The sequence below is a fragment of the Actinoallomurus vinaceus genome (assembly GCF_039542055.1).
GTDB lineage: Bacteria > Actinomycetota > Actinomycetes > Streptosporangiales > Streptosporangiaceae > Actinoallomurus > Actinoallomurus vinaceus.
This window is the reverse complement of the sequence record NZ_BAABHK010000002.1, coordinates 1,129,563-1,174,693: the sequence shown is the minus strand read 5'-3', so window position 1 is coordinate 1,174,693 and position 45,131 is coordinate 1,129,563. Positions and strand designations below refer to the sequence as shown.

The window sequence follows — 45,131 nt, the reverse complement described above, 5'->3', positions numbered from 1 at the left end:
CGGAATCCCGTTAGGCGTTTCGGTGGTTATGGCGAAGGGGAAACACCCGGTCCCATTCCGAACCCGGAAGTTAAGCCCTTCAGCGCCGATGGTACTGCACTGGAGACGGTGTGGGAGAGTAGGACACTGCCGGACATTCACATATATCAGGAAAGCCCGCCAGGCTACACGCCGGCGGGCTTTTCTGTGTTTACGGGAAAGTAGCGCACGCGCTTCGCCGGTTCGCCGACCCGCATAGATCTGGTACATAGAGAGCAAAGACTCGTGAACTCCCTAGTGGCAGCGACTGGAGTGGGTAGCTTGACATCGGTCGCAGTTAACCATGCTGAGCCACCGGGGAAAGGCGCGGTGGTGGCTCTATAAAAGAGGGGGTACCGTTGTCCAACGGAAATGAAACACCGCTCAAGGCCCCTCCTGGCTACGACATGACCATCGCCAAAACCTGCTCTTTCGTCGTCAACGTAGCCTCCGATATGTGTGAACAATGGATTGCCGTCGGCAAGCCAAGCGCCGACAAGTTCTCCTGGAAGCCTGCAGATCGTTGCCCTATCACCAGCCCGGCGTTTCCTCTTAATAACTGGAAGTTCCTGGGCCCCTACTGGAGCAGTTTCAGCCCTTCCTCTGGCACAACGGTCAGCGAACCATTTGCGGTATTTGCCTATGGACCTGACACCAGCACGGCGTTTCTGGCCTTTCGTGGGTCTCAGACGGACGACGATTTCACCATGGATGAAAAGACCAAGTTGGTGCCCTATAGTCCGCCGACGTCGCCTATCAAGGGCGTCCAGGTGGAGGAGGGGTTCTACGGCGTCTTCAACGGTCTTGACCAGGGTGCCCTGATGGGTATGTTCTCGCAGCTCGCCAGCAGCGGCGGAAGGCTCATCGTGACCGGGCACAGCCTCGGTTCGACCCTGGCGACCTTGACCGTGCCGCTGGCACGGGCCGCAGGGATATCCAGCACGAACATCTTGCATTACAACCAGGCCAGCCCCAAGGTTGGGGACTCGAAGTTCCACGCCTATTACAGCGACTTGGGCGTGCAGACGTTCCGGCTGGTGAACACCTACGACGAGGTGCCGAAGCTGCCGCTGCAGCTGGCGTATGTTCCGGTCGGCGTCGAGGCCCCGTTCGGTGCCGACTACCCGAAGGAGCGGCAGCGCCATAATCCCTGCTGTTCGTACTCCTACGCCCTGTTCAACCCCACCGCCCCCTACAACCGGGGGATTGATATATGCATGGCCCGGCCGAAGGATTAGTTGGCCATTCCCGCGTCGACGTCGGCTGGGCCGGACCGGGCCGAGACCCCGTCTCGGCCCGGTCCGGCGCTGCGCCGTGATGCGCGGTCGCGGTCAGCTCTGCGTGCAGGGCGGTGGGTCGGCCGGCGGCTCGGCGTCCTTCGGGACCGCGGGAAGCTCGGCGTGCTTCACCGTGTACCCCTTGCCGGAGTCGTACGTCGTGAACGGCGCGGGGGCCAGGCCCATGCGCAGGCAGCGGCCGTCGACGGCGCCCCAGGAGAAGCCCATCCGGTCGTACCGGTGGCCGCGCGGGTCGGCGTAGACGCTGAAGGCCATGCGCGTACCGTCCGTCTCGCCGATGACGCCCTTGCTGGTCCCGGACACGACGGCGACAGGACCGGCGGTCATCACGTAGTCGACCTTCACGGTGCCCCAGTAGTGCCGTATGACTCCGTTCGAGTCTGGAATGGGGTGATCGAACCGTACGGTGCCGTGAGCGGCTCCCATGATCATCTTCTTGCCGTCGAACCGGAACGCATTGCCGTGCGCGTCGAAGATGAACCGTCGTAGGGGGTTCTCCGGATCGAGCGGGAACCTCACCCAGGCGTCTCCGGTGACGTGACCTTCCTTGGGAGGCGCGGGGGCGGCGTGCGCCGTGGCGCCCGTCAGCAGGACGATGCCGCCGGCCGCGGCCGCCGCGACCCGGGCGTACAGGTGTGTCATCTACGGCTCCTCGAGAGCGTACGGGCCTGGTTGCCCGTGTCTCGAAACTCGCAGAAGGCGCGGTCCCCGGCCTCACCCGGATGATCGAACCCGCTGGCCCGTCGGTGGAGGCCCGATTCCCCCGCCCGGGGGAGCCTGGACGGCAGATGGGCGTGGCCGCACAATCGGGCCCGTGAACAGTAGGACGAAACGGCGCCTGTCCGATGCGGAGCTGGACGCGCTGGCCCGGCGGGCCCTCGGCGCGGGCGTGACGGCGTCGACCGAGCTGACGGACGGGTTCGCCAACGCGGTGTGGCGGCTCGCCCTCGACGACGGTCGCGAGGTCGTGCTCAAGCTGTCCCCTCCTCCGGAGCTGGAGCAGCTCAGCTACGAGCGCAACCTTCTGCGTATGGAGGCCGAGGTCTACGGGCTGGCCGCGGCGGCGGGTGTGCCGGTGCCGACGCTGCTGGGCGCGGTGTTCGACGACCCGGTGCTCGGCGGGGACCATCTGTTGTTCGGCGCGCTCGACGGCGTCTCGTGGAACACCGTCAAGCCGGCGGGCGAGGATTCGCTGCGCCGTGAGCTCGGCCGGCATCTCGCACGGCTGCACGCGGTCACCGGCGACGTCTTCGGCTATCCGCACGCGGGGATCACCGGCGCCACGTGGCGCGAGGCGTATCTCGCGATGGCCCGGGCCCTGCTGGCCGACGTCGATCGATACCCGACGCCCTTGCCGCTGCCGGCCGAGGAGATCGGCGCGGTGCTCACCACCGCCTCGCCCGTCCTGGACGAGGTGGTGACGCCGCGCCTGGTGCACTTCGACGTGTGGGCGGGCAACGTCTTCCTCGACCTCACCGCGACGCCGCGGATTCAGGCCATCATCGACCACGAGCGTGCGTTCTGGGGCGACCCGCTGGCGGAGTTCGTCACGCCGACCATCTTCGGCGACCTGCGTGAGGACGATCCGCTGCTGGTCGGCTATCGCGAGGTGACCCCGCTGGACCTGACCCCTGCGGCCCGCGTACGGCTCGACCTCTACCGGGCGTACCTGTACTTGATCCTCCTGATCGAGAACGGGCCCCGGCAGTATCCGGAGGAGGAGTACGCCCACGTGCGCGACCTCGCCACCGTCTCGCTCACGCGGGTGCTCGACCGCCTCCCGCGGCGTCTGGAGCGGTCCGGGACCGGCGAGGAGTAGAGCTGCAAGAGCCTTGCTATTGCGATGACCTTGCAACAAGCTGGAGGCCCCTGCCGTCCAGACGTGGAGCCACCCCATGCCCCATCTGTTGCCGGACACCGGACCGCAGCGCGTCATCGCCGCCACGAACTTCGTCAACACCATCGGCAGCGGCCTCTACCTGACCGCCGGAGTCCTGTACTTCACCCAGGCGGCCCACCTGCCGGCGGCCGAGGTGGGGCTCGGACTCGGCATCGCCGGATTCGTCTCGCTCGCCGTGGGGATCGCCGTCGGCCACCTCGCGGACGTGCGCGGAGCGCGGGGCGTCTACGCGGCCACCCTCATCGTCCGAGGGCTCGCAACGGCCTGCTTCCTGCTGGCGCACAGCTTCTGGCCGTTCGTCCTCGCGGTGTGCGCGGCCACCGGGGCGCACGCGGCCGAGGACGCCGCGCGCAGCCCGCTCATCAGGCGTCACGGAGGGGACCGGCCTCAGGAGTTCCGCGCCTATCTGCGTGCCGTGACCAACATCGGCGTTTCCGTCGGCGCCCTCCTGGCGGGCTGGGTCGTGCAGGTGGGCACCCACACGGCCTATGAGCTACTGGTCATCGGCAACGCGGTGACCGTCGCAGCCGCCGCGGCGTTCCTGATCTTCCTGCCGCCGGTCACGCCCGGCGGCGCCGTCGACGGCCCTCACCGGCTCGCCCTGCGGGACCGGCCGTACCTGCTGATCACCGCGCTGAACGGCATCATGGCGATCCAGTTCAAGGTGCTCACCGTCGCCCTTCCGCTCTGGATGGTCGAGGCCACGACCGCCCCACGCTGGCTCATCTCGAGCACCATGCTCACCAACACCGTCATCATCATCGCGTTCCAGGTACGAGCCGGCCGCGGCGTCGACTCCCCGGCGGCCGGCGGGATCGCCTATCGCAGGTCAGGTGTCGCCTTCGCCGTCGCCTGCTCGCTGTTCCCGCTGTCCGCGGGCGTACCGGCATGGGCCGCCACGACGCTCCTCCTGATCGCGGTCGTGGTCCACACGGTGGGCGAGCTGTGGCACTCCGCCGCGGGATTCGGGGTCTCCTTCGCCCTGGCCCCGGAGCACGCGACCGGTCAGTACCTGGGCGTGTTCGGCTTGGGTACGGGCCTGGCCGAAGCCCTCGGGCCGACCCTGCTCATCTCCCTCTGCATCACCTGGGGCCGCCCGGGGTGGTACGTCGTGGGAGCGCTGTTCGCCTTGACGGGCCTGGTGGCACCGCTCGCCGTCCGCTGGGCGGGTCGCCATGAGCACGCGCGGCATCGGGAAGCCGCGGCGGCGGCACTAGCCGCCTGAGCTCGTCCCGCTGCGGTGGCCGATGACCCGGAACCAGATCTCGGTGCAGGTGGTGATGGCGCGGGTCAGGTCGGGAACGGGCTGAGACGCCGCCTGGTAGAAGGCGCGTTCGGTCATCCAGCACAGCGTGTGCGCCAGGGCCGCGGCCTCGGTCGGGCCGTCGCCTTCGGGGATGCCGGCGCGGACGAGAACGCCGGTCATCACCTTCGTGAAGGTCGCCACGGTGGCGGTCCACAGGTCGCCGATCTCCGGGATCACGGCGGCGTAGTCGACCGCCGTGCGCATCACCGGGCCGTGTCGGCGCCACATGTCCGCGGTCCTGTCGACGGCGTGCTCGATGGCCTGGTGCGGCGGAGTGGTCTCGTCGTCGGGGAAGACGGTGGCGTCCCGGGTCAGCGCGTCGAGCGTACGGGCGACCAGCGCCGTCAGCACCTCTTGCTTGGAACCGAAGTAGAAGTACAACGACCCCCGCGAGATCCCGGCGCCTTTGGCGATGGCCTCGACGGTCATCGGTTCGACGCCGTCCCGCTCCAGCAGTTCCTCGGTCGTGCGCAGGATCGCCTGCTCGCGCAGGTCGCCCTTGCGCGGGGTGTCGCGCCGCCTCCGCGTCGTCTGCTCCGTCGCCATACGGCCGAGGATACTGTGATCGGCGGATAATCGACGCGGCGCAGAAAAAAATCGGCGCTGTGTAGAATCTGAGGTGTGTCGGAAGGAGCGATGTCATGACCAGGACTTTTCTCATCACCGGTGTCAGCAGCGGCCTAGGGTGGGCGTTCGCGCAAGGCGCGCTGGACGCCGGTCATACGGTCGTCGGCACGGTCCGCAGGCAGGACGACGCCGACGCCTTCGCCCGGTCGGCACCGGGGCGCGCGCACGCGCGGCTGCTCGACGTCACCAACGACAAGGCGGTGTTCGCGCTGGTCGAGGAGGTGGAAGCCGGCATCGGGCCGATCGACGTCCTGATCGCCAACGCCGGCTACGGCCTCGAGGGGGTGTTCGAGGAGACGCCGCTGGCGGATCTGCGCGCCCAGTTCGAGGTCAACGTCTTCGGCGCGGTCGCGACCATCCAGGCCGTCCTGCCGTACATGCGGGCCCGCCGCGCCGGGCACATCTTCGCCGTCACCTCCATGGGCGGGTTGATGACCGTGCCGGGCCTGTCCGCCTACTGCGGCAGCAAGTACGCGCTCGATGCGATCGTTGAGACGGTGGGCAAGGAGGTCGCCGGGCTCGGCATCCGGGTCACCGCGATCGAGCCCGGGTCGTTCCGCACCGACTGGGCAGGACGGTCGATGGTGCGAGCCGAGCGGTCCATCGCCGACTACGACGAGTTGTTCACCCCGCTGCGCGAGGCGCGGCAGGCTGCCAGCGGCCGTCAGCTGGGTGACCCGGCCAAGGCCGCGGCCGCGATCCTGCGGGTTCTGGACGCGCCCGATCCGCCTGCCCACCTGGTCCTCGGCTCCGACGCGCTGCGCCTGGTCGCCGCCGGCCGGGCGGCGGTCGACGCCGACATCCGTGCCTGGGAGGGCCTCTCGCGCTCCACCGACTTTCCTGACGGCCACCAGATCCGCTGACGCCGCCGTCGGCCGACCCCATGCACCTCGGCATCGGCTGATCCGGCGCGGCTTCACCCCTCCGGGACAGGCGACCGACCGGGACTCGACCCGGTTCGGCTCCCACGGCCGTGGTGCTCAGAGCCGGGCCCTGCCAGGCCCTCCCCGCGAGCGAAGCCACGACGGCTCATTCCGCTCGGGCTCGGTCCGTGCGAGGCTGGTGGGTAGAAGTGGAGAGGCCAGCACCCGTTGGGGGTGGGTGATGGTTGGTACGAGCACCTCTTTCGAGCAGGCACACGCTCCGTGCGGCAAGACCGTCGACGGGACGCGCCATCGTGAGGACGACGATCAGGGTCTGGTCATCGACGACCTGCTCTACGCATGCGGGTGCCGCAGGACTCGCCATGAGTACCACGACGGCAGCGTGCGCAGCATGGTCGTCCGGCATGACGGGAGGGTACTGGCGGACGAGCTGGACGCCGGGGAATGAGCTCAATGGACCACTCCCACGACGTGGTGATCGTGGGCGGCGGAGGCGCCGGCCTGCGGGCCGCCATCGCCGTCGCGGAGACCGATCCTCGGCTCAGCGTGGGCGTCATCTCCAAGGTCTATCCGATGCGCAGCCACACTGTGTCGGCCGAGGGTGGTGCCGCTGCGGTGATCCGCCCGGACGACAGCCTCGACGACCACGCGTACGACACGGTCTCCGGCGGGGACTGGCTCTGTGACCAGGATGCCGTCGAGGCATTCGTCGCGGAGGCGCCACAGGAGTTGTTCCGCCTGGAGCACTGGGGCTGCCCGTGGAGCCGCGAACCCGATGGGCGCATCGCGGTACGGCCCTTCGGCGGGATGAAGAAGATGCGCACCTGGTTCGCCGCCGACAAGACAGGTTTCCATCTGCTGCACACCCTGTTCCAGACGACGCTGAAGTACGAACAGGTCGTTCGCTACGACGAATGGTTTGTGACCAGGCTGATCGTCGGCGATGGGCGGGTACACGGGGTCGTCGCGATCGAGCTGAGGTCGGGCCGGATCGCGGCCATCGGCGCCAAGGCGGTGATCTTGTGTGCCGGCGGGTGCGGACGGGTCTACCCCTTCACCACCAACGCCAACATCAAGACCGGTGACGCCATGGCCCTGGCCCTCCGCGCAGGCGCTCCGCTCAAGGACATGGAGTTCGTGCAGTATCACCCGACGGGCCTGCCGTTCACCGGCATCCTCATCACGGAGGCGGCGCGGGCCGAGGGCGGCCGGCTGATCAACAAGGACGGCTACCGCTATTTGCAGGACTACGACCTGGGCGTCCCCGAGCCCTGGCCGGTGTTGCGCAGCATGGAACTCGGCCCGCGCGACCGGTTGTCGCAGGCCTTCGTGCACGAGGTCGAGAAAGGCAGGACCACCGACACGCCGTACGGCCCGGTCGTCCACCTCGACCTGCGTCACCTTGGCCGGACGACGATCAATGCCAGGCTCCCCTTCGTACGGGAGCTCTGCCGGGAGTACGAACGCATCGACCCGGTCGAGGATCTGATCCCGGTCCGGCCGGTGGTCCACTACATGATGGGCGGGGTCCATACCGACATCGACGGCGCCACCTCGTTGGAGGGGCTGTACGCGGCCGGTGAGGTCGCGTGCGTCAGCATCAACGGCGCCAACCGGCTCGGCTCGAACTCCCTCCCCGAGCTTCTCGTGTTCGGCCGGCGCGCCGGGCAGGCCGCCGCGGCGTACGCCTCCGGCGCGGGCGGTCCCGGCCCGGCCGTGCGAGCGCAGGCGGACGACGAAAGGCACCGGCTGGAACACGACCTGTTGTTCAAGACCGACGGGCACGAACACGTGTCCGCTCTCCGCCAGGAGATGCAGGATCTGATGGAGGACAGCGCCGGGATCTACCGCACGGGCGACTCGTTGGCCAAAGCCGCCGGGACACTGCGCGAGCTGCGCGAGCGGTTCCGCGACACGGCACTCGGCGATCACAGCAGGACGTTCAACACCCAGCTGACCGCCGCTCTGGAGCTCTCTTTCATGCTGGACGTGGCCGAAGCCATCGTCGCCTGTGCGCTGCTGCGCGAGGAGTCACGGGGAGCCCATCAACGCACGGATTTCCCCGCCAGAGACGATCAGCGCTTCCTGGCCCATTCGTTGATCTACCGCGACCCCGGCGGCTCATACCGGGTGGAGTACCTACCCGTAACGATCACCCGCTGGCCGCCCGGGGAACGCGTTTATGGGAGGTGACATCTCGTGCCGGACCACATCACGCTTCGGGTGACGCGTTACCGGCCCGAAGAGGACACCGAGCCCGGGATACAGGAGTACGAGGTCCCGCTCCGTGAGGAGTGGGCGGTCCTCGACGGCCTGAACCATGTCAAGGACCACCTGGACGCGACCCTTTCGTACCGCTGGTCGTGCCGGATGGGGATCTGCGGCAGTTGCGGAATGACGGTCAACGGTGAGCCCAAGCTCAGCTGCGCCGCCTTCCTGGCCGACTACGCCCCAGGGCCGGTCCGCGTCGAACCGCTCGCCAACTTCCCGGTCATCCGCGATCTCGTCGTCGAGATCGGCGACTTCATGAGCAAACTGGCGAAGGTCAAGCCTTGGATCATCGAGGAGCCGCAGGCAGGGAGAGGCGACGAGGCCGGGGGAGACCGGGAGGTCGGTCGGGGCGGGTTGGTCGGGGGAGACACCGACGAGCACCTGCAGACGCCGGCGGAGATGGATGAGTACCACCAGTTCAGCATGTGCATCAACTGCATGCTCTGCTACGCGGCCTGCCCGGTCTACGGCCTCGATCCGCAGTTCATCGGGCCGGCGGCCATCGCCCTCGCCCAGCGCTACAACCTCGACTCGCGTGACCATGGTGCCGCCGAACGGCTGGACGTCCTGTCCCAGCACGACGGGATCTGGGGCTGCACCTTCGTCGGCGAGTGCACCCGGGCGTGCCCGAAGGACGTCGATCCCGCCGGCGCCATTCAGCGGTACAAGCTGACGGCGGCAACGGAGTCGCTCAAGGCGTTCCTGCTGCCACGGGGGGCGAAATGACCGACCGACCGGAGTACACGGAGTTCCATCCCCGCTGGTATCGGCCGCGGATGTCGACCTACTGGTGGTTGCGGCGGCGCTCGTACCTCGCCTTCATCCTCCGGGAACTGAGCAGCGTCTTCGTCGCGTGGTTCGTGCTCTACCTGCTGCTGCTCGTCAGCGCGGTGGGCCAGGGCGCCACGGCGTACCGGCGCTTTCTGGACTGGTCGGCGACACCGTGGCTGCTGGCGGTCAACCTGATGGCCTTCGTGTTCATCGCCTTCCATGCCGTCACCTGGTTCAACCTGGCTCCCCAGGCGATAGTGGTCCGGCTGAGGGGCAGACGGGTCCAGCGCCGCCGGATCGTGGCGTCGATCCATCTCGGCTGGATCGTGCTGTCAGTGCTGGTGATCTGGCTCGTCATGGGGAGATGAGATGGCGAGAAGACGATCTCCCGAGCCGTATCTGTGGCTGCTCTTCAGCGCCGGAGGTGTGCTGTCCGCACTGCTGATGCCGATCCTGGTGCTGTTGTTCGGCGTCGTGATCCCGCTGGGATGGATCTCACCGCCTGGCCATGAAGACCTGCTCGGGCTGCTCCGTAACCCGATCACCCGGATCGTGCTCTTCGCCCTCTGCGCTCTCTCCCTGTGCCACTGGGCGCACCGTTTCCGCTACACCCTCTACGACGGACTGCGGATCAAGCATCTGAACGAGCTGATCATCGTGGCCTGCTACGGAGTCGCGATCATCGGATCGATCATGGCGGGCTATCTGCTGTTCGTCTCCCTTTGAACGTCCGGATATTCAGTGGGCAACGCTCTCAAGGGCCGCGAGACTGGGTTTCCGGCGATCCAGGGGAGAGCGCGTGCGTTCGGGTAGGCAGTCGACGTTGACACTGTGGCGTCCGGTGGGGCCGGCCGAGTTGGCGTTGGTGCGTGCGTCGGGGTGGCGGGCATGGCCACCCCGGCTGCCCGATCAACCGATCTTCTATCCGGTGTTGAACGAGGCGTACGCGGTCAAGATCGCCCGGGGCTGGAACGTGCCCGCCTTGGGCGCCGGTTTCGTGACGCGTTTCACGGTCGATGCGGAGTTCGCGCGCCGCTATCCGGTGCGGCAGGCGGGCGGGCGGACCATCACGGAGCTGTGGGTGCCGGCTGAGGAGCTGGAGGAGTTCAACGCCCATCTGGTCGGCCCGATCGAGGTGGTCCGGGAGTTCCACGCCCCCGGCTACGGGCCGTTCGCCGTCCGGGTCGCCGAGGCCGCCGCGGGCAGGGAGTCCGCGTACGACGTGATGACGATGCTGTCGGTCGCCGGTGCCGACACCTGGATCGGACTGGACCGGGCGTTCCGCACCGACGCCCTGACGTACGGCGGCGATGGAGTCACGACGCTGAAGGACGAGCGGCTGCTGGCCCTGGTGGCGGCCTGTTCCCGAGACGGCCGCCGAAGAGAGGCCGCGCTGGCGAGTGCGGTCTTTCGTACGGAGGGGTTCCTGCTGCCCGCCCTGGTGTTGCGGACCGCGGACTGGGTGCCTCAGGTTCGTGAGCAGGCATGGCGGTCCTTGGCGGCCGCGTTGCGGGCTGCGGACGGACCCGCGCTGGTAGCGGCCGCCGGTGTCGCGGTGGCGATGGGATCGTGGGCGCGCGGTGACCGTGCGCTGGAGACGCTGATGGCGGCGCTGCGTTCGGCTCCAGTAGAGACGCTGGCGGCGGCTCGCGCTCACCGGGACCTCGGGCTGCGGCGTGCGGCGTACGGTGCGTGGCTGGAGTCGGGCCGTGGTCGGCACCAGGAGGTCATGGACGCCGCGCTGAGCGAACCCGACCCCGTCTGCCGGGTCCGGTGCGCGGAGCGGCTCGTGACCGAGGCCGTACGAGACGAGCGCCCCGACGTGCTGGAGCGGCTGCTGGAGGAGGGGAGTGCGAAGGTCCGGGTCGAGGCTCTTACCGCCCTGGTGAAGATCGGCCGCCCTCAGGCCGGTGCGGCTCACCTTGCGGACCGGTCGGCCATGATGCGTGCCACCGCGCAGTGGGCCGTCCGCCGTACGGGTCGTGAGCCTGCCGCGCTCTACCGTCAGGCCCTGACCGCGGACTCGGAGCCGGGGCGGACCCGCGCGCTCGTCACCGGGCTGGGCGAATGCGGCACCCTCCATGACGTGGAGGTCCTGCTGCCCTTCCTGGGGCACCCGAGTCCCAGGGTGCGTGCCGAGGCGGTGCGAGCCGTCCGGCGTCTGGGCGGATCGCGCACCCGGATCGCGGGCATGCTCGCCGACCCCGCCCCGGTGGTCGTGCGTGCCGCCTACGCGGCGCTGCATACCGAACCCGACGCCGTGCCGGCCGCGCAGCTGTGGGAATGGCTGTCCGCCGACGCGCCGCGTCACGTACGGCTGGGGGCCTATGAGCTGCTGCGCGCCTTGGACACCTGGACCCGCGTTCACGTCGACCTGCACCTGCTCGCCGCTCGTGACGTCGGTCTCGGCGACCGCGCACACGCCGACCTGCTCGCCTGGCTGCGGGGCGACGCCGCGACCGCGTACCGGATGCCGCCGGAGGAGGTCCGGCTGCGGCTCGAGCCCCTGATCGCCGCGGCCGAGCCCGTGGTCGGGGGCGAGCAGGCCCGTCGACTGCGCTGGCATCTGGGCATCGGCTGACGGGCGTCGGCGTCCGTCGTACATGCCGAATGGCATTGTTGCCAGATGTCAACGTGATCTCGGCCGGCCAGATCTCCCAATTTTCCTGCAAAACTCTCCATATTCGGATGAATCAACACCGAAGGGTGGAATACCGGTGAATGTCCGACGGGCGCCCGGCAAAAGGCCATCGACGAGGGCACCTCCCGGGCCTTTCTTCGGCGACGTCAGGGGGACATGGGATGGCGGGGGACAGGGAAGAGCATGTCGATGCGGTGATAGTCGGCTCCGGGTTCGGCGGGTCGGTCGCCGCCTACCGGCTTGCCGCGGCGGGCCTGCGGGTCGTCGTCCTGGAACGTGGGCGGGCCTACCCGCCGGGGTCGTTCCCCCGCGCTCCGCACGAACTGGCCCGGGCTCTGTGGGATCCGAGCGAGGGACTGCTCGGACTTTTCGACGTCTGGTCTTTTGGCGGATTCGCCGGTGTGGTCGCAAGTGGCCTGGGGGGAGGCTCACTCATCTATGCCAGTGTATTGCTGCGTAAAGATGAGAAATGGTTCGTTGATGAGGACCCCAACGGCGAGTACCGCCCGTGGCCGGTCACCCGTGCCGACCTCGATCCGCATTATGAGGAGGTCGAGCGGATGCTCGGCGCGCAGCGGTTCCCGTTGGGCGCGCCGGGATATGAGGCCTCGGGCAAGACCCAGGCGATGCGGGAGGCGGCGGCACGCCTGGGCCTGGAGTGGAGACTGCCGCCACTGGCCGTGACGTTCTCGGTGAACGGCCGGACCGATCCCGGTGTGGCGATCCCGGATCCGCCCTACGGCAACATCCACCACCGCCAGCGCACAACATGCCGTCTGGTCGGCGAATGCGACATCGGCTGCCAGAGCGGCAGCAAGAACACCCTCGACCACACGTACCTGTCGGCGGCCGTCTCTCACGGCGCCGAGATTCGTACCTGGAGCGAGGTCGTGTCCTTCGAACCGACCCGGCGCGGCTGGGCGGTCCGGTACGTGACACACCTGAAGGAGCACGAGGGCCGGCGGACCAGGACCGATTCCCTTCCCCGGACGACCATCACCTGCGACCGGCTCCTGCTGGGCGCCGGAACCTTCGGGACGACCTACCTGTTGCTCCGCAATCAGGCCGCTCTGCCCGGGGTGAGCCGACTGCTGGGGCATCGCTTCTGCGGCAATGGTGATCTGCTGGGTCTCGTCGTGGGCGCCCGGGACGAGAACGGACAGGCACGACACCTGGGCAGTTCTGCCGCGCCCGTCATCACCAGTGCGATCCGCGTCCCCGATGCCCTTGATGGCGGTGCCGGCCGCGGATATTACGTCGAGGACGCCGGCTATCCCGGTTTCGCGGACTGGCTGATCGAAGGCTCCGACGTACCGGGGATCACCGCTCGGGTCCTTGACTTCGCCCGTGTGTGGGTGCTGGCGCGGTTGACGCGCAACCCGAAGGCGGAGATCTCCGCTCGCGTGTCGCGGGCGCTGGGGTCCGGGAGCCGCTCGGCGGGCGCGACCGCACTGCTCGGCATGGGACGGGACACCCCCGACGGGGTCGCCCGGCTCCGTGACGGGCGCTGGTTGGACATCGACTGGACGACCCGGACGTCGCGAGAGTACTTCGACCGGGTCTCGGCCACGATGCGAGAGCTCACGCAGCACTTCGGGGGCCGTTTTGAACCGAACCCGCTGTCGTGGCTCAATCGCGTGGTGACCGTGCACCCGCTCGGCGGCGCGCCGATGGGCCACTCGATTAACGACGGGGTCGTCGACTCCCACGGTGAGGTCTTCGGCCACCCCGGGCTGTTCGTCGTCGACGGCTCCGCGATGCCCGGGCCCGTAGGGGCCAATCCCTCGTTGACGATCGCGGCGTTCGCCGATCGGGCCGCGACGGCCATCCTCGAGGGCCGGACCGCCGGGTCAGGGCGGGCCCGGCCCTCGGGGGCCCGAAAACCACGGGCCGGGTCATCGCGGGCCAGGTCATCCGGGGGCAGGTCATGACGACGGGCAGACGTTCCCTCATCCTCGCGGGCGGCGGGATGAAGGTCGCATTCCAGGCCGGTGTCCTTCAGGTCTGGCTGGATGAGGCCGGGCTCACGTTCGACCACGTCGACGGTGCCAGCGGCGGCACGTTCAACCTGGCCATGTACTGCCAGGGCATGACGGGCACGGAGATCGCGGACGCGTGGCGGCGGACGAATCCCGTGTCCGGCGCCGGCGTCGACCTCGCCTCGCTGACGCACCGCGACGCGTTGCTCACCCTGGACCGATATCGCTCGGTGACCTTCCCGGAGTGGGGACTGGACTGGTCGAAGATCACGGCGACGTCCAGGGAGGCCACGTTCAACGTATGCGACTTCGGAAAGTACGCGCTCGAGGTCGTCGAGCCTGCGCGCATGTCGGAGGACCTGCTCGTCGCCTGCGTCTCCCTGCCGATGTGGTTCCCGCCGGTCCGGATCGACGGGCAGACCTACGTCGACGCCGTCTACCTCTCCGACGGCAACCTGGAAGAGGCGATCCGCCGCGGCGCCGACGAGATCTGGGTGATCTGGACGGTGAGCGAACGAGGCGAATGGAACCCCGGATTCACCAACATCTACTTCCAGATCATTGAGATCGCGGCGAATGGCCACTTTCACCGCATCGTGCAACGAATTCAGCAGAACAACACGGCGATCGCGGCGGGCCGTCCGGGTGAGTTCGGCAGGCGGATCGAGCTGAAGATCCTCCGCGCCGAGGTTCCCGTCAACTACCTCCTCGACATCGGGAAGGACCGGCTGCACGAAGCGGTGAACCGCGGAGTCCAGGCGGCACGTGAATGGTGTTCCGCAGCAGGAATCCCGCTACGGCCGAAGGCCCCGCGGCCGGAGCGCGAGCAACCCAGCTCACTGTCCTTCAGCGAAGTGATGAAAGGGGCGATCGGCCTCGGCGAGACCGACTTCGAGGACGGCTATCGAAAGGGCCGAGACGAGCACACGCCGCTGCTGACGCAGTTGACGATCTCCATAGACGATATCGACGAATTCGTCACTCTTCCCGAACATGAGGCGACGGTGAAAGGGTACGTCGAATGCGCCGCCCTCAGCGGCAGGCTGCCGGTCGAAAGCGGCACCTTCAATCTGCTCGTCGACGAAGGAAAGCCCGAGAACAAGCAGATGCGCTACCGGCTGTACCTGCGGAACGCCGCCGGCGAGCATTACACCCTGGTAGGCACGAAGATGGTGACGGACGACCCTGGAGCAGACCTCTGGAGCGACACCACGACGCTGTACACCAGGGTGCTGGACGGCCGCGTTCGACCCGCCGATGACGACCGTGCGACCGCCGTGGCCTCCGGGATCATCTCGGTCCACCTCCTGGACTTCCTGCACCAGCTCACGACGTTCCGGGCCGACGGGCCGCCGGCGGCCCGGCCCGCCACCCTGGCCCGCTTCGGCGAGCTGTTCCTCGGCAAGCTCTGGGACGTCTACGCACGGCACGTACTCCCTTGGGGGCCGCTGTGAGCAGTCGTCGTCTCGCCGTCACATTCGTGCACGGCATCGAGATCAGCGATCCCTCCTTCGCCGAGAAGGCGATCGGCTTGCTCAAACGGGCGTTCGAACACCACGCGGGCGTGGCCGCCGACGAAGCTCTCGTCATCCGGCCGACGTTCTGGGCACCGGCGCTCCAGGAGACCGAGGACGCGTTGTACGAGCGATGTTATGGACCTCGATCCCGCGGCCTCGACGCGCGGCTCACCCAGTGGGTGACGCGGATCAACGCGGGAAGCATCTCCGGACTCTGGCCGTTCCTCGCCGCCATCCCGTGGCGCCGTCTGCCGTGGATCCCGCAGCCGAACTACCCGGTGCTGCGATGGCTCGTGGTCCAGTTCTTCGGCGACGCCATCGCCTACCAGATGACCGGAACGGACCGGCGGGTCTACGAAGGCATCCACGCGTACGTGGCGGACACGATGGGGGAGCTGGCCCGAGAGGCGGGAGAAGACGCGCCGCTGTGCGTCATCGCGCACAGCCTCGGCACCGTCATCGCCAGCAACTACTTCTACGACCTTCAGACGCAGTACGGCGACGCGCCCCGCCGGCTCATCCCGCCCACCGTGAATGCCCGCATCGGGCCGACTCCGTTGGAACGCGGAGAAACCATCGCGTTCCTCTACACGCTCGGCAGCCCCCTGGCGCTGTGGGCGATGCGCTACCCGGACTTCGGAACGCCGCTCACCATGCCGTCACCGAAGCTGCGCGACCACCATCCGACGCTCACCGGCGAATGGATCAACTTCCAAGATCCCGACGACCTGGTGGCCTACCCCCTGCGCGCGCTGTCGCGGGAGTACGAGAAACAGGTGACCGAGGACCGCGTGGTGTCCGTCGGCCCCTGGTGGCTGGGATGGACTCCGATGGCGCACTGGTGGTACTGGAACGACGAGACGGTCATCGACCCGATCGCCCGGTCACTGGCCGCGGCATGGCGCCAGGCGAACACCGCGAGCGAGGTCGGCTGACCCGCCATCGCCTGCGCAGGTCTTTCGCCAGATCGTCGGATTTGGGGCACGAATCCAGGACACCGAGTGGGTGATAATTTCCTTGCCGCGTGCCGACCGGGTGATCAATCGCCGATGGCGGGTAGATCCATCGAACGGACCGTTCGCGTCCAGAATAAATCAACTTGCAAAGGTGCGAGGAATGATTCAACGGGGCACCCTTGAAGTATCACCCGACAAGAACATCGCGCTACGTCTCGGTGCATATGCGACGATCACCGTCATCATCGGAATGGTGTGGATCCCGGCGAGCGCGTACGCTGCGCGGATGCCCGGGAGGGGCCCGGCGACACTCGTGACCGACCATACGGACAGTGGGAACGGCCACCACAACCGCGCTTCCCTTTCGGTGAGAAGCCCCGTTCACAACCATGGCTACCAGCACACGAACAACGGGAACTCCGGCGGCCTGAATCCTGTGCAGAACGCAATGTGCGCACACGCGACCGTCTGCAATGTGACGCAGAAGTTCACCGTGGTCAGGCCCGAGAAGCCGGCCCGCCCGGCCTCGCGGCGAACCGAGCCCCTGGTGCGGCAGCCCGAGGCCCCCGCACAGCAGGCCGCCACCCCTGTGCAGACCCTCGACATTCCGGCACGAGGGGCCGACGCCCCCACGCCCACGAATCCGTTCCTTTACATAGGCCCATACGGCATCATGCTGATGCCGGGTTCGAGCGGCTGGTCGGGCTCCGGGGCGGCGGGAGGGCCCGAGCCGCTCGAGTGCCTGAGAACCATGTTCCCGTGACCGCGGCAGGTGCTCACCTGCGAGACACTCGGCAAAGCGGAGGTAACCATCTGCGCTAAGAGCGCCGACACTGCGGTTCACAGCCGGTAATCGGGTATGTAGTCAAGCGCACCGGATGTCCCGGCGCGGAGCTTTCCGCCGTGCCGAGCGAATGACCCCATAGAGGCGTCAATACGGCTTGCACGGGAAAGGAAGCTCCGATGAGAAGAATCACGGCGAGCCGCGGCCTCGCGCTTCTCGGTCTCGGCATCTCCTTGCCGTTCGCCGCATCGATGAACATCGATGCAGAGGCGGCCCTGATTCCCCAGCGGGTGCTGACCGCTGCTCCGGCCGGCGACAACAACCACGTCGCGAACGGCCGCCACAATGCCAGCTCCGTCACCATCCGCAGCCCTTCGTTCTTTCGCGGCATACAGCTAGTCGGCGATGCGAACGTCCGTGCCCTGACCAATACCAACAACGCTTTTTGTAAGAAGAGACGTCACTGCAAGATCCGCCAGCGGGCGGTCATTATCGCGCACTGAACCGGCCTCGCCGCCGGCCGTCCCGTGGCGTGAGTGAACCGGATCTGAGGGGCGTGGCCACGCCGGTGATGTCTCGGGGAACAGGGACCTCATGGCCTCCGGTGGCCCCGCGCAGTGCCGTTCGCGGTCAGCGGGCTGGCGGGGCGGATGTCCTGGGGGACGGGGGCTGCGGGCCGAAGGCGGTCAGGAACCGGTTGCGGAAGGCGTCCATCCGCCAGACCGGGGCGTGCGGGCCGGGCCGGAGACCGTCCTGCCAGCCCCACCCGGAGATACGGTCCAGTACGGTCCGGTCGCGGGCGACGATCGTGATCGGCACGTCCCGGTCCGCGCCCGGCCCGGTGACGAGCGGAGTGGGCTGGTGGTCGCCGAGGAAGACGAGCACCAGGTTCTTGTCGCCATAGGTCTCCACGTAGGAGATGAGGGTGTTCAGGGAGTACTCGATCGAGCCTCGGTACGCCGCGCGGATCCGGGACAGGTCGCGCCAGACGGCGTCCGGCCGGTCGCCGGCCGCGGCGATGGGACCGAACACCGATCCGTCGCCGACGCTCTTCCAGTCGACGAGCCGGGGCGTGGGGGCCCAGGGCGCGTGGCTTGAGACGAGCGGGAACTCCGCCATCACCGGAGCACGGTGCGGGGCCGCGAGCTCGGAACGCTGGAGGACGGCGAGCGAGTACTGGTCCGGGGGAGTGCCCCAGTTGAACGGCGGCCCGTGGTACCCCATGTTCCAGTGGTCGAAGATCCGTTCGTACCCGTAGAACGACGAGCCCTCCGGCCAGGGCTGGGTGTTCCCCGGTTCGACGGCGACGGTCCGCCAGCCCGCGCGCCGGAAGGCCATGCTCAGGTTGAAACGGTTCCCTTTGACGAGGGTGTCGTGGCGCTGCTGGTTGTCGACCCACAGTCCGGACAGCAGCGTCGAGTGGGCCAGCCAGCTGCCGCCGCCCGCGGTCGGTGAGGTGAGGAAGGCGCTGCGCGCGCCGAATCCGGCCGCGGCCAGCCGGCGGGTCCCGGCGTCGAGCACCGCGTCGACCTGCGGCGCGAACGTCGGATTCTCGACCGCGTCGCGGCCGTAACTCTCGACGAACGCCAGGATGACGTCCTTGCCGCGCAGCCCGGTCAGCAGGTCCTTACTCGGGGTGCCGCGGAACGCGTCGGCGGCTTCCTCGCGGGCGAACGTCTTCCTGTCCTGCAGGCCGGCGAGCACCTGGCCCGAATGGTCGTACGCGTGCGCGGCGACCGGCACGCCCGGCACGATCCGTACGCCGAGGACGGCGAAGGCCACCCAGGCGACCGTGAGCGCCGCGACGGCGCGGGTCGCGACGACCTTGTGGCGGACGAGCACGCGGCTCAGGCGGAGCACCGACCTCGCCGCGAGCACGAGCAGGCCGGCGGCGAGCACCGCGACCGCCGCGACGGCGCCGATCGCGCCGGCCCGCCCGGCCGACGTCCTGACGAACTCCAGGCCGGCCGAGAACAGGGGCCAGTCGTACGCCGGGTTGAACGGCCGGGCGAGGACCACCGAGAAGCCCAGGTCGAGCAGCTTCACGATGGCGAGCAGGCCGACGGCGACTCCGAGGAGCGCCGCCACCACCCGCCGCGCCCGCGTCGGCAGGACGAGGACGAGGCCGGTGCCGACGAGTCCCTCGACCGGGATGCGGACGAACGCGCCCGGCGTCAGGCGGCCGAAGTCATCCGGGATCAGGAGGGCCGACACCACGAACAGGCACGCCAGCCCGGTGACCACCCGGCCGGCGACGGGGTGCGCCGCCCGTCGGCGCGCGCCCTTGCCTTCTCCGCCGCCGCTCTGGTCGCCGTCATCCCGGTCGCCGTCGTCCTTGTCACGGTCGTTCCGATCGCCGTCGTCCGCGCCGTCGTTCTCGGCGGCGCCCTGCGTCGGAGGCTCGTCCCGATCATCGGCGTCCGTACGGGCGGCGTCGTCACCGGTGTCCGCGCGGCCCGTGCCGTCATCGGCGATGGGGGCGACCGGCGGGTCCTCCGAACCGGCGTCTGGCGCCGGATGGTCATCCGGCGCGGGGCGTCCGTCCGCGGCCACCCCGTCCTGAGCCGTCGACCGGCGGAAACGCCTGAAGAACGACACTCCACAGCTCCTTAGTAGGGAGTCCGGTGACATCGGGCATTGGCGCCGGTCCGTACCGGGCGCCGGACGGCGGCACCGACCATATCCACGGACGCCTCGCGGCGGCGGTTCACGCGTCGATCCCCGCGTCGCCGATCCGGCGCGGCACCGGGCGTACGGCCCGCACCCGCGCGGGCCGCGGCCATGCCCTCACGAGGGTCGGCCACAGCAGCACGCCGGCGCCGGGCAGGCTAGCGACGAAGGAGAGCACCCCGTACACCACCGCGATGGTGAGGCCCTGGGCGGCGCCCAGCCCCGCCGTGCCGAATGCCAGCGCCGCCATTCCTTCGCGCGGTCCCCATCCGGCGACGTTCACCGGCAGCCCCATCGCCAGCAGCGTCACGACCATCGGCGGGAGCAACCGGGCGAACGAGGCGGTCGATCCCGCCGTACGCGCGGCCACCAGGAAGAGGACCAGGTGCCCGGCGAACGCCAGCACCGACAGCAGAACGGCGCCCGGCCAGGCGTCGCGGGCGAGCAGGCCGCGCCGCAGATCACGGAGGGAGTCGGCGGACGCGCGCCGCCATCGCGAACCGCTCCGCGTCCGGCGATCCCCGGCGATGACCGCGACGACCGAGACGACCAACACCGCCGCCACGACCGCCGTCCCGGCGATGGTGAGGGCCTCGCGGAACCGTGGCGGAACGACTGTGGGCCGGGCGGCCAGCACCACGCCGGCGACGGCGACGGTCACCACCTGACCCGCGGCGCGTTCCAGCACCACCGCACGGACCCCGCGGCCGACGTCGCCCTCCTGCCGGCCGTGCCGCACCGCGCGGTGCACGTCGCCGAGGACGCCCGCGGGCAGCACCCCGTTCAGGAACAGCGCGCGATAGTAGTCCGCGACGCCGTTCCGCAGGGGCAACCGGAGACCGAGCCGCCAGGCCACGAGGCACCAGCGCCAGGCGGTGAGCACCGTCGTGATCAGGCCGATCGCGAGTGCCGCGCACACCGCGCGGAGGTCGATCACACTGAGCCCGTCCAGGATCGCCCGCGTTCCGAGCCGCCACAGGAGCAGGCCGATGACACCGGCGGCGGCGAGCGTACGGAGCCAGGCCCAGGCGGCGCGCTTCACGACCGGCCCGCCGGAGGAAGCGCGAGAAGGTCGTCGTGGCCGATGACGACCTGGAGCGCACCGGCCGCGCACGCGGCGAGACGCCGGCGCAGGTACGCCTCGGCCGGGTCGGCCAGGTCCGGCCGCTGCTCGACGGCGGCCGCGACCCAGCCTCGGAGCCACTGGGCGGTCAGTTCCGCCTGCGCCGGCCTGAGCCGCCAAGGGCTCTGCCGGCGGTGGACCACCATGCCCGACCGCTCGAACGCGGCCGTGGCAGCGTCGGCCGCGTCCGGGCCGAGCAGGCGCCGGGCGGCGGGTCCGGACGAATGGTGTGCCGTGCCGGCATGGGCCGACCGGGGCGGTTCGGGCACCGCGCCGGCAGACGGCTGCCGGGGCGAATCGGCTGCCGCATCGGAAAGGGCCTGCTGGGATGGATCGGGTCCCGCCCCAGGCAGGGCCTGCTGGAACGGATCGGCTGCCGCGCCGGGCAGGGCCTGCTGGAACGGCGCCGCCCCGGGAAGCGCCTGCTGGGACGGTTCGAGCGCTGAAACGGTCTGCGGGGAACGGACGACGGGGTCGGTGCCGCCGCCGACCGTACGGCGCTGGTGGTCGTCGAAGGCGGCGGCGAGTTCCGCGTCGAGGGGGTCGGCGGGGAGGAATTCGACCCTCCCGGCGACGGTCAGCGTCAGCAACGTGGGGCATCCCGCGCGTGCGCACGCCGAGGCCAGCCCGGCCACCTCCTCGGCGGTGAGCAGGTCCAGCAGCGCGGACGCCGTCACCAGCGACGTACGGGCGAGATCCGTCGCGCGGAGGCCGGTGGCGTCGCCCTGCTCGAGGGTGACCGTGACGGGCGCGCCGTCGGCGGCCGTCTCCGGCGGGCGCGTGGCGGCCTCGGCGAGGAGCGCCGGATCGCGGTCGTGCAGGATCCAGCGCTGGGGACCGGGCAGCCGTCCGGCCAGCCAGCGCCCCATGGAACCCGTGCCGCACCCGAGATCTCTGATGGTCAGCGATGCGTCGGCCAGAGACGGGACGAGCAGGTCGACGAGTTCGGTGTTGCGGGCGGCCGCGTCCGCGTCCTCGCGTAGGTCCAGCCATTCGACGGCGTATCGGGTGACCGCGGCCTCGCTCACGCGCCGCTCCGAAAGACCGCCGCGGCCGGAGGGCGGCCTCGGCCGCCGCTTCGCGCGGGCCGGGGGCGGGCTCGGCCACCGGTCACCGTACCTCCTCGATTCGAGCGCCATGCCCTCTTACACGATCATTCGCGGCGATCGGTTCAACGTCGTTCCGATTCTCCTCCAGCGCCGGCCCGGTGGCCGGATGCGGGGTGCCGGACCATCGCCGACTCTGCCCCGCGCTGACGGGCGGCTCGCGTCGGAGTAGATTCCGCCGAACCGTTTCGGCCTCCGATGCGTGTCTCCTCAAGGAGGTGTGGAATGGTCGTGAAAGAGATGGTTGGTGTAGTCGACCGGATTGAGACGGAACGTCCCGGTCCCGTCCGCGTCGCGCGGCGAGCGACCGGCCGGTGGCGTTTTCCGCCGGGCCCGCTGGTCGGGGCGATGGCGCAGCCGGTGCTGTTCGCCGTGCTGACCGCGACGACGGGGCTCGGCCTGGTGGGCTGGCTGGCCGGTTTGGCGTATGCGGCGACGCTGGGGGCCGTCCTCGGCCGCGCCCTGCGTCGGCGCGGCAGGCGGTCGCTCGCCCCGGCCGACCACGTCACCCTGGTGCGGGCGCTGCTCGTCGGGTGCGTCACCGCGCTCGTCGCGGACACCGTACGCACGCCGGCGCCGATCGCCCCGCTGGTCGCGATCAGCGCGGTGGCGCTGGCCCTGGACGCCGTCGACGGGCGGGTGGCCCGGCGCACCGGGACGGCGTCTCCGCTGGGCGCCCGCTTCGACATGGAGATCGACGCCTTCCTGATCCTCGTGCTCAGCGTCTTCGTCGCCACTTCGCTCGGCGTGTGGGTGTTGGCGATCGGCGCCATGCGGTACGCCTTCGTGGCGGCCGGGCTGCCGCTGCGGTGGCTGCTCGCGCCGCTGTCGCCGCTCCGTTCCCGTAGTGTCGTCGCCGCTCTGCAGGGAATCGTGCTGACGGTCGTCGCCGCCGGGCTGCTCCCTCGCCCGGTCGAGATGGCCGCGACGGGGCTGGCCCTGGCGGCGCTGGTGTGGTCGTTCGCCGCCGACATCCTCCGGCTCCACCGCAAGCGCCGCGCGGCCTGAGCCGCGCCCGCGTCCAGGAGTCGCAGGAAGGCCGAATCATTTCAGCGATGTTTCATCGGCCTAATGGTGGGGCGGACAACAAATCCCCTGGCCAGGGCATATGTCCCACCGGCCCAACGCCTGAACGTCCCTGTCGTTACCGAAACGTTATCTGTCAATGCTCTTGACTGTCCTTGGAAAGAGGTCCACCTTCTCCCTGAGAGCGCTCTCAGTAGGCAGCTCCGCCGGTGCCCGGCGGCACCCGGCGGAGGTTGCGACCGCCCCCGCCACATCGCGACGTCGTCCGCGCACCCGGTCGTGCGCCGCGTCTCCCTCTGCCAGAAAGGGAGCTCTCATGCAATCCATCCCCCGCTCGGCGGTACGCCGCCGTACGCCCGCGCATGTCCTTCTCATCGCCATGGCCGCGATCGCGCTCCTCGCCGGCCAGCTCACCTTGATCTCGTCACCGGCCAGGGCCGCCGCCTGTGGCGGGTCCAACGTCGCGCTGAACCGGCCCGCGACCGCGTCCTCCACCGAGAACTCCGGCCTGCCCGCCTCGGCCGCCGTGGACGGCAACGCCGGTACCCGCTGGTCGAGCGCCTTCAGCGACCCGCAGTGGCTACAGGTCGACCTCGGGTCGTCGCAGCAGATCTGCCAGGTGGTGCTCACCTGGGAGGCGGCGTACGCCACGTCCTTCCAGATCCAGGTGTCGGACAGCGGCACCGGCGGCTGGACGACCATCTACAGCACCACGACCGGCACCGGCGGCACGCAGACCCTCAACGTCACCGGCACCGGGCGGTACATCCGGATGTACGGAACGGCCCGCGGCACCCAGTACGGCTACTCGCTCTGGGAGTTCGCGGTCTACAGCGGGACGACCACGACGCCGCCGCCGGACTCGTTCTGGGGTGACACGAGCACCATCCCCGCCGCCAAGAACGTCCTGATGTTCAAGGTCCTCAACCGGACGAACGGCAAGTACCCCGACAGCCAGGTCTACTGGAGCTGGGGCGGCCAGACGCACTCCATCGCCGAGCAGCCGTACGTCGACATGCCCGCGAACTCCGCCGGCCGGATGTACTTCTACCTCGGCTCGCCGACCAGCCAGTACCGGGACTTCATCGAGTTCACGATCGGGCCTGCGGTGTTCAACGGCAACACGACGCGGGTCGACGGGTTCGGCCTGAAGCTGGCGCTGCGGCTGCATGCCAAGGACGGGTACGACGCGCAGGTCGGAGAGGACCAGGCCACCTTCGCGGAGGACCGCGCGGCGACCTTCCAGCGGTTCCAGAACGAGGTGCCGACCGAGTTCAAGCACCTGGCCACGGTCCAGGCCTCCTACTACATTCCCGCGCCGGGGAGTGACAGCGACTTCCGCGCCGGCGGACAGTACGCGAACTACTTCACGAGCTACGCCCAGTCGGTCGGCGTCAACGAGAGCACCTCGAACATCACCGGCTGCGCCGGCTCCCTGGCGGGCAATCCCGACATGTGCGCAGCGCTGAACCGGCACGTCGCGCAGCTGCCCCAGTCGCAGTGGTCCGACTCGAGCCAGTACTACAAGGCGGCTCCGGCCAACTACTACGCCAAGTTCTGGCACGACCACGCGATCAACCACCTGGCCTACGGCTTCCCCTATGACGACGTCGCCGGCCAGTCCTCGTTCATCTCCCACGGCGACCCGCAGTACCTCCTGGTCGCCGTCGGCTGGTGACCGGAACACCCCTCGATCGAAACGGTGTTCCTCGCCCATCCGGGGTCGTACGGCCCGGTCCGTACGACCCTGGCGACGAGACAGGCCCTACGCCGAGTCGCGGACGACCAGTTCGGTGGGCAGGGTGACGACCGGCTCGATCTCCTCGCCGGCCACCAGCCTCAGCACCTGATGGGCCATCCGGCGGCCGATCCCGTCGATCGGCTGCCGGACGGTCGTGAGCGGTGGTTCGGTGTCCCGGGCGAGGCCGATGTCGTCGAAACCGACGACCGCGACGTCGTCCGGGACGCGTCGCCCCGCGCGGCGCAACGTCTGGAGCGCGCCGCTCGCCATCAGGTCCGACGCGGCGAACACCGCGTCGAGGTCCGGTTCGTCCGCAAGGAGCCGCCGCATCGCCTCGGCACCCGAACTGGTCGTGAAGTCGCCGACCTCGACGATGGGCCGCCGACGCTCCTCTCGCAGGGCCGCTCGGTAGCCTCCCAGCCGGTCGATGCCGGCGACCATGTCCGGTGGGCCGGCGATCGTGGCGATCCGGCTGCGCCCCGTACGGAGGAGGTGGCGGACCGCGGCGACCGCGCCGCCGTGGTTGTCGACCCCGACGTACGGGACGGAGACGGGTCCCATCGGTCGCTCGTTGCAGACCACGGGGATCCCGAGCCGGGTCAGCGCCGCGGGCAGCCGATCGGCGTCGTGCAGGGAGGCGAGCAGCACGCCGTCGACATGGTGTGCGGCCGCCGACCGTTCGATGCGAGCGCGGCTCGCGGCCGACCCGGCCAGCATGAGCACGAGTTGCTTGTCGGCGGCCTCCAGCTCCTGACCGACCCCGTGGACGAGACCGGCGAAGAAGCGGTCGGCGGAGAACACCCGGGTCGTCGGCTCGGGCACCACCAACGCGATCAGGTCGGTGCGCCGGGTCACCAGGGTCCGCGCCGCGGGATTCGGGACGTAGCCCAGCTCCTCGATGGCCCGTCGCACCGACTCCTCACTCGCGGTCCGCACCGGCAGGCCGTTGACCACCCGGGACACCGTCGCCCGCGACACACCGGCCCGTGCCGCGACGCTCTCCAGCGTCGGCCGTTCGCCCTCTGGCCGCCCCATCCGGGATCCCTTCTCTCCGCCGCCGGGCGCACACCGGCGCGCGAGCCCCCGGTCATCGTCGTGACCGCCACCGACGACCGTCAACCCGCGTCACGGAGCCGGGCGTGCCGCGGCCACTCCGCGTATCCCGGGGTGCACGGAGTGGCCGCGAGCGGATGCTCAGTCGTTGTTTTTCTCAGCTCTGACGGAAAGATGCAGCAATTTGTTTGGATATTGCGCTGAGGTGTCAAGGGAGTTACCGTCCCTGTAACACGCCTCACCCCGTCACCCGACCCCGCCCCCCTCACGGCCCTCCATCCGGATCACCTCGCGTGCCGGGCGACCCCACCGGCCGGCGCGGCGCGGTCCGATGCCGGGTCCCGCTCCGGCGTGCCGTCTCGCCACCTCCGCCCCGTCACGTCGGCGAGACGAGCGGACCCCTCCAGGTCCGTGACCTCATGGGGCCTCACGAGAGTGAGCAGCCATGTCCCACAAGCCCGCCAGAAGACGCAGGGCCCGTCTCCGCGCACTCCTCAGCGCCGCGCTCGTCGCCGTCGGCATCGTCACGGTGTCGGCGAGTCCGGCCGATGCGGCCGCCAAGGGCGGTGTCGGTGCGACACTGCCGTACGTCGAGGTCCAGGCCGAGAACTCGACGACCAACGGCACGATCATCGGCCCGAGCGCCGCCTACAACACGCTTCCCGCCGAGGCCTCCTACCGCAAGGCCGTGACCCTGCAGGGCAGCGGCAAGTACGTCGAGTTCACCACCCCGGTCGCCACCAACTCGATCGTCTTCCGCTACAGCATCCCGGACAGCTCGAACGGCTCGGTCTACACCGCGCCGCTGTCCTTCTACATCAACGGGACGAAGCAGACCGACTTCACGCTGACCAACGCGTACAGCTGGTACTACGGCGGCTACCCGTTCACCAACACGCCGGGGAGCAACCCGCACCACTTCTACGATGAGGTGCACCGGCTGTTCTCGACGACGTACCAGGCGGGCACGAAGTTCCGGCTGCAGGTCGACGCGGGGAACAGCGCCTCCTCGTACACCGTCGACTTCGCCGACTTCGAGAACGTCGCGGGCGCCCTGTCCCAGCCGTCCGGCTCGGTCTCGGTGACCAGCAAGGGCGCCGACCCGACCGGTAACGCGGACTCCACCGACGCGTTCAACGCGGCGATCTCCTCGGCAGGGTCCGGCGGAACGGTCTGGATCCCCGAGGGAACCTTCAAGATCCCGGGCCACCTGATCCTCAACAACGTCACGATCAAGGGCGCGGGCATGTGGCGCTCGACGGTCGTCGGCGCGGCACCCGGCTTCTACGGCAACTACGCGCCGAACGGCAGCAGCGGCGTCCATCTCGCGGACTTCGCCATCTTCGGCGACGTCCAGGAGCGCAACGACGGCGCCCAGGTCAACGGCATCGGCGGCGCGCTGAGCAACTCCACCGTCGACCGCGTCTGGATCGAGCACGAGAAGGTCGGCGCCTGGATGGACGGGCCGCTGTCCAACCTCACCTTCAGCGGGATGCGGATCCGCAACGTGACGGCGGACGGCATCAACTTCCACAACGGCGTCACCGGGTCGAAGGTGACCAACAGCGACCTGCGCAATCTCGGTGACGACGGCCTGGCGACCTGGTCCGACACCAACGCCGACGCGAACGACTCCTTCGACCACGACACGGTGCAGTATCCGATCCTCGCCAACGGCATCGCCATCTACGGCGGCCACGACAACACCGTCGCCGACAACCGGGTCATCGACGCCGGCCTCACCCAGGGCGGCGGCATCCACGTCGCCCAGCGCTTCGCCTCGACGACACTCGGCCGCACCGACGTTCTCCGCAACACGATCATCCGGTCGGGCAGCCTCGACCCGAACTGGAACTTCGGCGTGGGCGCGCTGTGGTTCGACGCGCGGGACGCGGCGATGAGCGGGCAGGTCAACGTCGATGACATCCTCATCCAGCAGAGCCCGTTCGAGGCGATCCAGTTCGTCTCGGGATCCAGCATCACCAACGTGTCCATCAACAACGCGACGATCCAGAACACCGGAACCTGGGTCGTCCAGGAGCAGGTCGGCGGCTCAGCCAAGATCACGAACAGCACCGCCACCGGGACGCAGGCGCCCTCGCCGATCTACAACTGCGGCGTCGGGTTCACGCTGACCGACGGCGGTGGCAACTCCGGCGTCTTCGACTCGACGGCGTGCCAGAACATCACCAACCCGACCTTCCCGCCGTACCTGCCGGACAACGGATCCCAGATCTCGATCAGCCCGACCTCGGTCGGCTTCGGTTCGGTGGCCACCGGCTCGTCCAGCGCGGCGCAGAAGGTGACCGTCACCAACAGCGGCACCGCCGCGGCGCCGGTCGGCTCGATCAGCACGAGCGGCGACTTCAGCCAGACCAACGACTGCGGGAGTTCGATCGCCGCCGGCGCGTCCTGCACGGTCAGCGTCACGTTCACGCCGACGGCGGCGGGGTCGCGCACGGGCAACCTCACCATCACGGCGTCCGGCGTCGCCAACACCGTCCCGCTGTCCGGTACGGGCGTGGCACCCGGGCCGATCCTCACTCCCGACCCGGCCGCCCTCTCCTTCGCCGGAACGATCGTCGGCAGTTCCGCGCCGACGCAGGCCGTGACGGTCACCAACACGGGCACCACCTCGGCCACGATCTCCGGCGTCGCCGCGAGCGGTGACTTCAGCCAGACCAACAACTGCTCGACGCTCGCGGTCGGCGCCTCCTGCACCGTGACCGTCAAGTTCACCCCGAGCGCGTCCGGCACCCGTACCGGCAACGTCGCGATCACGAGCAACGCCAACAACAGCCCGACGACGGTCGCCCTCACCGGCAGCGGCATCGGCACCGACACCAACATCGCCCGCGGCAGGCCGGCCTCGGCGAGCAGCGAGGTGAACAGCAGCTTCACGGCGGCGAACGCCACCGACGGCGACGCCAACACCTACTGGGAGAGCACGAACGGCTCCTTCCCCCAGTGGCTGCAGGTCGACCTGGGCGCCCAGTACACCATCGGCAAGGTGACCCTGAAGCTCCCGCCGTCCAGTGACTGGGGCACGCGTACGCAGACCCTCTCGGTGCTCACCAGCACCGACGGCTCCGGTTTCAGCACCGCCGTGGGTTCCGCGACGTACACCTTCACCTCGCCGACCAACGTGGTGAACATCCCGACACCGGCCACCAACGCCCGCTACGTCCGCGTCAACTTCACCGCCAACTCGGGCTGGCCCGCGGGCCAGGCCTCCGAACTCGAGGTCTACCCCAGCGGCAGCGGCTCGCCCGGATCCGCGAAGCTGAGCGCCGACCCCACCTCGCTCACCTTCGGCGACCAGGCCCTCAACACCACCAGCGCGGCGAAGGCCGTGACGATCAGCAACACCGGCACGGGGGCGGCGTCGCTGTCCTCCGTCGTGACCTCCGGTGACTACTCCATGACCAACGGCTGCGGCAGTTCGCTGTCGGCCGGCGCATCCTGCACCGTCAACGTGAGCTTCCGGCCTACGGCGACCGGGACGCGGACCGGCACGCTCACCGTCCACAGCGACGCGACCAACAGCCCGACCACCGTCGCGGTTACTGGAACCGGCACGGGCTCCTCATCCACCGACCTCGCGGCCGGCAAGCCGACCAGCGAGTCCAGCCACACGGACGTCTACCCGTCGAGCAACGTCACCGACAACGACCAGAACACCTACTGGGAGAGCGCCAACAACGCCTTCCCGCAGTGGGTCCAGGTCGACCTCGGCTCCGCGCAGAGCGCGAGCCGGATCGTCCTGCAACTGCCGGCGTCCTGGGGCGCGCGCACCCAGACGCTGTCGATCCTCGGCAGCACCGACGGCACGAACTTCACCACGGTCAAGTCGTCGGCGAACTACACCTTCGACCCGTCGAGCAACAACACGGTCACCATCCCCATCACCGCGACGACCCAGCGCTACTTCCGGCTGAACGTCACGGCGAACAGCGGCTGGCCCGCCGGTCAGGTCTCCAGTTTCCAGGTCTGGAACAGCTGACCCGGTAAAGAGGTGCGGGGTGGCCCCTTGGGGGCCACCCCGAAACCCGTCAGTCCTGGAGGAGGTCGAACTCCTCCCACGGCCCGATGGCCGTGCGGTTGGCGATGAGCGCGGAGGCGCCCGCGTTCTCCGCGGTCACGTACTGGTTGTTCGCGTGCGCCCGCAGGCTGACGCTGCCGTCGCCGTTGTGGACGAGGTCGAACGTCTCCCACGTCCCGATCGCGGTCCGGTTGGCGATCAGCGGTGACGCGCCGGCGTTGTCCGCGGTGACGTACTGGTTGTTCGCGTGCGCCCGCAACGCGATCGCGCCGCCGCCCAGGTCGATCTCGTCGAACGTCTCCCACGGTCCGATGGCCGTGCGGTTGGCGATGAGCGCGGAGGCGCCCGCGTTCTCCGCGGTCACGTACTGGTTGTTCGCGTGCGCCCGCAGGCTGATCACGGCGTTGCCGGCGCTGAGGCCGAGGGTGGAGGCGGTACCGGACAGCGACTTGGCGCCCTGGTTGGCCGTGCCGGTGAGCCGGGTGGAGGAGTAGGCGCTCAGCGGTTTGGCGGTGCGCTCCAGGACGTACACGGTGTTCGCCGACGTCGGGAAGGTGACCTCACCGCTCGACGACGTCGTGATGATCGCGTTGTCCGACACGCGCCGGACCCGTACCTGCTGGGTCCCCCAGGGGTTGACCATCGTCGCCGCGTTGCCGTACAGGCTCTTCAGGCCGACGTACTTGACCTCGCCGGCCTCGCGCTCGGAGCTGACCAGGAATCCGTTCTTGGCCAGCAGCGTGAACTTCCCGGCGAACGAGGAGTCCGACGGCACCGCCGGAAAGACCCGGATCTTGTCGTTGTAGCTCTGCAGCAGCGACTCGTTGACCACCGACAGGTGCACGCCGAGGTACTCGAAGACGCCGTTCGTGTTGGCGGTCAGCCCGTTCGGGTAGTTCTGGTACTTCTGCAGCATCGTCCTCATGCCGTTGTAGGCCTGGTCGCCCAGGCCCAGCCGGGCCGCCTGGATCGCGTCGTTGGCCCACACGTTGTCGTAGGGGAACGGCCGCCGGTTCCAGGTGTTGACCGCGGTCTGGTAGTCCGGGGCGCCGATCCCGGTCGTGTTGTACGGCCAGATGACCTCCGACGCGACGTTCTCGTCGTTGCGCGTCTGCGCGATCGGCGGCGTGTGCGGCAGGTACGCGCTGCCGTCGGTCGGGTACGGCGCCAGGTTGTCGAGGATGTTCTGCCACTGCGTCCGCAGGTCGGCGTCCAGGCCGAGGGTCTGGCTCGCCTGGATCGTCACCGGGAAGAGGCTCTTCACCGCGGCGAGGTCGGTGATGGCGCCGGGGACGTCCCAGTACGTCTCGTGGGAGTTGGAACTGGCCATCGTGTACTTGCCGGAACCGTCACGGGACAGCTTCGCGGCGTAGAACTTCACGACGTCCCGCATGAACGGGTACGCGGTGTTCCGCAGGTAGTTCGCGTCGTTCGTGTACCGGTACTGCAGGTACATGTTGTACGCGGCCTCGGTGCCGGTGGACAGGATGTCCTTCGTGTAGTCGCTGTTGATCGTGCCGCGCGCGTTGCCGTCCCAGCCCATCGTCTCCGGCACCCACAGGCCGTCCACGCCGTAGCGGGTGTTCGTGTACGACTTCAGCGCGCCCTGGTTGCGGCTGTAGAGGCGGTTGAACGTGCTCAGCAGGTCGGCGTGGTTCGAGGCGAGGAACGAGTTGTAGACGTCCCGCTGGTTCCAGTACCAGTAGCCGTAGCTCCACTTGGTCTGGTCGCCGGTGGACCGGTAGACGCCGTTGATGAAGTGGAACGGGTAGTCGCCGTACCCGCCCGACGCGATCATGTATGTCGCGAGGTAGTAGACGTTCTCCAGGTAGTCCGCGTCGCCGGACAGGCCGGAGTACTGCACGAACGACCGCTGCCAGAAGTCGTGCCACCAGTTGCGGTAGTTGTTGAGCGTCGTGGCGTACCCGGTGCTCTTCACCCCGGCGAGCTGGGACCGTGCCTGGGCGACCGAGTCGTGGTTCGCCGCGCCCCGGCGACTCGCGGCGGTGAACCAGACCGTGTAACTGGAGGACGGCGTGATGGTGAGCCGTACCTTCGAGCCGTTCACCACCTGGCTCGTGTAGCTCGCCCCTTCGACGGTCGCCGCCAGCGTGGAGCCGAAGTTGTTCGGATCGGCCTGTCCTCGGCTGATCCCGACGCCGTTCGAGTCGGCGAAGGTGGAGTAGGTCTTCCAGGTGTCCAGGTTCGGGACGTCGCCGACGTTGGTGACCGTGCTCGGATCCCACAGGCTCAGGTCGAGTGCCACGCTGGACACGTTCGTCCGGTGGTCGTCGACGTGGATGCCCATGACCTCGGAGTTCGGCGACCCCATGACGGTCACCGTGCGATCGGAGTCGTACGTGGTGGTGAGCGTGCCGTCGTACAGCGACAGCCGCTGCTGATAGGTGGAGTATCCGGTGTCCATGCCGGGGGTGGAGTACAGGTTCACGAGCCCAGCCGCGTACGCCGACTGCTCGGACAGGTCGGCGCCGGAGACCTGCATGGTGAGGCCGTTCTGGTTCCAGACCATCGCGCCCGTACGGCCGTTGCCGACGGTCAGCCCGTACGCGGGGTTCGTGTTGGGCCGGTTGTAGACGAGGTCGTGCTTGCTCAGGTAGGAGGCGTAGTCGACGCTCAGCGCGCCGGTCGAGCCGTCGAACGCCGCGTCCGTCGGGGACGCGAGGGCCGGGACGATCACGGCGAGGTCCAGCACGCCCGCCACCAGGGCGAGGACCGCCAGGAGACGCCGGATCGGCCGGTTGCCATGCTCTTTCATCTTCACCACGTCAGTCCTGGATGAGGTCGAACTCTTCCCACGGCCCGATCGCCGTGCGGTTCGCGATCAGCGCGGACGCGCCCGCGTTCTCGGCCGTCACGTACTCGTTGTTCGCGTTCGCCCGCAGGCTGACGCTGCCGTCCGCGTTGTGGACCAGGGCGAACGTCTCCCACGAGCCGATGGCCGTGCGGTTGGCGATCAGCGGCGACGCTCCGCCGTTGTCCGCGGTGACGTACTGGTTGTTCGCGTGGGCGCGCAGGGCGATGGCACCGCCGCCCTGGTCGATCAGGTCGAACTGCTCCCAGGAGCCGATGGCCGTGCGGTTGGCGATCAGCGGCGACGCTCCGCCGTTGTCCGCCGTGACGTACTGGTTGTCGGCGTGGGCGCGCAGGCTGATCACTTGACCGGTCGGCGGGTGCTCGGCGACGCCGAGGACGTACGTCAGCTGGGCGCTGGTGAACTCCGGCTGCAGCGTGCTGGAGGTCGCGGACTGCACCTGGAAGCGGCCCGGCGCCGACACCGTGCCACCGCAGCCTGCGTTCGGCGTGCCGACATGGGTGGAGCTGTCGGCGTTGCCGGTGACGGTCCAGTCGCGGACGCCGTTGACGGCGTAGCCGTAGCCCATGTGGGCGCCGCGCAGCGTGTTACCGGTGACCGAGGCGCCGTAGTTGGTGCCGGTTCCGCAGCCCCACACCTGGGGGCCCATCGCGATGCCGACCTTGATGAAGGCGCTCTGCGCGTCGACCGTGTTGCCGGTGACGGTGGTGCCGGTGTAGTTGCCGTTCATGGGCGCGTAGTCGACGAGGTTGATCCCGCCGAGCAGCGTGCGCGTCCTGGCCGTGATCGTGTTGTTCTTCACCGAGGAGCCGGGCGCGCCGAAGATGACGATGCCGCCGTCGGTGGCGTCCTGGACGGTATTGCCCTGGACGGTGCTGTTACCGCAGGCCAGCGAGATGCCGTCGGCCCAGGTGCCGCTCGGGGTGTCGGTTCCCGCCGGGCCGATCGTGTTGTTCAGGATCTTCGCGCCCTGGCAGGCCGGCGTGCTGTTCGTGACGGCGCCCTCGATGAAGTGCAGCGTCGACCAGCTCCGCGTGTCGTGCGCGTAGACGTTCTGGACGGTCTGGCCGGTGCCCGAGGCGCCCATCTCCATCAGGGCGCCGCCGTCCAGCCGACCGAGTGAGGGCCGTCCGCCGTCGATCTGGATGTTCTGCACCGTCACACCGGACTGGTCGGTGCCGTTGATCGCCGTGGTGAGCGAGCCGGACAGCTTGAGGGTGGCCCGGCTGTCGTCGGTGGGCAGGCCCTGCGTCTCGATCCGCTGGTTCGGGGCTGTGAACCTGATCGAGTTGCTCAGGGTGAAGACGGCCCCGGGGCAGAGGACGGCGGCCGAGCCGGACCCGGTGAGGGCGGCGTTGATGGCGGCGTCGGTGCCCGACGGGATGCAGGCCGCGGCGGCGCGGGCTCCGGTGGCCGTCATCGGCACCAGTAGCGCCGCGACGGCCGCGAGCATGGACAGGAACGGAACGGATCTTCCGCGAGCCGACATGCACATGATCCTTCCTGGCGGGGAACGGGGGATCGTGACGGGCCGCGAGGCGAGGCCACCCGATCGTCCCGGCGGAGATCCCTGGCCGCCGGCCGATGGGTGGCCTCGCCTTGTCCCCTCCTAACGGGAAGGTCTGCGGACCGGCTTGGTCGTCGTCCACACGAACGTCGTGGTGTCGGAGACGCCGGTGGAGTCGGTGGCGGTCACCGTCACCGTGCTGGTTCCGGCGTGGCGGGCCGCGCCCGTGATGGTCCCGGAGCGGCTGATCGACAGACCGGCGGGCAGGCCCGTGGCGGTGAAGGTCAGGCCGCCGCGCCCGGCGGCGGTCGTCGTCATCCGCAGGGAGACCGGCGCGCCGACCGGGCTGCTCATGCCCTTCGGGTCGGAGACGACCACCGCGCCGGACACGCTGGTCTTCAGCGTGCTCGTCACGTTGAGCGAGCCGGTCAGCGGCAGGTTGCGCGAGGAGTCGCCGACCAGGATCTGGTACGTGCCGGGCGTCGTCGTCCAGCCGCCCGCCGCGTCGTCCCAGTGCGCCAGGTCGTGCGCGGTCACGGTGAACTGCACGGTCTGGCTCTGGCCCGGTTGCAGCTCGATCCGCTGGAACCCCTTGAGCTGGTGCGGCGGCTCGCCCGTGGAGGCCGGGGCGCCGGCGTAGAGCTGGACGACCTCGGCCCCGGCCCGGCTCCCGGTGTTGGTGACGGTGGCCGTCACGGTCGAACCGCCCGAGCCGAGCGCGCCGACCTGCAGGTTGGAGAAGGAGAAGGTCGTGTACGACAGGCCGTACCCGAAGGGGAACAGCGGCGTGATGTTCTTCGCGTCGTACCAGCGGTAGCCGACGTCCACGCCTTCGGAGTACTGCACCTGGCTGCCGTTGCCGGGCCACTGCGCGGTGGTGTGCGCGGGCACGTCGTTCAGGCTCGCCGGGAAGGTCACCGGCAGCTTGCCGGACGGGCTGACGTCGCCGAACAGGATCGCCGCGAGCGCGTTGCCGACCTCTTGGCCGGAGTACCAGCCCTCCAGGACTCCGGAGACCTGGTTCAGCCACGGCATGGTCACCGCGGAGCCGGTGTGCAGGACCACGATCGTCTTCGGGTTGGCCGCGGCCACCGAGGAGATGAGCTGGTTCTGCTGGCCGGGCAGGTCGATCGAGCTGTTGTCGGTGCCTTCGTTCTGCGGATACGTGGCGAACACGATCGGCACGTCCACCGACTTGGCCAGGGTGACCGCGCGGTTGATGCCGTCGGTGCCGTCGGCCGCCTCGAACTGCACCGTGGCACCCGACCCGGCGCGGTTCTGGATGCCGGTGAGCGGCGAGACGGTGCCGGAGGAGGTGACGGTGGCGCTGCCGCCTCCGACGCTCGCCACGCCCGCGCCGCCGTCGGCGCCGATCACGGCGATCTTCTTGGTGGTGGAGGTGGACAGCGGCAGCACGCCGCTGTTCTTGAGGAGGACGGTGCCCTCCTCGGCGACCTGGCGGGCGGTGGCCTTGTGCGCGTCCGTGGTGACGACCGCGCCGGTCGAGCCGGTCTTGGTCTTGTCGAACAGCCCGAAGGCGAACATCTGGGTCAGCACCCGGCCGACCATGGTGTCCAGCGTCGCCTGGCTGACCTGGCCGGACGCGACCGCCTGCCGGAGCTGGTCACCGAAGAACGCCGCGCCCGGCATCTCCATGGTCATGCCGGCGTTGGCGGCGGGCGCCGCCGAGTGCAGCGCGCCCCAGTCGGACGTGACGAACCCGTTGAAGCCCGCCTGCTGGTACATCGCCGTGTTCAGGATGTACGGGTTCTCGCAGGCGAACTTCCCGTTGATCACGCTGTAGGCGCACATCACCGAGGCGGCGGCGCCCTGGCCGACGGACGCCTGGAAGCCGGGCAGGTAGATCTCCTGCAGCGTGCGGGTGTCGACGATCGCGTTGTCCGACATGCCGTTGCGGTAGGTCTCCTGGTTGTAGACCGCGGCGTGCTTGGCCTGGGCCATGACGCCCTGGCTCTGCACGCCCTTGATCTGCGCGACGGCCATCTGGCTCGTCAGGTACGGGTCCTCGCTGAAGCTCTCGAAGCCCCGGCCCCAGCGCGGGTCGCGGTCGATGTTCAGCGTCGGGCCGAGCGCGACGTCCGCGCCCTTGCCGGCGAACTCGTTGCCGGCCACCACGCCGTACTGCTGCTCGAGCGCGGTGTCGAACGTCGCGGCCCCGGCCACGGGGGCGGGCAGCTGGGTGACGCCGCCGAGCCCGTCACCCGGTCCGCCCGGTCCGTCCTCCAGGCCCATCGCCGGGACGCACAGCGCCGGGATCGCGCTGGTGTTCCCGATGTACGGCGAGGCGTTGCCGTTGCCGTGCAGCATCGAGATCTTCTGGTCCTGGGTCATCTGCGCCATGAGCTGAGCGACGCGCTGGGACACCGGCGCGGTGGACCCGACCCACGGACAGGAGCCGTTGCCGTCGCCGCCGCCGACGGTGAACACGGCGAACTCCCAGAGCGAGTAGCCGTACGCGGTCGCGCGGGCGGTGCCGTACATCCGCACGTAGCGGCCGGTGCCGGAGATGTTCAGCGTCTGCGTGCCGCCGGTGCCCGTTGTGGTCGAATAGATCGTCGTCCAGTTCGTCCCGTCCCCGGAGACCTGGATCTGGAACGCGGTGGCGTAGGCGGCCTCCCAGGTCAGCCGGGCGCCGCAGACCTGCTGCGACGAGCCCAGGTCGACCTGCAGCCACTGCGGGTCGCTGAACGCCGAGGACCAGCGAGTCCCGGTGTCGCCGTCGGTGGAGGCCGACGCGGGCGTCCCGGCGTTCTCGGCCGACGAGGCGGTCGTCGGCCGGTTCAGGGCGGAGTCGGCGGTGCCGCACGACGCCGATCCCCCTGAGCCGTAGACCTGGAACTCCCAGAGCGAGTAGCCGTACGGGGTCGCGCGGGCGGAGCCGTACATCCGCACGTAGCGGCCGGTGCCGGAGATGTTCAGCGTCTGCGTGCCGCCGGTGCCGGTCGTGGTGGAGTAGACCGTGGTCCAGGTGTTCCCGTCGGCGGAGGTCTGGATCTGGAACGCGCTCGCGTACGCGGTCTCCCACTGCAGGACCACCTGGCTGACGGTGGCGCTGGATCCGAGGTCGACCTGGAGCCACTGCGGGTCGCTGAACGCCGAGGACCAGCGGGTGCCGGTGTCGCCGTCGGTCGCGGCCGACGCGGGCGTGCCGGCGTTCTCGGTGGACGAGGCCGTGGTCGGCTTGCCCTGGGAGAGCAGGACCGCCGCGGCGCGGCCGGGCGGTGCCACGGCCGTCGACGCGGCGATGAGCCCGGCGAGGGCGACGAGCACGACGATCAGTGAGCGTGGCGAGTCGAGGACGCGTCTGGGGCGGGCGCGGAACATCGGGGCTCCTCGGCCGGTGGGAGGCGGACACCGGCGATTCGCGGTGGTGGCGGATCCGGCGGCATGAGGGCATGCGCGGACACGGGGACGCCGCCGCAAGGGGGAACGGCGTTCAGAGCCGGCACGCCATGCCGGTTCGGCCACACCTGGCGGGGGGTGGAAGGCGGGCAGGGGCGTAAGCGCCCACAGCACTGAGAGCGCTCTCAGGCAGAGTGACGCCCATCACAGGAGCTGTCAAGGACGTCCGATCTTTGGGACCTCTTGACAATGGACTGCAAAGTCTGGATAACTTCACGAAAAATGCGAACAGTCTTCGATCGGAGCCCGCGATGAGAGGACAGCTACTCAGAACCGTCGCCGCCATCGGGGCACTCATCGGAGGGCTGCTGGCCGGCGTGCCCGCGAACGCCGCGGCCCGGCCGTGGCAGAACACGGCGCTGGCCCCTGTCGACCGGGCGAACGCACTCCTCGCGCAGATGACCCTCGCGGAGAAGATCACCATGATGCATCAGGGCGCCTCCTGCGACTACGGCGCCTGCGTCGACGGCAACACCCGCCTCGGGATCCCGCAGCTGCGGCTGCAGGACGGCCCCGCCGGTGTTGCCGACGGTGCCACCGGTGTCACCCAGCTGCCCGCGCCCGTCGCCGGCGCGGCGACCTGGGACACCGACCTGATGGGGGAGTACGGCAAGGTCATCGGCGCCGAGGCGTGGGGCAAGGGCGCGAACACCGTGCTCGGCCCGACGATCAACATCGACCGCGATCCGCGCTGGGGCCGGTCCTTCGAGTCACTGAGCGAGGACCCGTACCTCGCCGCGCAGCTCGGCGCCTCCGAGATCAATGGGATCCAGGCGCAGGGCCCGATGGCGCAGGTCAAGCACTACGCGGTCTACAACCAGGAGACCTACCGCAACACCTCGCAGGACAACGCCGTCATCGCCGACCGCACCCAGCGGGAGATCTACCTGCCCGCCTTCGAGGCCGCCGTCAAGGACGGCAAGGCCTACTCGGCGATGTGCTCCTACTCGCAGATCAACGGCACCTTCGCCTGCGAGAACGGGCAGCTCCTAAACGCCATCCTCAAGCAGCAGTGGGGCTTCTCTGGGTTCGTCACCTCCGACTGGGGCGGCACGCACTCCACGGTCGCCTCGGCCAACAACGGCCTCGACCAGGAGATGACCGGCAGCACCTACTACGGCGACGCCCTCACGGCCGCGGTGAACAACGGCCAGGTCTCCCAGGCGACCATCGACGACCACGTCCGCCGGATCCTGACCTCGATGTTCGCCAGCGGTCTCTTCGACTCGCCGCCGACCGGGACCATGGGTGCGACCGTCACCTCCGACGCCCACCAGGCGACCGCCACGAAGACCGCCGAGGAGGGCAGCGTGCTGCTGAAGAACAGCGGCTCGACACTGCCGCTCGGATCCTCGACCTCGTCGATCGCGGTGATCGGCGACGACGCGGGCGCGAACGCGATGACCGCGGGCGGCGGCAGCGCCCACGTGAACCCCTCGACGCTGGCCTCCGTCGTCACGCCGTACCAGGGCATCAAGTCCCGTGCGGGCAGCGGAGCCAAGGTCACGTACGCCCAGGGCGTCGCATCGCCGAACGGTCAGGTCGTCGACTCGACGTACCTGACCCCGTCGTCGGGCTCCGGGAACGGGCTGACCGCGCAGTACTACAACAACACCGGCATGAGCGGAACCCCGGTGCTCACGCGGACCGATCCGAACGTCAACTTCCTGTGGGGCGGCCAGCCGCCCGCGTCGGGCCTTCCGAGCAACGGCTGGTCGGTCAAGTGGACCGGTAAGCTGACCCCGCCGACGACCGGCACGTACACCTTCGCCCTGACCAGCGACGACGGCAGCCGGCTGTACGTCAACGGCCAGCAGGTGATCAACAACTGGGCGGACCAGCCGCCGACCACCAAGACCGGCACCGTCTCCCTCACGGCAGGACAGCCGGTGGACATCGAGGTCGACTACTTCCAGGACGGCGGCGGCAGCCAGGTCAGCCTCGGCTGGCAGATCCCGAACCAGAACCTGCACGACGAGGCCGTCGCGGCGGCGCGCGCGGCCCAGGTCGCCGTGGTCTTCGTCTCGAACGGCGAGGGCGAGGGCGCCGACCTGAACACCATGGACCTGTCCGGCGACCAGAACACGCTGGTGACCGACGTCGCCGCCGCCAACCCGAACACCGTCGTGGTCGTGAACAGTGGCTCGGCGGTCACCATGCCCTGGGCGAACGCGGTCAAGGGCGTCATCGAGAACTGGTATCCGGGCCAGACGGACGGCACGGCGATCGCCGCGCTGCTGTACGGCGACGTGAACTTCTCCGGCAAGCTCCCGGTCACCTTCCCCCAGAGCCTCGCCGACGTGCCCGCGAGCACCGCCGCACAGTGGCCGGGCCAGAACGGGACCGTGCAGTACTCCGAGGGCCTGAACGTCGGCTACCGCTGGTACGACGCGAAGAGCAAGACGCCGATGTTCCCCTTCGGGCACGGCCTGTCCTACACCACCTTCGGCTACAAGAACCTGACCGTCGGGACGCCCGACTCCTCCGGCAACGTCGCGGTCGGCTTCGACGTCACCAACACCGGTTCGCGGGCCGGAGCTGAGGTCGCCCAGGTCTACGTCGGCCAGCCCTCCTCGACCGGCGAGCCGCCCAAGAACCTGCGCGGCTTCAGCCGGGTCGCGCTCGACGCCGGCCAGACCAAGCATGTGACGGTCAACCTGGACGCCCGCAGCTTCCAGTACTGGAACGGCAGCGGGTGGACGACCGCCGCCGGGACCCATCAGATCCTCGTCGGCGCGTCCTCCCGTGACATCCGCCTCACCGGTCAGGTCACCGTGGCCTCGACGAGCCACGTGATCACGCTGCGGGCGCACGCGAACAACCAGTACGTGACCGCGGAGAACGCCGGAGCCGCGGCGCTGATCGCGAACCGGACCGCGATCGGGCCGTGGGAGCAGTTCGATGAGATCGACCAGGGCAACGGCGTGATCGCGCTCCGCTCGCACGCCAACGACAAGTACGTCACCGCCGGGACCTCACCGTTGATCGCCGATGCGACGAGCGTCGGCACGGCGCAGACCTTCGACCTGATCCACAATTCGGACGGCAGCGTCAGCCTGCGGGCGCACGCGAACAACGACTACGTCTGCGCGGAGAACGCCGGCGCCGCCTCGCTGATCGCCAACCGTACGGCGATCGGGCCCTGGGAGGAGTTCGACCTCATCAACGACTGAGCGGACGCGGTACGGAAGGACCGCCCGGGCTCGGCGTTCCGGGGACGATCACGTCGGTTTCGGGTGGGTAGCATGCGAGCATGCCGCCCACCCGCGAGCACGCCGAGCTCAAGCTGCAGCCGTTGCCGCACGCGCGGCGGTCGCTGGCCGAGCAGGTGATCTCCGAGGTGCGTCGCGCGGTGCACACCGGCGCGATGGTCCCCGGCCGGCTCTACTCCGTCTACCAGGTGGCCGAGCAGCTCAACGTCTCCCGGAGCCCGGTGCGCGAGGCGCTGCTCCGGCTCGCGGACGCGGGCCTGGTGCAGGTCGAACGCAACCGGGGCTTCCGTGTCGTGCTGCCGCACCCCAGGGAGATCGTCGAGATCTTCGGCGTACGGCTGGCGCTGGAGCTGCCCGCCGTCCACCGGGTCGCCAGTGGCGATCCGGCCGGGCTCGCCGAGTCGCTGCGCGTGACCATGGACCAGATGGCGGTGGCGGTGGAGGCCGGTGACGAGACGCTGTTCTTCCACTTGGACCAGGCCCTGCACGACCACATCCTGGTCGCGGCGGGCAACAGCCGGGCCCGGGCGATCGTCGGAGGCCTGCGCGACACCATGCGCATCCTCGGTACGTCGACCGACGATCGGTCCCGCACCCTCCGGCAGGTGCACGAGGAGCACGAGCCGATCGTGGCCGCCGTCGCCGCCGCGGACGCCGAAGGCGCCGTACGGGCGATGCGGGCGCACCTGACCAACACCGGCCTGATCCTGGCCCGGCAGGCGGCCCGGGCCCAGGGCGAGCCGGTCGACGTGGACGCGCTGTGGGCGTCCATCATCGACCAGCCCTGACCAGGGCTGTTCGCCGCCTCGCGCAGGTCGTGGGAGCCGACCGGATACCCACCCATCGCGCCAGAAGTCGCATGTAACATGCTACTTATGGATCGGGCTGCCACCCTCGCGACCGAGCTGCGGCGACGCGGCCTCACCGACGTGCTCACCGACTCCACGTCGCGGTCGGCGTTCTCGTCGGACGCCTCCCTCTACCGGGTGCCGCCGCTGCTGGTCGCCCGGCCCCGATCGGCCGAGGACGTGGCCGCCGCGGTCGAGCTGTGCGCGCGCCACGAGATCCCGCTGACCGCCCGCGGTGCCGGCACGTCGGTCGCCGGCAACGCCGTCGGGCCGGGACTCGTGCTGGACTTCAGCCGCCACATGCGGAAGGTGCTGCACGTCGACCCCGAGGCCCGGACCGCGGTCGTCCAGCCCGGCGTCGTCCAGGCCGAGCTGCAGCGGGCGGCCGCCCCGTACGGGCTGAGGTTCGGCCCCGATCCCTCCACCCACACGCGCTGCACGATCGGCGGCATGATCGGCAACAACGCGTGCGGGTCCCGGACGCTCGGCTACGGCCGCACCTCCGACAACATCGCCGCGCTCAAGGCCGTGACCGGCAACGGCACCGCGCTCGACCTGGCGGCACGGCTGGGCGAGCCGGCACCGGGTGCTCCCGCCGAGCTCACCGCGCTGCACGACCTGGCGAACGCGAACCTCGCCGCGATCAGGACGGAGTTCGGCCGGTTCGGGCGGCAGGTGTCCGGATACGCGCTGGAGCACCTGCTGCCGGAGCGGCGGTTCGACGTCGCCCGCCTGCTGGTCGGCAGCGAGGGCACCCTCGCCGTGCTGACCGAGGCGACGGTGACGCTGGTGACCGACCCGGCGCACCGGGTCCTGGTCGTGCTCGGCTACGACGACATCGCCGCGGCCGGGGACGCCGCGCCCACCGTGCTGGAGCACCGGCCGACGGCCTGTGAGGGCATCGACGCGCGCATCGTCGACGTGGTGCGGACGCGTCGGGGGCCGGGCGCGGTGCCGCCGCTGCCGCGCGGGGCCGCGTGGCTGTTCGTCGAGATCGCGGGGGACGACGAGGCCGAGGTGCTCGACCGGGCCGGTCGGCTGGCCGCCGGCCGCGACGACGCCCTCGTCGTCACGGACCCGGCGCGGGCGGCCTCGCTGTGGCGGATCCGCGAGGACGGCGCCGGGCTGTCCGGCCGCAGCCCCGCCGGGCTGCCCGCGCACGGCGGCTGGGAGGACGCCGCCGTGCCTCCGGAGATGCTGGGCCGCTACCTGCGCGACTTCGAGGCGCTGATGGGCGAGTTCGGCGTGACCGGCCTGCCGTACGGGCACTTCGGCGACGGCTGCCTGCACATCCGGATCGACTGGCCGCTGGACCGGCCGGAGGGGCCGCAGCGGTTCCGCGGCTTCCTGGAGGCCGCGGCCGGGCTGGTCGCCGGGTACGGCGGTTCGCTGTCCGGCGAGCACGGCGACGGCCGCGCCCGCAGCGAGCTGCTGCCGCTGATGTACTCCGAGGCGGCCATGGACCTGTTCGGCCGGGTGAAGGGCATCTTCGACCCGGGCGACGTGCTGAACCCCGGAGTGCTGGTGCGGCCCCGCCCGGTCGACGCCGACCTGCGCGTTCCCGCCGCCCACCCCGTACGGAAGAACCTCGCCCTGGCCTACCGCCACGACGGCGGCGACTTCGGCCAGTCGGTGCACCGCTGTACGGGCGTGGGCAAGTGCCGCGCGGACAACACCGCCTCCGGCGGGGTGATGTGCCCGTCATACCTGGCCACCCGGGAGGAGAAGGACTCCACGCGCGGGCGGGCCCGGGTGCTGCAGGAGATGGTCAACGGCTCGCTCGTCGACGGCGGGTGGCGCTCGCCCGAGGTCCACGAGGCCCTCGACCTGTGCCTGTCCTGCAAGGGCTGCGCCTCGGACTGCCCGACCGGCATCGACATGGCCGCGTACAAGTCCGAGGTGCTCCACCAGAGCTACCGGGGACGGCTGCGCCCGGCCTCCCACTACTCGCTGGGCCGGCTGCCGCTCTGGGCGCGGCTGGCCGGCCGGATGCCGCGCGTCGTCAACGGCGCGCTGCGGGTTCCGGGGCTGCGGCGGGCGGCGCTCGCGGTGGCCGGGGTGGACCGTCGACGTAACCTGCCCGAGTTCGCGCCGCGGACGTTCCGCGACTGGTTCGAGCGGACTCGCGGCGACCGCCCGGCGGAGGGCCGTCCGGTCATGCTGTTCGTCGACACCTTCACCGACCACTTCGCGCCCGAGGTCGGCCGCGCGACGGTGGCCGTGCTGGAGGCCGCGGGCTACGTGCCGCGGATCAGCGAACGCGGGCAGTGCTGCGCCCTCACCTACATCTCCACGGGCCAGCTCGACGCGGCCAAGAAGATCCTCGGCCGTACGGTCGCCGAGCTGGCCGAGGCCGACATGCCGATCGTCGGGATGGAGCCGTCCTGCACGGGAGTCCTGCGCTCGGACGCGCTGGAGCTGCTGGACGAGTCGGTGGCGGCCCCGGTGGCGGAGCGGACCCGCACGCTGGCCGAGCTGCTGGCCGAGACCCCGGACTGGCGGCCGCCCTCGTTCGACGGGACGACGGTGGTGGCCCAGCCGCACTGCCACCACCATGCCGTCATGGGCTGGGACCAGGACGCCCGGCTGCTGCGGGAGGCGGGCGCGGACGTGAAGCGGCTCGGCGGCTGCTGCGGGCTGGCCGGCAACTTCGGCGTCGAGAAGGGGCACTACGAGGTGTCCGTGGCGGTGGCCGAACACCAGCTGCTGCCCGCGCTCCGCGACGCGGACGAGGAGACGGTCGTCCTCGCCGACGGCTTCTCCTGCCGCACGCAGATCTCTGACCTGTCGCCCCGGCAGGGGGTCCACCTGGCCCAGCTCCTCGCCGAACGACTGGGCGAGTAGTTGCTCAACCCCGTCCACCTGCGCACGCTGACCGCGGTCGTGGAGGCCGGCTCGTTCGCCGACGCGGCGCGGCGGCTCGGCTACACCGGCTCCGCGGTCTCCCAGCAGATCGCGGCGCTGGAGCGGGCGGTCAGGATGCCGCTGTTCGAACGCGGGGCCCACACGATCACGCCGACGCCGGCGGCCGTCTACCTCGTACGGCGGGCCGTCGACGTGCTGTCCGCGCTGGACGCGCTGGAGGAGGACGTCCGCGGCATGAGCGCGGGGCGGATCGGCCGGCTGCGGCTGGGCAGTTTCCCCACGGCGAGCCAGCGGCTGCTGCCGATCGGCCTGGCCGCGTACGCCCGGTCGTACCCGTCGGTGGAGATCCTCCTCGACGAGGGCGAGCCCGACGAGCTCCTTCCGCTCGTCCGCGCGGGCGAGCTCGACCTGGCCCTGGTCTACCGGTACGACCTGGTGCCGAGGCCCTGGCCGGAGGACCTGGAGGAGGTCCGGCTGCTGGAGGAGGAGCTGCTGCTCCTGCTGCCCGAACGGCATCCGCTGGCCGCCGCCGAGGCGGTCGCGCTCGCCGACCTGCGGCGCGAGACGTGGGTGGCCGCCCGGGAGGGCACCGCCGGGGCGTCCTGCCTGAACCGGCTGTGCGCCCAGGCGGGATACCAGCCCCAGCTCGACTACCGCAGCAACGACTACAGCGTCATCCGCGGCTTCGTACGGTCCGGCCTCGGCGTGGCGCTCGTCCCGGCGCTCGCGC

Annotated in this window: 31 protein-coding genes, 1 rRNA gene and 1 pseudogene (1 of these 33 only partly in view); 24 read left to right on the top strand and 9 right to left on the bottom strand. The window is 69.9% G+C overall.

The genetic code is table 11. From position 1 onward, the window contains the following. Window positions 1-18: 18 nt before the first annotated feature. Together rrf and ABEA24_RS11145 are read left to right on the top strand one after the other, a co-directional pair. Window positions 19-135, top strand: a 5S ribosomal RNA gene (gene rrf, locus ABEA24_RS11150). Window positions 136-377: 242 nt separating this feature from the next. Further along, complete coding sequence (locus ABEA24_RS11145) at window positions 378-1,256, top strand: lipase family protein (RefSeq protein WP_345430619.1); 879 nt, start codon at window positions 378-380, stop codon at window positions 1,254-1,256. A 93-nt stretch (window positions 1,257-1,349) separates the two neighbouring features. Here the strand turns inward: ABEA24_RS11145 and ABEA24_RS11140 are convergent, their stop codons facing one another. Further along, window positions 1,350-1,958: a hypothetical protein gene (locus tag ABEA24_RS11140; protein ID WP_345430618.1), complete on the bottom strand. Its 609-nt coding sequence runs from the start codon at window positions 1,956-1,958 to the stop codon at window positions 1,350-1,352. Window positions 1,959-2,130: 172 nt separating this feature from the next. Between ABEA24_RS11140 and ABEA24_RS11135 the strand changes: the two genes are divergently transcribed. Both ABEA24_RS11135 and ABEA24_RS11130 read left to right on the top strand, forming a co-directional pair. Further along, complete coding sequence (locus ABEA24_RS11135) at window positions 2,131-3,135, top strand: phosphotransferase family protein (RefSeq protein WP_345430617.1); 1,005 nt, start codon at window positions 2,131-2,133, stop codon at window positions 3,133-3,135. A 76-nt stretch (window positions 3,136-3,211) separates the two neighbouring features. Beyond that, window positions 3,212-4,441 carry an MFS transporter gene (locus ABEA24_RS11130; protein ID WP_345430616.1) on the top strand — a complete coding sequence of 410 codons (1,230 nt, stop codon included), beginning with the start codon at window positions 3,212-3,214 and terminating at the stop codon, window positions 4,439-4,441. Here the strand turns inward: ABEA24_RS11130 and ABEA24_RS11125 are convergent. After that, window positions 4,430-5,068 (bottom strand): TetR/AcrR family transcriptional regulator, encoded by a 639-nt coding sequence (locus tag ABEA24_RS11125; protein WP_345430615.1) that lies wholly within the window; start codon window positions 5,066-5,068, stop codon window positions 4,430-4,432. The two genes, ABEA24_RS11130 and ABEA24_RS11125, sit on opposite strands and share 12 nt — an antisense overlap. A gap of 95 nt (window positions 5,069-5,163) precedes the next feature. On the opposite strand from ABEA24_RS11125, the gene ABEA24_RS11120 reads away from it, so the two are divergent. The 13 genes and pseudogenes from ABEA24_RS11120 (at window position 5,164) to ABEA24_RS11060 (ending at window position 17,455) form a co-directional block, all read left to right on the top strand. After that, window positions 5,164-6,012: an oxidoreductase gene (locus ABEA24_RS11120; protein ID WP_345430614.1), complete on the top strand. Its 849-nt coding sequence runs from the start codon at window positions 5,164-5,166 to the stop codon at window positions 6,010-6,012. Window positions 6,013-6,253: 241 nt separating this feature from the next. Then, window positions 6,254-6,481, top strand: coding sequence for a hypothetical protein (locus ABEA24_RS11115; RefSeq protein WP_345430613.1), 228 nt, complete (start codon window positions 6,254-6,256; stop codon window positions 6,479-6,481). Between the two features lie 5 nt (window positions 6,482-6,486). Beyond that, on the top strand, window positions 6,487-8,226 hold the full coding sequence (frdA, locus tag ABEA24_RS11110) for a fumarate reductase (quinol) flavoprotein subunit (protein WP_345430612.1): 1,740 nt from the start codon (window positions 6,487-6,489) through the stop codon (window positions 8,224-8,226). Between the two features lie 6 nt (window positions 8,227-8,232). Continuing rightward, window positions 8,233-9,030: a succinate dehydrogenase/fumarate reductase iron-sulfur subunit gene (locus tag ABEA24_RS11105; RefSeq protein ID WP_345430611.1), complete on the top strand. Its 798-nt coding sequence runs from the start codon at window positions 8,233-8,235 to the stop codon at window positions 9,028-9,030. Beyond that, the gene (locus tag ABEA24_RS11100; protein ID WP_345430610.1) at window positions 9,027-9,443 is read left to right on the top strand and encodes a hypothetical protein; all 417 of its coding nucleotides are present in this window, start codon (window positions 9,027-9,029) and stop codon (window positions 9,441-9,443) included. Before ABEA24_RS11105 ends, ABEA24_RS11100 begins: the two co-directional genes overlap by 4 nt. A 1-nt stretch (window position 9,444) precedes the next feature. Further along, the gene (gene frdD, locus ABEA24_RS11095; RefSeq protein ID WP_345430609.1) at window positions 9,445-9,801 is read left to right on the top strand and encodes a fumarate reductase subunit FrdD; all 357 of its coding nucleotides are present in this window, start codon (window positions 9,445-9,447) and stop codon (window positions 9,799-9,801) included. A gap of 73 nt (window positions 9,802-9,874) precedes the next feature. After that, a pseudogene (locus ABEA24_RS11090) lies at window positions 9,875-10,225 on the top strand (ADP-ribosylation/crystallin J1); the annotation flags it as partial. Between the two features lie 75 nt (window positions 10,226-10,300). Beyond that, window positions 10,301-11,656, top strand: a complete 1,356-nt coding sequence (locus ABEA24_RS11085) for a HEAT repeat domain-containing protein (protein ID WP_345430643.1) — start codon at window positions 10,301-10,303, stop codon at window positions 11,654-11,656. A 221-nt stretch (window positions 11,657-11,877) separates the two neighbouring features. Continuing rightward, the gene (locus ABEA24_RS11080; protein WP_345430608.1) at window positions 11,878-13,647 is read left to right on the top strand and encodes a GMC oxidoreductase; all 1,770 of its coding nucleotides are present in this window, start codon (window positions 11,878-11,880) and stop codon (window positions 13,645-13,647) included. Then, window positions 13,644-15,149 carry a patatin-like phospholipase family protein gene (locus ABEA24_RS11075; RefSeq protein ID WP_345430607.1) on the top strand — a complete coding sequence of 502 codons (1,506 nt, stop codon included), beginning with the start codon at window positions 13,644-13,646 and terminating at the stop codon, window positions 15,147-15,149. Before ABEA24_RS11080 ends, ABEA24_RS11075 begins: the two co-directional genes overlap by 4 nt. Continuing rightward, window positions 15,146-16,147: a hypothetical protein gene (locus tag ABEA24_RS11070; protein WP_345430606.1), complete on the top strand. Its 1,002-nt coding sequence runs from the start codon at window positions 15,146-15,148 to the stop codon at window positions 16,145-16,147. Before ABEA24_RS11075 ends, ABEA24_RS11070 begins: the two co-directional genes overlap by 4 nt. 181 nt (window positions 16,148-16,328) lie before the next feature. Beyond that, window positions 16,329-16,931, top strand: coding sequence for a hypothetical protein (locus tag ABEA24_RS11065; protein ID WP_345430605.1), 603 nt, complete (start codon window positions 16,329-16,331; stop codon window positions 16,929-16,931). A gap of 200 nt (window positions 16,932-17,131) precedes the next feature. Then, window positions 17,132-17,455, top strand: a complete 324-nt coding sequence (locus ABEA24_RS11060; RefSeq protein ID WP_345430604.1) for a hypothetical protein — start codon at window positions 17,132-17,134, stop codon at window positions 17,453-17,455. A gap of 127 nt (window positions 17,456-17,582) precedes the next feature. Here the strand turns inward: ABEA24_RS11060 and ABEA24_RS11055 are convergent, their stop codons facing one another. From ABEA24_RS11055 to ABEA24_RS11045, 3 genes are all read right to left on the bottom strand, one after another. Beyond that, window positions 17,583-19,550, bottom strand: coding sequence for an alkaline phosphatase family protein (locus tag ABEA24_RS11055; RefSeq protein ID WP_345430603.1), 1,968 nt, complete (start codon window positions 19,548-19,550; stop codon window positions 17,583-17,585). A gap of 109 nt (window positions 19,551-19,659) precedes the next feature. Next, a complete protein-coding gene (locus ABEA24_RS11050; RefSeq protein ID WP_345430602.1) occupies window positions 19,660-20,664 on the bottom strand; it encodes a lysylphosphatidylglycerol synthase transmembrane domain-containing protein in 1,005 nt (334 codons plus the stop codon). Beyond that, window positions 20,661-21,773, bottom strand: coding sequence for a class I SAM-dependent methyltransferase (locus ABEA24_RS11045; protein WP_345430601.1), 1,113 nt, complete (start codon window positions 21,771-21,773; stop codon window positions 20,661-20,663). The genes ABEA24_RS11050 and ABEA24_RS11045 overlap by 4 nt, the downstream gene beginning before the upstream one ends. 303 nt (window positions 21,774-22,076) lie before the next feature. Between ABEA24_RS11045 and ABEA24_RS11040 the strand changes: the two genes are divergently transcribed. Together ABEA24_RS11040 and ABEA24_RS11035 are read left to right on the top strand one after the other, a co-directional pair. Continuing rightward, window positions 22,077-22,859, top strand: a complete 783-nt coding sequence (locus ABEA24_RS11040; RefSeq protein WP_345430600.1) for a CDP-alcohol phosphatidyltransferase family protein — start codon at window positions 22,077-22,079, stop codon at window positions 22,857-22,859. Window positions 22,860-23,193: 334 nt separating this feature from the next. Next, a complete protein-coding gene (locus tag ABEA24_RS11035) occupies window positions 23,194-24,555 on the top strand; it encodes a beta-1,3-glucanase family protein (protein ID WP_345430599.1) in 1,362 nt (453 codons plus the stop codon). A gap of 87 nt (window positions 24,556-24,642) precedes the next feature. Here the strand turns inward: ABEA24_RS11035 and ABEA24_RS11030 are convergent, their stop codons facing one another. Further along, window positions 24,643-25,653 carry a LacI family DNA-binding transcriptional regulator gene (locus ABEA24_RS11030; protein ID WP_345430598.1) on the bottom strand — a complete coding sequence of 337 codons (1,011 nt, stop codon included), beginning with the start codon at window positions 25,651-25,653 and terminating at the stop codon, window positions 24,643-24,645. 463 nt (window positions 25,654-26,116) lie between these two features. On the opposite strand from ABEA24_RS11030, the gene ABEA24_RS11025 reads away from it, so the two are divergent. Further along, window positions 26,117-29,674 (top strand): choice-of-anchor D domain-containing protein, encoded by a 3,558-nt coding sequence (locus ABEA24_RS11025; RefSeq protein WP_345430597.1) that lies wholly within the window; start codon window positions 26,117-26,119, stop codon window positions 29,672-29,674. Window positions 29,675-29,723: 49 nt separating this feature from the next. On the opposite strand, the gene ABEA24_RS11020 is transcribed toward ABEA24_RS11025, so the two are convergent. From ABEA24_RS11020 to ABEA24_RS11010, 3 genes are all read right to left on the bottom strand, one after another. After that, a complete protein-coding gene (locus ABEA24_RS11020; protein WP_425551168.1) occupies window positions 29,724-32,489 on the bottom strand; it encodes a fascin domain-containing protein in 2,766 nt (921 codons plus the stop codon). Window positions 32,490-32,499: 10 nt separating this feature from the next. After that, window positions 32,500-34,035 (bottom strand): right-handed parallel beta-helix repeat-containing protein, encoded by a 1,536-nt coding sequence (locus tag ABEA24_RS11015; protein ID WP_345430595.1) that lies wholly within the window; start codon window positions 34,033-34,035, stop codon window positions 32,500-32,502. Between the two features lie 120 nt (window positions 34,036-34,155). Continuing rightward, the gene (locus tag ABEA24_RS11010; protein ID WP_345430594.1) at window positions 34,156-37,398 is read right to left on the bottom strand and encodes a glycoside hydrolase family 3 C-terminal domain-containing protein; all 3,243 of its coding nucleotides are present in this window, start codon (window positions 37,396-37,398) and stop codon (window positions 34,156-34,158) included. A gap of 329 nt (window positions 37,399-37,727) precedes the next feature. On the opposite strand from ABEA24_RS11010, the gene ABEA24_RS11005 reads away from it, so the two are divergent. The 4 genes from ABEA24_RS11005 to ABEA24_RS10990 all read left to right on the top strand — a co-directional run. Beyond that, the gene (locus ABEA24_RS11005) at window positions 37,728-40,649 is read left to right on the top strand and encodes a glycoside hydrolase family 3 C-terminal domain-containing protein (protein WP_345430593.1); all 2,922 of its coding nucleotides are present in this window, start codon (window positions 37,728-37,730) and stop codon (window positions 40,647-40,649) included. Window positions 40,650-40,729: 80 nt separating this feature from the next. After that, on the top strand, window positions 40,730-41,476 hold the full coding sequence (locus ABEA24_RS11000; protein ID WP_345430592.1) for a GntR family transcriptional regulator: 747 nt from the start codon (window positions 40,730-40,732) through the stop codon (window positions 41,474-41,476). Window positions 41,477-41,563: 87 nt separating this feature from the next. Next, window positions 41,564-44,380, top strand: a complete 2,817-nt coding sequence (locus tag ABEA24_RS10995) for an FAD-binding and (Fe-S)-binding domain-containing protein (RefSeq protein WP_345430591.1) — start codon at window positions 41,564-41,566, stop codon at window positions 44,378-44,380. Continuing rightward, window positions 44,381-45,131, top strand: the 5' portion of a protein-coding gene (locus ABEA24_RS10990; RefSeq protein ID WP_345430590.1) for a LysR family transcriptional regulator. It continues 179 nt past the right edge of the window; the window shows 751 of its 930 coding nt (coding positions 1-751); the start codon lies at window positions 44,381-44,383; the stop codon falls past the right edge of the window.

Coding starts and splice junctions, on each gene's coding strand:
- ABEA24_RS11140 (WP_345430618.1), bottom strand. CDS start 1,958: ATGACACACCTGTACGCCCGGGTCGCGGCGGCCGCGGCCGGCGGCATC.
- ABEA24_RS11130 (WP_345430616.1), top strand. CDS start 3,212: ATGCCCCATCTGTTGCCGGACACCGGACCGCAGCGCGTCATCGCCGCC.
- ABEA24_RS11125 (WP_345430615.1), bottom strand. CDS start 5,068: ATGGCGACGGAGCAGACGACGCGGAGGCGGCGCGACACCCCGCGCAAG.
- ABEA24_RS11120 (WP_345430614.1), top strand. CDS start 5,164: ATGACCAGGACTTTTCTCATCACCGGTGTCAGCAGCGGCCTAGGGTGG.
- ABEA24_RS11115 (WP_345430613.1), top strand. CDS start 6,254: ATGGTTGGTACGAGCACCTCTTTCGAGCAGGCACACGCTCCGTGCGGC.
- frdA (WP_345430612.1), top strand. CDS start 6,487: ATGGACCACTCCCACGACGTGGTGATCGTGGGCGGCGGAGGCGCCGGC.
- ABEA24_RS11100 (WP_345430610.1), top strand. CDS start 9,027: ATGACCGACCGACCGGAGTACACGGAGTTCCATCCCCGCTGGTATCGG.
- frdD (WP_345430609.1), top strand. CDS start 9,445: ATGGCGAGAAGACGATCTCCCGAGCCGTATCTGTGGCTGCTCTTCAGC.
- ABEA24_RS11085 (WP_345430643.1), top strand. CDS start 10,301: ATGACGATGCTGTCGGTCGCCGGTGCCGACACCTGGATCGGACTGGAC.
- ABEA24_RS11080 (WP_345430608.1), top strand. CDS start 11,878: ATGGCGGGGGACAGGGAAGAGCATGTCGATGCGGTGATAGTCGGCTCC.
- ABEA24_RS11075 (WP_345430607.1), top strand. CDS start 13,644: ATGACGACGGGCAGACGTTCCCTCATCCTCGCGGGCGGCGGGATGAAG.
- ABEA24_RS11065 (WP_345430605.1), top strand. CDS start 16,329: ATGATTCAACGGGGCACCCTTGAAGTATCACCCGACAAGAACATCGCG.
- ABEA24_RS11060 (WP_345430604.1), top strand. CDS start 17,132: ATGAGAAGAATCACGGCGAGCCGCGGCCTCGCGCTTCTCGGTCTCGGC.
- ABEA24_RS11040 (WP_345430600.1), top strand. CDS start 22,077: ATGGTCGTGAAAGAGATGGTTGGTGTAGTCGACCGGATTGAGACGGAA.
- ABEA24_RS11035 (WP_345430599.1), top strand. CDS start 23,194: ATGCAATCCATCCCCCGCTCGGCGGTACGCCGCCGTACGCCCGCGCAT.
- ABEA24_RS11030 (WP_345430598.1), bottom strand. CDS start 25,653: ATGGGGCGGCCAGAGGGCGAACGGCCGACGCTGGAGAGCGTCGCGGCA.
- ABEA24_RS11025 (WP_345430597.1), top strand. CDS start 26,117: ATGTCCCACAAGCCCGCCAGAAGACGCAGGGCCCGTCTCCGCGCACTC.
- ABEA24_RS11020 (WP_425551168.1), bottom strand. CDS start 32,489: ATGAAAGAGCATGGCAACCGGCCGATCCGGCGTCTCCTGGCGGTCCTC.
- ABEA24_RS11015 (WP_345430595.1), bottom strand. CDS start 34,035: ATGTCGGCTCGCGGAAGATCCGTTCCGTTCCTGTCCATGCTCGCGGCC.
- ABEA24_RS11010 (WP_345430594.1), bottom strand. CDS start 37,398: ATGTTCCGCGCCCGCCCCAGACGCGTCCTCGACTCGCCACGCTCACTG.
- ABEA24_RS11005 (WP_345430593.1), top strand. CDS start 37,728: ATGAGAGGACAGCTACTCAGAACCGTCGCCGCCATCGGGGCACTCATC.
- ABEA24_RS11000 (WP_345430592.1), top strand. CDS start 40,730: ATGCCGCCCACCCGCGAGCACGCCGAGCTCAAGCTGCAGCCGTTGCCG.
- ABEA24_RS10995 (WP_345430591.1), top strand. CDS start 41,564: ATGGATCGGGCTGCCACCCTCGCGACCGAGCTGCGGCGACGCGGCCTC.